The organism is Haloferula sargassicola, from assembly GCF_040362925.1.
In the GTDB taxonomy this organism is placed as follows: domain Bacteria; phylum Verrucomicrobiota; class Verrucomicrobiia; order Verrucomicrobiales; family Akkermansiaceae; genus Haloferula; species Haloferula sargassicola.
Genome location: NZ_BAABRI010000025.1, coordinates 1 through 55,374, shown reverse-complemented (window position 1 = coordinate 55,374; position 55,374 = coordinate 1). Strand labels below are relative to the sequence as shown.

General features: G+C 64.0%; 52 protein-coding genes and 1 pseudogene (1 of these 53 only partly in view). 18 read left to right on the top strand and 35 right to left on the bottom strand.

Annotated elements, in window-relative coordinates; translation table 11 throughout:
• Nucleotides 1-713: the 3' portion of a hypothetical protein gene (locus ABXH26_RS18260; protein ID WP_353568541.1), read on the top strand. Its footprint begins 997 nt before the window's first position; only the last 713 of its 1,710 coding nucleotides appear in the window; its start codon lies beyond the left edge, outside the window; it ends in the stop codon at nucleotides 711-713.
• A gap of 193 nt (nucleotides 714-906) precedes the next feature.
• Complete coding sequence (locus ABXH26_RS18255) at nucleotides 907-1,983, top strand: helix-turn-helix transcriptional regulator (RefSeq protein ID WP_353568540.1); 1,077 nt, start codon at nucleotides 907-909, stop codon at nucleotides 1,981-1,983.
• Nucleotides 1,984-1,990: 7 nt separating this feature from the next.
• Here the strand turns inward: ABXH26_RS18255 and ABXH26_RS20610 are convergent, their stop codons facing one another.
• From ABXH26_RS20610 to ABXH26_RS18235, 3 genes are all read right to left on the bottom strand, one after another.
• On the bottom strand, nucleotides 1,991-6,796 hold the full coding sequence (locus tag ABXH26_RS20610) for a vitamin B12 dependent-methionine synthase activation domain-containing protein (protein ID WP_434783436.1): 4,806 nt from the start codon (nucleotides 6,794-6,796) through the stop codon (nucleotides 1,991-1,993).
• A gap of 361 nt (nucleotides 6,797-7,157) precedes the next feature.
• The gene (gene pta / locus ABXH26_RS18240) at nucleotides 7,158-9,275 is read right to left on the bottom strand and encodes a phosphate acetyltransferase (RefSeq protein ID WP_353568539.1); all 2,118 of its coding nucleotides are present in this window, start codon (nucleotides 9,273-9,275) and stop codon (nucleotides 7,158-7,160) included.
• Nucleotides 9,276-9,278: 3 nt separating this feature from the next.
• Entirely contained in the window at nucleotides 9,279-10,469 is a 1,191-nt protein-coding gene (locus ABXH26_RS18235) for an acetate/propionate family kinase (protein ID WP_353568538.1), read from the bottom strand.
• A 296-nt stretch (nucleotides 10,470-10,765) separates the two neighbouring features.
• Between ABXH26_RS18235 and ABXH26_RS18230 the strand changes: the two genes are divergently transcribed.
• The gene (locus tag ABXH26_RS18230; protein ID WP_353568537.1) at nucleotides 10,766-13,609 is read left to right on the top strand and encodes a GNAT family N-acetyltransferase; all 2,844 of its coding nucleotides are present in this window, start codon (nucleotides 10,766-10,768) and stop codon (nucleotides 13,607-13,609) included.
• On the opposite strand, the gene ABXH26_RS18225 is transcribed toward ABXH26_RS18230, so the two are convergent.
• The 4 genes from ABXH26_RS18225 to ABXH26_RS18210 all read right to left on the bottom strand — a co-directional run bounded on the left by ABXH26_RS18225 (nucleotide 13,606) and on the right by ABXH26_RS18210 (nucleotide 14,962).
• On the bottom strand, nucleotides 13,606-13,899 hold the full coding sequence (locus ABXH26_RS18225; RefSeq protein WP_353568536.1) for a type II toxin-antitoxin system RelE/ParE family toxin: 294 nt from the start codon (nucleotides 13,897-13,899) through the stop codon (nucleotides 13,606-13,608). The two genes, ABXH26_RS18230 and ABXH26_RS18225, sit on opposite strands and share 4 nt — an antisense overlap.
• Entirely contained in the window at nucleotides 13,896-14,120 is a 225-nt protein-coding gene (locus ABXH26_RS18220) for an addiction module protein (protein WP_353568535.1), read from the bottom strand. The genes ABXH26_RS18225 and ABXH26_RS18220 overlap by 4 nt, the downstream gene beginning before the upstream one ends.
• A 183-nt stretch (nucleotides 14,121-14,303) precedes the next feature.
• Nucleotides 14,304-14,723 (bottom strand): PIN domain-containing protein, encoded by a 420-nt coding sequence (locus tag ABXH26_RS18215; protein ID WP_353568534.1) that lies wholly within the window; start codon nucleotides 14,721-14,723, stop codon nucleotides 14,304-14,306.
• The gene (locus ABXH26_RS18210) at nucleotides 14,720-14,962 is read right to left on the bottom strand and encodes a DUF6364 family protein (RefSeq protein WP_353568533.1); all 243 of its coding nucleotides are present in this window, start codon (nucleotides 14,960-14,962) and stop codon (nucleotides 14,720-14,722) included. Before ABXH26_RS18210 ends, ABXH26_RS18215 begins: the two co-directional genes overlap by 4 nt.
• A 172-nt stretch (nucleotides 14,963-15,134) precedes the next feature.
• On the opposite strand from ABXH26_RS18210, the gene ABXH26_RS18205 reads away from it, so the two are divergent.
• The 5 genes from ABXH26_RS18205 to ABXH26_RS18185 all read left to right on the top strand — a co-directional run bounded on the left by ABXH26_RS18205 (nucleotide 15,135) and on the right by ABXH26_RS18185 (nucleotide 19,258).
• Entirely contained in the window at nucleotides 15,135-16,217 is a 1,083-nt protein-coding gene (locus ABXH26_RS18205) for a nucleoid-associated protein (RefSeq protein WP_353568532.1), read from the top strand.
• Between the two features lie 61 nt (nucleotides 16,218-16,278).
• Nucleotides 16,279-17,190: a heme o synthase gene (gene cyoE, locus ABXH26_RS18200; protein ID WP_353568531.1), complete on the top strand. Its 912-nt coding sequence runs from the start codon at nucleotides 16,279-16,281 to the stop codon at nucleotides 17,188-17,190.
• An 18-nt stretch (nucleotides 17,191-17,208) separates the two neighbouring features.
• Entirely contained in the window at nucleotides 17,209-18,003 is a 795-nt protein-coding gene (locus ABXH26_RS18195; protein ID WP_353568530.1) for an SCO family protein, read from the top strand.
• A complete protein-coding gene (locus ABXH26_RS18190; RefSeq protein WP_353568529.1) occupies nucleotides 18,000-18,701 on the top strand; it encodes an SCO family protein in 702 nt (233 codons plus the stop codon). The genes ABXH26_RS18195 and ABXH26_RS18190 overlap by 4 nt, the downstream gene beginning before the upstream one ends.
• Complete coding sequence (locus ABXH26_RS18185) at nucleotides 18,698-19,258, top strand: DUF420 domain-containing protein (protein ID WP_353568528.1); 561 nt, start codon at nucleotides 18,698-18,700, stop codon at nucleotides 19,256-19,258. The genes ABXH26_RS18190 and ABXH26_RS18185 overlap by 4 nt, the downstream gene beginning before the upstream one ends.
• A 5-nt stretch (nucleotides 19,259-19,263) precedes the next feature.
• Here the strand turns inward: ABXH26_RS18185 and ABXH26_RS18180 are convergent, their stop codons facing one another.
• The 18 genes from ABXH26_RS18180 to ABXH26_RS18095 all read right to left on the bottom strand — a co-directional run bounded on the left by ABXH26_RS18180 (nucleotide 19,264) and on the right by ABXH26_RS18095 (nucleotide 35,255).
• Complete coding sequence (locus ABXH26_RS18180; protein ID WP_353568527.1) at nucleotides 19,264-19,788, bottom strand: hypothetical protein; 525 nt, start codon at nucleotides 19,786-19,788, stop codon at nucleotides 19,264-19,266.
• On the bottom strand, nucleotides 19,785-20,501 hold the full coding sequence (locus ABXH26_RS18175; RefSeq protein WP_353568526.1) for a hypothetical protein: 717 nt from the start codon (nucleotides 20,499-20,501) through the stop codon (nucleotides 19,785-19,787). The genes ABXH26_RS18180 and ABXH26_RS18175 overlap by 4 nt, the downstream gene beginning before the upstream one ends.
• Nucleotides 20,498-21,220 carry a hypothetical protein gene (locus ABXH26_RS18170; RefSeq protein ID WP_353568525.1) on the bottom strand — a complete coding sequence of 241 codons (723 nt, stop codon included), beginning with the start codon at nucleotides 21,218-21,220 and terminating at the stop codon, nucleotides 20,498-20,500. Before ABXH26_RS18170 ends, ABXH26_RS18175 begins: the two co-directional genes overlap by 4 nt.
• On the bottom strand, nucleotides 21,220-21,714 hold the full coding sequence (locus ABXH26_RS18165) for a hypothetical protein (protein WP_353568524.1): 495 nt from the start codon (nucleotides 21,712-21,714) through the stop codon (nucleotides 21,220-21,222). Before ABXH26_RS18165 ends, ABXH26_RS18170 begins: the two co-directional genes overlap by 1 nt.
• A complete protein-coding gene (locus ABXH26_RS18160) occupies nucleotides 21,696-22,103 on the bottom strand; it encodes a type II secretion system protein (RefSeq protein WP_353568523.1) in 408 nt (135 codons plus the stop codon). The genes ABXH26_RS18165 and ABXH26_RS18160 overlap by 19 nt, the downstream gene beginning before the upstream one ends.
• Nucleotides 22,104-22,166: 63 nt before the next feature.
• The gene (locus ABXH26_RS18155; protein ID WP_353568522.1) at nucleotides 22,167-22,583 is read right to left on the bottom strand and encodes a hypothetical protein; all 417 of its coding nucleotides are present in this window, start codon (nucleotides 22,581-22,583) and stop codon (nucleotides 22,167-22,169) included.
• A gap of 32 nt (nucleotides 22,584-22,615) precedes the next feature.
• Entirely contained in the window at nucleotides 22,616-23,758 is a 1,143-nt protein-coding gene (locus tag ABXH26_RS18150) for a type II secretion system F family protein (RefSeq protein WP_353568521.1), read from the bottom strand.
• Nucleotides 23,751-25,445 carry a GspE/PulE family protein gene (locus ABXH26_RS18145; RefSeq protein ID WP_353568520.1) on the bottom strand — a complete coding sequence of 565 codons (1,695 nt, stop codon included), beginning with the start codon at nucleotides 25,443-25,445 and terminating at the stop codon, nucleotides 23,751-23,753. Before ABXH26_RS18145 ends, ABXH26_RS18150 begins: the two co-directional genes overlap by 8 nt.
• On the bottom strand, nucleotides 25,442-26,014 hold the full coding sequence (locus ABXH26_RS18140) for a hypothetical protein (protein ID WP_353568519.1): 573 nt from the start codon (nucleotides 26,012-26,014) through the stop codon (nucleotides 25,442-25,444). Before ABXH26_RS18140 ends, ABXH26_RS18145 begins: the two co-directional genes overlap by 4 nt.
• A 19-nt stretch (nucleotides 26,015-26,033) precedes the next feature.
• The gene (locus tag ABXH26_RS18135) at nucleotides 26,034-27,686 is read right to left on the bottom strand and encodes a type II secretion system protein GspD (RefSeq protein WP_353568518.1); all 1,653 of its coding nucleotides are present in this window, start codon (nucleotides 27,684-27,686) and stop codon (nucleotides 26,034-26,036) included.
• Between the two features lie 249 nt (nucleotides 27,687-27,935).
• On the bottom strand, nucleotides 27,936-28,589 hold the full coding sequence (locus ABXH26_RS18130; protein WP_353568517.1) for a hypothetical protein: 654 nt from the start codon (nucleotides 28,587-28,589) through the stop codon (nucleotides 27,936-27,938).
• Nucleotides 28,586-29,119 (bottom strand): hypothetical protein, encoded by a 534-nt coding sequence (locus ABXH26_RS18125; protein ID WP_353568516.1) that lies wholly within the window; start codon nucleotides 29,117-29,119, stop codon nucleotides 28,586-28,588. Before ABXH26_RS18125 ends, ABXH26_RS18130 begins: the two co-directional genes overlap by 4 nt.
• Before the next feature lie 5 nt (nucleotides 29,120-29,124).
• A complete protein-coding gene (locus ABXH26_RS18120; RefSeq protein WP_353568515.1) occupies nucleotides 29,125-30,912 on the bottom strand; it encodes a hypothetical protein in 1,788 nt (595 codons plus the stop codon).
• A 114-nt stretch (nucleotides 30,913-31,026) separates the two neighbouring features.
• Nucleotides 31,027-31,425: a hypothetical protein gene (locus ABXH26_RS18115; protein ID WP_353568514.1), complete on the bottom strand. Its 399-nt coding sequence runs from the start codon at nucleotides 31,423-31,425 to the stop codon at nucleotides 31,027-31,029.
• Nucleotides 31,426-31,525: 100 nt separating this feature from the next.
• Nucleotides 31,526-32,803, bottom strand: a complete 1,278-nt coding sequence (locus ABXH26_RS18110; RefSeq protein WP_353568513.1) for a type IV pilus twitching motility protein PilT — start codon at nucleotides 32,801-32,803, stop codon at nucleotides 31,526-31,528.
• Entirely contained in the window at nucleotides 32,800-33,795 is a 996-nt protein-coding gene (locus ABXH26_RS18105) for a hypothetical protein (RefSeq protein ID WP_353568512.1), read from the bottom strand. Before ABXH26_RS18105 ends, ABXH26_RS18110 begins: the two co-directional genes overlap by 4 nt.
• A gap of 27 nt (nucleotides 33,796-33,822) precedes the next feature.
• Entirely contained in the window at nucleotides 33,823-34,590 is a 768-nt protein-coding gene (locus ABXH26_RS18100; RefSeq protein WP_353568511.1) for a hypothetical protein, read from the bottom strand.
• A gap of 14 nt (nucleotides 34,591-34,604) precedes the next feature.
• Nucleotides 34,605-35,255, bottom strand: coding sequence for an ATP-binding cassette domain-containing protein (locus tag ABXH26_RS18095; RefSeq protein ID WP_353568510.1), 651 nt, complete (start codon nucleotides 35,253-35,255; stop codon nucleotides 34,605-34,607).
• Between the two features lie 313 nt (nucleotides 35,256-35,568).
• Here ABXH26_RS18095 and purM point away from each other — a divergent pair, with 313 nt between their 5' ends.
• Genes purM through dusB form a run of 3 tightly spaced genes read left to right on the top strand, consistent with a single transcriptional unit; the run spans nucleotide 35,569 to nucleotide 39,522 of the window.
• Nucleotides 35,569-36,564 (top strand): phosphoribosylformylglycinamidine cyclo-ligase, encoded by a 996-nt coding sequence (purM, locus tag ABXH26_RS18090; protein ID WP_353568509.1) that lies wholly within the window; start codon nucleotides 35,569-35,571, stop codon nucleotides 36,562-36,564.
• A gap of 7 nt (nucleotides 36,565-36,571) precedes the next feature.
• Complete coding sequence (locus ABXH26_RS18085; protein WP_353568508.1) at nucleotides 36,572-38,497, top strand: amidophosphoribosyltransferase; 1,926 nt, start codon at nucleotides 36,572-36,574, stop codon at nucleotides 38,495-38,497.
• Nucleotides 38,498-38,541: 44 nt separating this feature from the next.
• Nucleotides 38,542-39,522, top strand: coding sequence for a tRNA dihydrouridine synthase DusB (gene dusB / locus ABXH26_RS18080; RefSeq protein ID WP_353568507.1), 981 nt, complete (start codon nucleotides 38,542-38,544; stop codon nucleotides 39,520-39,522).
• Nucleotides 39,523-39,528: 6 nt separating this feature from the next.
• Here the strand turns inward: dusB and ABXH26_RS18075 are convergent, their stop codons facing one another.
• Entirely contained in the window at nucleotides 39,529-40,542 is a 1,014-nt protein-coding gene (locus tag ABXH26_RS18075) for an N-acetylmuramoyl-L-alanine amidase family protein (RefSeq protein ID WP_353568506.1), read from the bottom strand.
• Nucleotides 40,543-40,694: 152 nt separating this feature from the next.
• Here ABXH26_RS18075 and ABXH26_RS18070 point away from each other — a divergent pair, with 152 nt between their 5' ends.
• Nucleotides 40,695-41,717 (top strand): hypothetical protein, encoded by a 1,023-nt coding sequence (locus ABXH26_RS18070; RefSeq protein ID WP_353568505.1) that lies wholly within the window; start codon nucleotides 40,695-40,697, stop codon nucleotides 41,715-41,717.
• Here ABXH26_RS18070 and ABXH26_RS18065 read toward each other — a convergent pair.
• From ABXH26_RS18065 to ABXH26_RS18035, 7 genes are all read right to left on the bottom strand, one after another.
• On the bottom strand, nucleotides 41,711-42,820 hold the full coding sequence (locus ABXH26_RS18065) for a type IV pilus twitching motility protein PilT (RefSeq protein WP_353568504.1): 1,110 nt from the start codon (nucleotides 42,818-42,820) through the stop codon (nucleotides 41,711-41,713). The two genes, ABXH26_RS18070 and ABXH26_RS18065, sit on opposite strands and share 7 nt — an antisense overlap.
• 24 nt (nucleotides 42,821-42,844) lie before the next feature.
• Entirely contained in the window at nucleotides 42,845-43,927 is a 1,083-nt protein-coding gene (locus ABXH26_RS18060; RefSeq protein WP_353568503.1) for a type IV pilus twitching motility protein PilT, read from the bottom strand.
• Between the two features lie 11 nt (nucleotides 43,928-43,938).
• Nucleotides 43,939-44,304, bottom strand: coding sequence for a hypothetical protein (locus ABXH26_RS18055; RefSeq protein ID WP_353568502.1), 366 nt, complete (start codon nucleotides 44,302-44,304; stop codon nucleotides 43,939-43,941).
• Entirely contained in the window at nucleotides 44,304-44,693 is a 390-nt protein-coding gene (locus tag ABXH26_RS18050) for a phage holin family protein (protein WP_353568501.1), read from the bottom strand. The genes ABXH26_RS18055 and ABXH26_RS18050 overlap by 1 nt, the downstream gene beginning before the upstream one ends.
• 27 nt (nucleotides 44,694-44,720) lie before the next feature.
• Nucleotides 44,721-45,197, bottom strand: coding sequence for an ElaB/YgaM/YqjD family protein (locus ABXH26_RS18045; RefSeq protein WP_353568500.1), 477 nt, complete (start codon nucleotides 45,195-45,197; stop codon nucleotides 44,721-44,723).
• 95 nt (nucleotides 45,198-45,292) lie between these two features.
• Complete coding sequence (locus ABXH26_RS18040) at nucleotides 45,293-47,827, bottom strand: AsmA-like C-terminal region-containing protein (protein ID WP_353568499.1); 2,535 nt, start codon at nucleotides 47,825-47,827, stop codon at nucleotides 45,293-45,295.
• Between the two features lie 70 nt (nucleotides 47,828-47,897).
• Nucleotides 47,898-49,265 (bottom strand): MBL fold metallo-hydrolase, encoded by a 1,368-nt coding sequence (locus ABXH26_RS18035; protein WP_353568498.1) that lies wholly within the window; start codon nucleotides 49,263-49,265, stop codon nucleotides 47,898-47,900.
• 123 nt (nucleotides 49,266-49,388) lie between these two features.
• On the opposite strand from ABXH26_RS18035, the gene ABXH26_RS18030 reads away from it, so the two are divergent.
• Both ABXH26_RS18030 and ABXH26_RS18025 read left to right on the top strand, forming a co-directional pair.
• Nucleotides 49,389-49,937 (top strand): plasmid pRiA4b ORF-3 family protein, encoded by a 549-nt coding sequence (locus tag ABXH26_RS18030; RefSeq protein WP_353568497.1) that lies wholly within the window; start codon nucleotides 49,389-49,391, stop codon nucleotides 49,935-49,937.
• 125 nt (nucleotides 49,938-50,062) lie between these two features.
• Nucleotides 50,063-50,239: a hypothetical protein gene (locus tag ABXH26_RS18025; RefSeq protein WP_353568496.1), complete on the top strand. Its 177-nt coding sequence runs from the start codon at nucleotides 50,063-50,065 to the stop codon at nucleotides 50,237-50,239.
• A gap of 2 nt (nucleotides 50,240-50,241) precedes the next feature.
• On the opposite strand, the gene ABXH26_RS18020 is transcribed toward ABXH26_RS18025, so the two are convergent.
• The gene (locus ABXH26_RS18020) at nucleotides 50,242-51,306 is read right to left on the bottom strand and encodes a 3-deoxy-7-phosphoheptulonate synthase (RefSeq protein WP_353568495.1); all 1,065 of its coding nucleotides are present in this window, start codon (nucleotides 51,304-51,306) and stop codon (nucleotides 50,242-50,244) included.
• 124 nt (nucleotides 51,307-51,430) lie between these two features.
• On the opposite strand from ABXH26_RS18020, the gene ABXH26_RS18015 reads away from it, so the two are divergent.
• Complete coding sequence (locus ABXH26_RS18015) at nucleotides 51,431-52,156, top strand: TlyA family RNA methyltransferase (protein ID WP_353568494.1); 726 nt, start codon at nucleotides 51,431-51,433, stop codon at nucleotides 52,154-52,156.
• Nucleotides 52,157-52,341: 185 nt separating this feature from the next.
• On the opposite strand, the pseudogene ABXH26_RS18010 reads toward ABXH26_RS18015, so the two are convergent.
• Nucleotides 52,342-52,443, bottom strand: a pseudogene (locus ABXH26_RS18010) (hypothetical protein); the annotation flags it as partial.
• 1,240 nt (nucleotides 52,444-53,683) lie between these two features.
• On the opposite strand from ABXH26_RS18010, the gene ABXH26_RS18005 reads away from it, so the two are divergent.
• From ABXH26_RS18005 to ABXH26_RS17995, 3 genes are all read left to right on the top strand, one after another.
• Complete coding sequence (locus ABXH26_RS18005) at nucleotides 53,684-53,857, top strand: hypothetical protein (protein WP_353568493.1); 174 nt, start codon at nucleotides 53,684-53,686, stop codon at nucleotides 53,855-53,857.
• A gap of 135 nt (nucleotides 53,858-53,992) precedes the next feature.
• Nucleotides 53,993-54,292 carry a hypothetical protein gene (locus ABXH26_RS18000; RefSeq protein ID WP_353568492.1) on the top strand — a complete coding sequence of 100 codons (300 nt, stop codon included), beginning with the start codon at nucleotides 53,993-53,995 and terminating at the stop codon, nucleotides 54,290-54,292.
• Between the two features lie 151 nt (nucleotides 54,293-54,443).
• Nucleotides 54,444-55,073 carry a DUF4272 domain-containing protein gene (locus ABXH26_RS17995; RefSeq protein ID WP_353568491.1) on the top strand — a complete coding sequence of 210 codons (630 nt, stop codon included), beginning with the start codon at nucleotides 54,444-54,446 and terminating at the stop codon, nucleotides 55,071-55,073.
• The last annotated feature ends 301 nt before the right edge of the window (nucleotides 55,074-55,374 follow it).

The window sequence follows — 55,374 nt, the reverse complement described above, 5'->3', positions numbered from 1 at the left end:
AATACCGGCGCAGCACCCCGTCGCTGGAACCGAGCGTCGGCTTCGCCGCGGCGGCGGTCGCGGAAGATCCCGAGGAGGCCGTCGAGGAGAAGCACGAACCGGAAGCCGAGCCTCCGAGGTCGGAACAGAGCGGCTTTTCTCCGGTCGAAGAGCCGGTGAGCCCCTTCGACGCGGAGGAGGGGGAAACGGAGGAAGGACAGGCCGAACCCGAGAGCCCTCCGACGGACGAGAAAGCGCCGGCGGAAAGCGAGCCGGAGAAGCCCCCGGTGGCGGAAAAGAAGGTGCTCCCGATCGATGATCTCCCGGACCTGCCGGAAATCGACGACCTCGAGGAAGCCGCGGAGCTGGCGGACGAGTCCGAGGCAAAAGCCGAGGACAAGCCCTCGGACCCGGAGGAGGAAATCGAAGATCTGGACGTTCCCTTCGCTGAAGCTCCGCCCGGACCGCGCGGGAAGGCGGCTGCAAAGCCCGAGACCGGCAAGGAACCGGAAGCGGATTCCCAAGGCGATCTGGAACCCGGATCCAAGCCGGAAAGAAAGGCCGCAAGGGAGCCGAAGGGCGAGTCCGATGAATCGCTGTTTTCGTCACCCAAGGCTGGCCAGGGCGAGCTGACGTTCGACAGCGGTCCCAAGGGTCGGTTCGAGGGCTCGGATCCCAGCCTGGTCGATGGCGAGGATCTCGACGTGCCTGCCTTTCTCCGGCGGAAACGCTGATCGGGGTGCGCGAACACGGAATCCCTGATGCCGCAGGGTACGCGAAAGTTTGCCACGACTTCCACCGTAGTAGCACGGTTTTCAGAACGGTTTCACGCGGGACGACTCCCCGCGTAGAAAATCGGATCTACAAATCTCGTGGAGCTACGTAACGCTTTTGAGTCGCGATTAGGTTAGACAGCCCCCCTTCCTCATGACCGAACAGCTTCACGACCGGTTCATTCCTCTTGCGCTCGAACTCCAGCGATCGACCGGTTTCGGCATGCTCGTCGGCATTCTATGCCAGCGTTTCCCCGATCTGATCGAGGCGCCGTGGGACGGCTGGGCGGTTACGGTTTCGCCGGAGGGCGTGATGCTCGGAATCGGCCGCGGCCGGGAGGGCGAGAACCTGAGCGGCGAGCGGAACGGGTCGTTTCCTGAAACCGTGCAGCTGGATGCGGTGATCGAGGCGATGGAGAAGGAGGATTCATCCTGCCTGGCCATCCGCTGCCATGATCGACCGTCCGCGTGGCACCAGCTTTCCCGCATCCTGCGTGGCGAGGGTGAGCCCAGCGACGCCCTGGTCGGCCGGATTTACAACAACAGTCGCACCGATACCCTGTGGTGCGTCGCCCGCTCCAAGGGGCGGTTCAGCGACGAGCAACTGCAGGTCTTCGAGCTGATGTTGCTCAGCGCCCGCGCGGCCGCCGAGCGGCTGGCAGCGGGCAACCTCGAGCGGCAGTTCCGGAAAATCTACCTCGGATCACCTCCTTCGGCCCACACGGCGGTGTTTCTTCTGCATCCGAATGGCGATGCCCTGCCGATCAATTTCCAGGCGATCCGACTGGCCGAAGCTTGGTGGAGCGACGACCAGGCTTTCGGAAAAGTCGATGAAACCGCGCTCGCCGATCTCAAGCGGACCCTCGGGCTGGCCTGGGCGGACCCCGTGACGTCCGAATTCCGCCGGGTGGATGTTCCTCTCGGGGAAGGTGGGCCGAAACCCTTCATGGCGATGCCACGGGGCAACGGGGAGATCCTCATGCTTCACTTTGCCGATTCCGCCGCGATCTGTGGCGAAGAGGCGCTCAGTGCCGTGCTTACCCGGCGGCAAAAGGAGATCATGGGATGGATCGCCGAGGGCAAGACCAGTGCCGAGGTCGCGATCATTCTCAACATCAGCCCGCGGACCGTCGAGAAGCACCTGGAGGCCGTGTTCCAGCGCCTCGGCGTGGAAAACCGGATCGCGGCCGTGCGGCGTTACCTCGACTTGAAGTCGGGTCTGGTCGATTGATCCGGACTCAATAGCCGAGCCACGGGCCGAGCCACTTCTCGGCCTCCTCGAGCGTCCAGCCCTTGCGCCGAGCGTAGTCTTCCACCTGGTCCTTCTGCAGTTCGCTGAGGGCGAAATACTTGCTCTCCGGATGGGAGAACATCAAGCCGCAGACCGCGGCGCCGGGGTGCATGGCGCAGCTTTCGGTGAGGGTGACTCCGGTTTTCTCCGATGCTTCCAGTAGTTCGAAAAGGATCGGCTTTTCGGTGTGGTCCGGCTGCGCCGGGTAGCCGGGAGCCGGGCGGATGCCGCGATACTTTTCCTTGATCAGTTCGTTGTGGTTGAACTCGTTCGGCCGCTCGTAGCCCCACTCGACCCGCGCACGGTGGTGGAGCAGCTCGGCAAAGGCCTCGGCCAGGCGGTCGGCCACGGCCTTGATCATGATCGATTTGTAGGGGTCGGTCTCCTTCTCGGAAACCTCCTTCGCCCACTCGTCCGCGCCGTGGATGCCGACGACGAAGCCGCCGAGGTAGTCGGGGGTTGAAGAAGAAACAAAGTCACTCAACGCCAGGTGGGGTTTGTCGCTTTCCTTGGCGAGCTGCTGGCGGAGGGTGTGGAGACGGGTGCGCTCGCTACGGCGTTCGTCGTCGGTCCAGACGATGAGGTCGTCGCCATCGGCATTGGCCGGGAAGAAGCCGTAAATGCCGCGGGCGGTCAGGCGCTTCTCGGCGATGATCTGTTCGAGCAGTTCCTGCGCCTCGGCGAAGAGCTCTTGCGCCTGTTTTGCGCCTTCCTCGTTCTTCGTTTTCAGGGTTCTGGTTTCGCGGTCCCACACGCCGCGGATTTCCCAGGCGTGAAAGAAGGGGGTCCAGTCGATGTATTCGGCGAGCTCGCGCAGCGACTGGTTTTCGATGAGGCGGGTGCTGAGGAAGTTGGGCTTGGCGGGCGTGTAGTTTTCCCAGCCGCCCTCGGGGATGAAGCGGTTGGAAACCGCTTCTCCATAGGAAACGGTGGCCTTGTCCTTCTTGTTGAAGGTCTCGCGGAGCTTCTCGTGCTTGGCCTCGTTGTCGGCGACGAACTTGTCGCGGGCGTCTTCGGACAGCAGCGAGGTGGTGACGGGCACGGCGCGCGAGGCGTCGAGGACGTGGACGACCGGGCCGCTGTAGTGCGGTGCGATCTTCACCGCGGTGTGCGCGGCGGAGGTGGTGGCACCGCCGATGAGCACGGGGATGCCGCGCTTTCCGAAGCCGCGGCGCTCCATTTCCTTGGCCACGTGCACCATCTCGTCGAGCGAGGGAGTGATGAGGCCGGACAGGCCGATGACGTCGGCGCCGATCTCCACGGCCTTGTCGAGAATCTTGTCGCAGGCGACCATCACGCCGAGGTCGGTGACCTCGTAGCCGTTGCAGGCGAGGACGACGCCGACGATGTTCTTGCCGATGTCGTGGACGTCGCCCTTGACGGTGGCGATGAGGAACTTGCCGGCGGTTTCCGGCTCGTCGTCGTCGGGGCTTAGCGCGGCTGCGTGGCCGCTTCCTGCTTGGCCTTCTTCTCGCTCGCTTCGTTCAGGAGCTGCAGGGATTTCTCCTCCAGTTTCGCGAAGCGGGCCTCGGCGTAGCGGCGCAACGAATCTCCCGAGGATTTCGTCGGTGTATCTTTCGTCGCCGGCTTGCTCATCGAAGGCAGCTTCGGCGATGCGGGTGCCTGATTCAAGGAGAAGTTCCCTGGAGTCATGGAGTCGCTGGCGGAGCCAGTCGGCATCGACGCGCACGGCGGGGGCGCGGTCGGGCCCGACGGTGCGGGAGTTGTCGGCGACCCAGAAGGAGAAGTTGAAGCGGTGGGCATGGCGGTCGAGGAGTTGCAGTGCGGAGCGGGCGGATTGGTAGTGGCCGTTGGCGGCGCGGGTGAGGGGGACGATGCGTCCGCCTTCTTCGACGGCGCGGGCGATCATGTTGCGGACCGCTTGTTCCCAGGTGCAGTAAACGAAGCGGATCTGGACGAGCAGGCCGGCATCGAGGGCGGCATCGATGTGCGGGACGCTGCGGTCGAAGTTCTGCAGCGTGCCGTCCATCACCAGCTCGGCGTCCCCGGCATCGAGGTCGCGGGTGGCGGTGGTCTTGCCGCTGCCCTGGCCGCCGGCGTTGAAGGCGATCAGCGCGGGGAAATCCCGGCCCTTGAGTTCGTCGAGCTTGCGGAAGTAGAGCCAGTCGATGAAAGCCCCCGCGGGCTCGAGCGTGGCGACGCTCCAGCGCTGCCGGCTGGCGCGGTCGGCGGCATAGAGCGGGCTGAGTTCCTGGGCGACATTGCGATCGAGGATGAGTCCTTCGCGCGAGTCGGCGAGGGCGTCGTAGGCGCAACGCGCCGCTTCGAGGTTCCCGGCGAGCTGAGCGGCGAACTCCTGTTCGACGCGGCGTTCCTCGTCGCTGAGGTCGGGGTAGGGGGTGTAGGAAAAACCGTCCGCCAGGGTGACCGGAGCCGGATCCTCACCGGCGGCGAGTTCGTGGAGGAAACGTCGCGTCTCCTGCTTGGCGAGCTTTTCCGCCTCCATAAAAGGTTCCAGATAAGCGACCGCCTTCTTCATCACGCGGGCCGACTTGACGACCTGCGGCAGGAACATTTTGCCGGCGCCGAAGAGGTCGCCGACGACGCCCATGCCGTCCATCAGCGGGCCTTCGATGACCTTGAGCGGGCGGCCGTACTTCGCGCGGGCTTCCTCGGTGTCCTCGTTGATGAAGGTGTCGATGCCCTTGAGCAGCGCGTGTTCGAGGCGCTTCTCGACCGGGGCCTCGCGCCAGGCGAGGTCCTGCGCCTGGGCTTCCTTTTTCACGCCCTTGAATTGCTCGGCGAAATCGAGCAGGCGCTCGGTGGCGTCGGGGTCGCGGTTGAGGAGGACGTCCTCGACGTGCTTGAGCATGTCGGGCGCGATCTCGTCGTACACTTCGAGCATGCCGGCATTGACGATGCCCATGTCCATGCCCGCCTTGCCGGCGTGATAGAGGAAGGCGGCGTGCATCGCCTCGCGCACCGGGTTGTTGCCGCGGAAGGAGAAGGAGACGTTCGATACGCCGCCGGAGACCTTGGCGCCGGGCAGGTTCTTCTTGATCCACTCGGTGGCCTTGAAGAAATCGACGGCGTAGTTGTTGTGCTCCTCGATGCCAGTGGCGACGGTGAGGATATTGGGGTCGAAAATGATGTCCTGCGGGTTGAAGCCGACCTCATCGACCAGAATGCGGTAGGCGCGCTCGCAGATGCGGATCTTTTCCTCGTAGGTCGCGGCCTGGCCCTTCTCGTCGAAGGCCATGACGACCGTGGCCGCGCCGAATTTCATGATCGTGCGGGCCTGCTCCTTGAAGCGCTCCTCGCCTTCCTTGAGCGAGATCGAGTTCACGATGCCCTTGCCCTGGAGGCACTTCAGGCCGGCTTCGATGATCTCCCATTTCGACGAATCGACGGTGATCGGCACCTTGGTGATGTCCGGCTCGGACTGCACGAGATTGAGGAAACGGGTCATCATTTCCACGCCGTCGATCAGGCCGTCGTCGAAGCAGATGTCGATGACCGGCGCGCCGTTCTCGACCTGCTGGCGGGCGACGCTGAGCGCGTCCTCGAGCCGGCCTTCCTGGATCATCTTCCGGAACACGGGTGAGCCGGCGACGTTGGTGCGCTCACCGATCATGAGGAAATTCTTGTCCGGCGTGTGGTTGTAGGGCTCGGTGCCGGCGAGGCGAAGTACGGGAGGGATCGTAGGAAGCTTGCGCGGGGCGACGCCCTTCACGCCCTTGGCGATGCCGGCGATGTGTTCGGGCGTGTTGCCGCAGCAGCCGCCGGCGAGGTTGATGAAGCCGGCGCGGGCGAACTCGCCGACCAAGCGCTCCATGTCCTCGGGCAGGTAGGGGAAGCCGGTCTTCGACAGCGGGTCGGGCATGCCGGCGTTCGGGTAGCAGGAAACGTAGGTGCCGCAGACGTTCGACAGCTCCTCGATGAAGGCGCGCATTTCCTCGGGGCCGAGCGAGCAGTTGAGGCCGACGGCGAGCGGCTTGACGTGCTCGACCGAGTTCCACAGCGCCTCGACCTTCTGGGCGGAGATCATCGTTTCCCCGCCCCGACCGACGGCAGCGGAAATGATGATCGGCAGGCGGAAGCCGTCCTCCTCGAACACGTCCTGCGCGGCCACCGCGGCGGCCTTGGCGTTGAGCGCGTCGAAGATCGTCTCGATCATGAGGATGTCGACGCCGCCGGCGACCAGCGAGCGGATCTGGCGTTTGTAGTCCTCATAGACCTGGTCGAAGGTGACCGAGCGGAAGCCGGGGTCGTTGGGATCGACCGCGGCGTTGTTGAGGCCGACGGTAAGCGGGCCGATCGCGCCGGCGACGTAGCGCGGGATGCCGGTCTCGGCGGCGACCTTGTCGCAGGCCTCGCGGGCGAGTTGGGCGGACTTGAAATTGATCTCGTGGGCGAGGTCCTTCAGGAACGGGTCGTCGAGGACCTTCTGGTAGAAAGCGGGGTCCTTGCGGCCCTTGCCGGTCTCGCGCGGGTCCTCGACGAAGAACTCGCTCTGGGCGATCGAGGTGCCGGAAAAGGAGTTCGTTTCGATGATGTCGGAGCCGGCCTCGAGGAAGCGGCGGTGGATGTCGGAAATGACGTCCGGGCGGGTGAGGCAGAGGATGTCGCCGTTGTTGAGCAGGTCCTTTTCGGTGTCCTTGAAGCGCTCGCCACGGGCGTCGGATTCGGTGAGTCCGTAGCCGCGGATGGTGGTTCCCATGGCGCCATCCAGCATCAGGATGCGCTGTTCGAGGGCGGCAACGAGGTCGGCGGTGGCGTCGGGGCGCGGCATGCCGGGAACCTACGGAATCGGCCCGGGGTCGCAAGATTCAAATCATCGTATCGTGATGCGATGATGGGTTGGAGCGCCGATTATGAAATCGGCATCGCCAGTTCTGGGATGTGGCTGTTCGAGGTAGAGCCTGCGTAGCGGCTACAAGGCCTCCTATCGAGGGTTCATCCAGCACTGGGGCGAGGCGATGCCGATTGTCCTGAAGAGGCGAGGGGTTTGGAGCGCCGATTATGAAATCGGCATCGCCAGTTCTGGGATGTGGCTGTTCGAGGTAGAGCCTGCGTAGCGGCTGCAAGGCCTCCTATCGAGGGTTCATCCAGCCCCCGGGGCGAGGCGGTGCCGATTTCATAATCGGCGCTCCTTACTGCGCCTGCACGGCGGTGAGGGCGATGGTGTAAAGGATGTCTTCCACCGAGGCACCGCGGCTGAGGTCGTTGACCGGTTTGCGCAGGCCTTGGAGCATGGGGCCCATCGAAATGACGTTGGCGGAGCGCTGGACGGCCTTGTAGGTGGTGTTGCCGGTGTTGAGGTCGGGGAAAATGAAGACGTTGGCGCGGCCGGCGACCTTGGAGTCGGGGGCTTTCGTTTTCGCGACTTCGGCGATGGTGGCGGCGTCGTATTGCAGCGGGCCGTCGATGATGAGCTCGGGCGCGCGTTGTTTGGCCAGCTCGGTGGCTTGGCGGACTTTCTCGACCTCGCTGCCGGCACCGGAGCCAAGGGTGGAGTAGGAAATCATGGCGACGATGGGATCGATGCCGAAGGCCTTCGCCGAGTTGGCGCTCTGGATCGCGATGTCGGCCAGCGTTTCGGCGTCGGGATCGGGGTTCACGGCACAGTCGCCATAGACGAGCACCTGGTCGGGCAGGCACATGAAGAAGACCGAGGAAACGGCCTTGGCGGCGGGGGCGGTCCGGATGAGTTGCAGGGCCGGGCGAATGGTGTCGGCGGTGCTGTGGACGGCGCCGGACACGAGGCCGTCGACCTCGTCCATGGCGAGCATCATGGTGGCGAACACGACGTTGTCGCGCAGCGCCTCGCGGGCGGCGAGTTCGGTGAGGCCCTTCTTTTTCCGCAGCTCGAGGAGGGGCTCGAGGAAACGGTCGCGCTCGGGGGTGGGGTCGAGAATTTCCACCAGCGGCGGCAGCCTGAGGTTGTTGACGCGCGCGACTTCGAGGATCTGGTCGGGATCGCCGACGAGCACGCATTTCGCGATCCCGCGCTCGGCGCAGCGGACGGCGGCCTGGACGGTGCGGGGCTCGTCGCCTTCGGGCAAAACGATGCGCTTGAGGTGGGCGCGGGCGGTCTTGGCGATGCGGTGGCGGAAGGCGGGCGGGGAAAGGCGCTTGGCGACGTGGGTGGCGCAGCGCTCGCGCAGCCAGTTGGCATCGGTCGAGCGGGCGACGGTGTCCATGACCTGGCCAATGCGTTCGACGTCCTGGACGGGCAGCTCGGGGTTGAGTTCGTGAAGGCGCTTCGCGATCTCGAAGGAGGTGTCGGGCACGCAGATGAGGGGCGTGCCGCCGTCGAGCTCGAAGGCGTCCTGGCAGAAACGCAGGACTCGGGCGTCCGGCTCCATGTCGGAGGTGAGGATGAGGCCGGCGAGCTGGATCGAGCGGGTGGCGGCGTGGGCGGCGGCGAAGATGATGTCGGAGCGGTCCGAGGGGGTGACGATGAGGTTTCCGGAACGGAGCGCGCCGAGCATGTTCGGGACCGAGCGGGCGCAGAGGGAGATCTTCTTGATGCGGCGGCCGGTCATGTCGCCGGCCATGAGGACGGAGCCGCCTAACAGATCGACCACGTCGCACATGCGCGGCGCGGCGAGGTCGGGGTTGTCGGGGATGATGCCGATGACTTCGTAGTCGCCCCGTTTCGCCGCCAGGCGGGCGGAAAGCGCGGGCAGCAGGCTGGGGGTGTCGGACGTGGTGCCGAGGTCGGCGGCGAGGGCCGCGGCATCGACGTGGTTGAGCATCACGGCCGGCTTGATGCGGCGGAAATGGTCGGGGAGTTGGCGCAGGATGTGGTCGAGCTGGTCGGCGATGGCGGCGACGGTGTCGCCCTCCTCGGGCCGGGTGACGAGGACGACCTCGGCATTGAGCGCGCGGGCGAGGGCGGCGTTGAGCTTGGTGGCGTTGGGCAGGTCGTGCGAATTGACGAGGCCCTCGACGAGGACGACGTCGTGTTTCCGCGGCAGCGGTTCGTAGCGGCTGACGACTTCCTCCATCAGGTCGTCGATGTCGTCCTTGCTCATCGCATGGCGGACCGTCTGGTGCGGGATCGGCTCGGGCGGCGTGAGCGTGGTGGTGGCCTCGAGGTAGGCGGACGAGCGGTCGTAGTCCTCGCCCGGGTGCGGTTGGCCGAGGGCCTTGAAAAAGCCGACATCGACGCCGAGTCGGTCGAGCGCGCGGACGAGGCCGATGCTGACCGAGGTGAGGCCGACGTTTCGTCCGACCGGGACGGTGAGGAAGGTGTGCTGGGGCATGGCTCAGGCTTGTGCGAGGACTTCGCGGGTGGCGGTGGCGATGGCGAACTCTTCGTTGGTGGGAATGACAAGTACGGCGGGCTTCGTACCATGCGGGCTGATCCGGCCGGCGGTGGTGCGGCCGTGCTCGAGGTTGGCCGCTTGGTCGAGTTTCAAGCCGAGCACGCCGAGTTGGGCGACGGTTTCGCGGCGGATCATGGCGGAGTTTTCGCCGATGCCGCCGGTGAAAACGAGGGCGTCGGGCGGTCCGCCGAGCGCGGCGCAGAGGCCGCAGAGTTCGCGGGCGAGGCGGAAGGTGAAGACGTCGATGGCAAGGCGCGCGGCAGGGTCGCCGGCGGCCTCGGCCTCGGCGAGCTGGCGCATGTCGGAAATGCCGGCCAGTCCGGTGAGGCCCGACTTCTGGTTGAGGAGGTCGGTGATTTCCTGAAGCGACATCCCGGTCTGGCGGTGGAGGAAGGCGTGGAGGTTGGGATCAACGTTGCCGCTGCGGGTGCCCATGACGAGGCCTTCGAGCGGGGTCAGGCCCATGGTGGTGTCGACCGATTTGCCATCGAGCACGGCGGTGGCGCTGCAACCGTTGCCGAGGTGGGCGGTGAGCAGGCGGTGCTTTTCCGGGAGGCCGAGGGCGTGGGCGGCTTTGGCGGCGACGTAGGCGTGGCTGGTACCATGGAAGCCGTAGCGGCGGACGTCGTGCTCGCGGTAGAGTTCGTCGGGAATGGCGTAGCGATAGACCTTCGGCGCGATGCTTTGGTGGAAGGCGGTGTCGAACACGGCGACCTGCGGGATGCCGGGGAAGACGGCGGAGGCGGCCTCGATGCCGAGGGCGTTCGGGATGTTGTGCGAGGGTGCGAGCGGGGCGAGCAGGCGGATCGAGGCGAGGACGTCGGCATCGATGAGGACGGGTTTCGAAAACCGCTGGCCGCCGTGGACGGTGCGGTGGCCGATGGCGGTGACGGGCTCGAGCCCGGGTTGGGCGCGGAGGGCGTCGATCGCGGAACGCAGGGCGGCGGTGTGGTCGCCGGGGGCATCGACGGCGAGGTCGACGTAGCCATCGCCGGCGAGGTGCATTTTTCCGCGGGCGTCGGGGCTGTTGAGGCGCTCGACGATGCCGTGGGCGGCGGGTTGGGGATCGTCGGCGGCGAAAAGGGCGAACTTCACCGAGGACGAGCCGCAGTTGATGACGAGGACGGCCATGACGGGGGCAGTCTCCCGCACATGGGGAGCGGGTCAACGGCAATGCCGGAAGCGCGGGGAATTCGGCAATTTCGGCGGAGGGAATCGGGGTTTTTCAACCGCAGATGAACGCGGATGGACGCAGATGGTTTTTGAGGCGGGCTGCTGGGGGTTGGGAATCAGGATGGATGGGATTTTTGGGATGGATGGGATCGGTTGTTTTTTTGATCTGCGTTCATCGGCGTTTATCTGCGGTTTTGATCTGAAGCCGCACGGGGAGATTGAGGATGGCGGTGGGGGGTGCAGGATGGAGGGGTATGAAAGAGCTGGAGAACAGCAGGGAGGTGTGGACGCGGATCGTGCGGGCGGGGTCGCGGGTGTTCGTGTGCGGGGGGGCGTCGGTGCCGCGGGAGTTGATGCGGCGGTTTCTGAAGGCGGCGGAGGGGATGCGGGATGTGGAGCTGGTGCACATCCACACGCTGGGGAAGGTGCCGTGGGTGGATCCGAGGTTCGCGGAAAACCTGCGGACGAACTCGTTTTTCCTGACGCCGGAGCTGGGCGATGCGGTGCTGGAGGGGCGGGCGGATTACACGCCGGCTTCGATGTCGGAGGTGCCGAAGTTCTTCAGCTCGACCGTGTTGCCGATCGATGTGGCGCTGATTTCGGTGAGCCCGCCGGATGCGAAGGGTCGGGTGTCGCTGGGGGTGAGCGTGGACGTGGCGAAGGCGGCGGTGGAGGCGGCGCGGGTGGTGGTGGCGCAGGTGAATCCGCGGATTCCATTCACGAAAGGGGATGGCACGCTGCCGGTGGAGAAGATCGATTGGTTCATCGAGAAGGAGGAGCCGCTGGCGACGCTGGCGAAGCTGAAGCGCGACCCGGTGCGGGAAAAGATCGGGGCGTATCTGGCGGAGCTGGTGGATGACGGCTCGACCTTGCAGGTGGGGCTGGGAACCACGGCGCGGGCGGCGATTTCCGCGCTGCGGGGACACCGGCATCTGGGGATCCACAGCGGGCTGCTGTGCGATGAGTTGATGGAGCTGATCCGTGGTGGGGCGGTGGATCATTCGCGGAAACATTTCATGACGGGCAAGGCGGTGGTGAGCCACGCGCTGGGGTCGAAGGCGCTCTATGATTTCGTGGCGGAATGCGGGGAGCTGGAGTTCCGGACGAGCGACTGGGTGAACGATCCGGGGATCATCGCGATGAATCACAAGATGGTGGCGGTGAACGGCGCGCGGCAGATCGACATCACGGGGCAGGTGATGCGCGATGCGGCGGGGCACCGGTTTCATGGCGGGATCGGGGCGCAGCTGGATTTCCTGCGTGGATCAGCGGGGAGCGCGGGCGGGCGGCCGGTGCACGTGCTGCGCTCGACGAGCGAGGACGGCGAGGTGTCACGGATCGTGGCGAGCCCGCCGGAAGGGACCGTGGTTTCGACCGGGCGGACGGACGTGTACTATGTGATCACCGAGCACGGCGTGGCAAGCCTGCGCGGGAAGAGCATCCGCGAGCGGGCGCTGGAGATGATCCAGATCGCGGATCCGAAGTTCCGCGAGGAGCTGATGCGCGGGGCGCACGCGCGGGGGTGGATTCCGAAGTTCGTGTCGGTCGCGCCGACCAGCCTGGCGCCGGGCGATGTGAAGTCGGGCGTGGAGTATCGACGGCTGCGACTGGGCGATGGCAGCCGGTCGTTTTTCCTGCGGCCGCTGCATGCCTCGGATGTACGACGTTTGCAGGAGTTCTTCTACAGCCACAGCGAGGAAACGGTGCGCAACCGGTATGGCTACCTGCGCGAGTCGATGCCGGCGGACTCGGCATTCAAGCTGGTGGGCGTGGACCAGTCGAGGGATCTGGCGCTGGGGATTTTCGAGGAAATCGGGCTCGGAAGGGAGCCGGTGATCCGGGCGGTGGGGCGGTTTTATCGCGATGTGGCGGTCGACTCGGCGGAGGTGGCCTTCGTGGTGCACGACGAGACGCGGCGGATGGGGATGGCGGGCGAGCTGGTCGATGAGCTGGCGCGGGTGGCGAAGAAGCGGGGGATCGTGGAGTTCTGGGCGTCGGTGCTGCCGACGAACACGCCGATGATCCGCTTGTTCGAGAAAATCGGAGGGAAGTCGCGGAGGGAGGATGGCGAGCTGCATTTCCGGATGCCGGTGGCGGCGGTGTCGAAGAGACGCGGGGAAACGGGGAAGGCCTCCGTTTCGGCGAAGCCGGCCAAGGTGGCGGTGGGCTGGTTTTGGTCGAAAGAGTGCCTGAAGCACGACGGCGGACCGGGCGAGGTGGAGAATCCGCGGCGGTATCAGGTGCTCGGCGAGGCGTTGGCGAAGGCAGCGGAGCGGCTGGGTGCGGTTGATCTAACAGGACGGTTGGCGACGCGGGCGGAGCTGCTGCGTTGTCATGCGGCGCACTATTTGGATCTGGTGCATATCGATGTCGAATCACTGGCCGACCGGCTGCGGACGGGAGACACGGCGATTTGTCCGGAAAGCGAACACGTCGCGATGCTGGCAACCGGTGCTGGTCTCGAAGCGGTGGCGGCGGTGATGGATGACCGGGTGAAGCGGGCTTTTGTGGCGGTACGGCCGCCGGGTCACCACGCCACGGCGGACCGCGGGATGGGGTTCTGCATCTACAACCACGTCGCGCTGATGGCGCGGCACGCGCAGGAGGAGTTCGGGGTGCAGCGGGTCTTGATCGTCGACTGGGACGTGCACCACGGGAACGGGACTCAGGACCTGTTTTTTGCGGATCCGGACGTGTTTTACTTTTCGACGCACGAGGAGGGGATTTTTCCATTCACGGGTGGCGAGGACGAGACCGGCGCGGGTCGTGGCATCGGGACGACGATGAACGTGCCGCTGAAGCACCGGTCGCATGGAAAAGCGGTGCTTTCGGCGATCGAGGACCGGCTGGTGCCGGCGATGGAGAAATTCCGGCCGGGGCTGGTGTTGATTTCCGCGGGCTTCGATGCGCTGGCGAGCGACCCGCTGGGAGGCTTGAAGCTGGTGCCGGAGGATTTCGCGGAGCTGACGCGGGCGGTGGTGAGGATCGCGGACCGCTGGGCGGGAGGACGGGTGGTTTCCGTGCTCGAAGGCGGCTACGATCCGGAAGGCCTGGCGAAGGCGGCGGTGGCGCATTTTGAGGCGCTGGGGCAATCCTAAAGATTTCGTCGCCACGATCGGGGTTCACGGCTCTGGTGGAATAGGGAAATGATCAGGATCTCGCCCTCGTCGCGGATTGTGTAAATGATGACGTAGGGAAACCTGCGGAGGCTGCACCTTCTGAAATCATCCTTCAAAGGACTCCAGGCCTCGGGAAACTGGAGAATTCGGGAAATGGCGGCGTCCACTTCCTCCAAAAATTCAGCGCCGAGGCCTTCGACCTCCTGATGGTAAAACTGCGCCGCTTCGGTCAGCTCCAACAGCGCCGGCGACAGGAAGCGGTAGGTCATTTTTTGAAGCGGGCCTTCAGATCCGCCAAGGCTGCGGGGCCATCGACGGATGAAATCTCTCCGCCTTGGAATGCCTGAAGACGGTCGCTCGATTCGCGAATCCATGCAGCCTCAAGGTCAGGCGAAGTAAGAGTCAAACTGGCAAGCAGCCGGTCTGCCAAGAGCGCCCGATCCTTTTCCGGAAGGAGGAGGGCCTCTTTTTGAAGGATTGCCGTGTCCATGAACGGAGAGGATAGCTCGTGCGGCTCCGACAGCAATCTCGAGGTGGTCCTTTTTCCCGAGTGAGGTGCGGGTTTTGGCGACGCGCGTGCAGTTGAGATGGAAATTTCGAGGACGTCCGGATCGTCGGAGTGGTGGAGGCGAACTGAAGTCGAGCCAGCCGGTGGAAGCTACGATCCAGAGCGTCATTGAGGCGGTTCGAGCGCGGCCAGAAACTGTTCCGGGCGATAAACCGGGATGTCAGCCTTTGTGAAGTCGTCGAGATTGCGGGTAACGATGCATTGGGCTCCGGCCTGGAGCGCCGCTTCGTGGAGGACGGCATCCTCGAAATCGGGCATGTCCCGGGTGAGTGCTGAGCGAATGACGGCCTGGTTGACTGCGGCCACTCCGAAGATCGACATCAGCGAACCGAGCTTGGAGAGGCTCGCCTTGTCGCCCAAGTGGCGGGCAGCGATGTAGTGGATGGTCGTCAGGGTGGTCGCGCACAAAAGTCCCTGGCATCGGCCGGTCTCGACGGCGGAAAGTACACCGGCCGAGGCTTGGAGGTGGGGCTCGCGCCCGAGCATCACGTCGAGGACGACGTTGGTATCGACCAAGGCGATCACGAATGCTTGCGCTCGAGGTGGTCGATGTAGGCATCTCGGTCGTCGCCAGGGTCAGTGATGCAGCCGACCAAGGAGGCAGTCACCGGAGGTAGTTTTGCCGCAGGGGCATCGAGAGGGGCTTTTCGGAAGGCGCGGAAATAGTCGCTCACCAGCTTCGAGACCGAGGTCTTCCGGTGCTCGGCTTCTTGCTTGGCCGCAGTGACCAGATCGTCGGGAACGTGGAGAGTGAGCTTGGCCATGACGTAGAAGAATAGCAAAAAGATACGTCGTAACAACCCGGAAGTGTCGGGGGACTTCAGGCCGGAGGCCCGCGCGACATTCGCAAACCGGACGTTCGCGCCACGGCGGAGATTTCGCCGGGGTGATCCGTTTTCCCTTCCGCGGCGAGGCGGGGGTGGGTAGGTCGGGCGCGTGCAGCTGAGATTGGAATTCGAGGACGTCCGGATCGCCGGGTTGGTGTTGGCGAAGGTGGGGAATCCGTCGCGGGACGAGCCCTTGCAGACGTCGAAGCAGGTTTTTCATGTCGATGACGAGGATCAGGGGCTGCTTTCCGGGATCTTCACGCGGCCGTTCCGTTCGCTGCAGGGGCAGCGGTTCCAGCACCACAGTGCATTGGAAAAACATGAGATGAACCAGGTGGCGCGGGCTCTTTTTGAAAGTCCCGACTCCCTTCTGGACCAAGGCCAGGCGATCGCGGCCCGGCTTTACTCGAAGTCGAACCACCCGAACATCAAGTCGGGCGACCTGTGCGTGGCGATGCTGGAGGGAATCAAGTGGGACGGCGTGGCGAAGCGCGCGCTGTGCATCCTGAAGTCGGAAAGCGTGACGCCGTTCCTGAGCATCGCGACCAAGGACGGCGACCTTGAGCTCCACACCGAGCAGGGGATTCACCCGGAGAAAATCGACAAGGGTTGTCTGATTTTGGAGCATTTCGAGGAAAAGGGCTTCTACGTGCTGACCTTCGACCGCGCGGGCAACGAGTCGCGCTTCTGGGTGCGGGATTTCCTGGGCGTGGTGCCGATCGCCGACGACAACCTGTTTTCCAAGCGGGTGGCGGAAATGGCGGTCGCGGCCGTGTCGACCCCGCCGAAGCGCGAGGCGGAGGAAGAAGGCGATGATTCTCCTCCATGGGAGGCGAACAAGGCGGCCAGCGAGGCGCTTTCCTATTTCGATGGAAAGAAGAAGTTCTCGCTGCAGGAGTTCGAGGAGCAGGCGCTGCGGACGCCGGAGGCGAAGGCGAAGTTCGCCGCGGAGCGGCGGAAGCTGGAAGAGGAGGAGGGGGTGAAGCTCGATGAGGAGTTCGCCATTTCCAAGCGCGAGGTGAGCAAGGCGCGGAAGTTGATGAAGTCGGTGATGAAGTTCGACACCGGCGTGGAGGTGCGACTGAAACCGAACGTGGCGGCCGAGCCCGACGGGGTCATCGAACACGGCCACGATTCGGATCGCGACATGCGGTATGTGAAAATTTACTATCGGAAGGATTACGTGAAGTAGGATGCGGAACCGCAAAGGCGCGAAGACGCGATGGAAGTGGCGGTGAAATCGACTGACTGAGATGAGCGAGGAGGAAACGTCCAGCGCGGCGGAAGCGAAGCCGGGACTGCGGAAGGACCTGATGGTCCTGATGAAGGTCCGGCTGAACCTGTTCGTGCTGATCACGACCTTCTTCGGTTTCCTGCTGGCGTCGAAGGAGGACGGCATCGACTGGCTGCTGCTGGCCAACACCCTGATTGGCACCGGGCTGGCGGCGTTTGGCTCGGCGGCCTTCAACCAGCTCATGGAGGTGGACCTCGACGCGCGGATGCGGCGCACGGCCGACCGGCCACTGCCGGCGCGGCGGATGGACCCGCTGTTCGCATTCGGGGTGGGCTGGATGCTGGCGGCGATGGGGATCATCCACCTGTCCGCCAAGGTGAATCCGCTGACGGCGATCCTGACGGCGGTGACGGTGGCGACCTACGTTTTCATCTACACGCCGCTGAAGCGCTGGAGCAGCACCAATACGCTGGTCGGGGCCATTCCGGGGGCCATCCCCCCCATGATCGGCTGGGCGGCGGTGCCGGGGCACGGGCTGAACTGGGGGGCGTGGTTCCTGTTCGCGCTGCTGTTCTTGTGGCAGCTGCCGCATTTCGTGGCGATCTCGTGGCTGTGCCGGGAGGAGTATGAAACGGCGGGCTACAAGATGTGGAGCAACGGCGACGTGAGCGGGAAAAAGAGCGCCCTGCTGAGCGCGATTTTCTCGCTGGTCCTGGCGGCGCTGCCCCTGTGGCCGTGGCTGGCGGGCTGGACGCCGGGGTGGCCGGGTCACGTCGCACTGGCGGCGGGTGTGCTGATGGGCCTGATGCTGGCGGCACTTTCCGGGCGCTTCATGCGCGATGGGGAGCGGTCGTCCTTCCGGAAATTGTTCTTCGGCACGCTGTTGTATCTGCCGATCGAGCTGGGATGTCTTGCGTTCGCGTGGGGCTAGTCTAGTTTCCGCGGCCCGATGAAGAGCCCCGTCGCCCACCTCGAGCCCGCCGAGAGGGATCCGAAGAAACTCCGCCGCACCGGTTTGATCCTGGCCGGGCTGATGTTGTTGAGCGGGTTGATGGTGCTCGTTGCTTACAATCGCCACGCCGCAGAGGAGGCGGCTGACGACCGGCCGGCGCTGGTCGCGCGGCTGGACAAGAACTTCAAGGTCTGGCGGCAGGACGAGAGCGAGGCGGGACTGCTCGACCTGGCCGGGGATGTGTGGGTCATCTCACCGGTCAGCTTTTCCCAGCCGGAGACCTGGCAGGCGACGCGCAAGGTGCTGGAGGATCTCTCGAAGCGCTATGCCGACCGTGCGGATTTTCACATCGTGAACCTGACGGTGGATCCGGAAAACGAGCCGCCCGCCACCTTGGCGAAGTACGCCGACGAGCTCGGTGCCGAGCTTCCGAAGTGGTGGCTGGCGGGCGCGCAGGAGGACAGCCTTCACAAGTTTCTCAAGAACCGGCTGAGGGCCGGCTTTTACCCGGAAAAGAAGGATGGGCTGTGGTCTTACGACCCGTCGATTGTGGTGATCGGACGGGACCGGCACATCCGCAAGGCCACGGTGCGGGCGCGGAAGGCGTCCGGCAAGGAGCTGAACTACCGCCATCAGGTGGACTTCGACTTCGAGCAGGCCGCCCGATGGGATGCGGAAGGGCGGTCGGAAGGGCTGGGGAAAAGCAACGTCGCGGCGCTTGAGGAATTGCTTCTCAAAACCATCGATCACCTGCTTGCCGAGCCGGCGATCGAAAACGAAAGTGAATCATGAAAGGAAGGATCCTGCTCATCTATGGCGTGGTCGGGTGCGTCTCGGTCGCGATCGTCGCGTTCTTCATCCGCATTGCGAACGCCGTGCCTGACACCCAGCTGCCGCCGGCGACCGACGTCGGGGCGGAATCCGTGGAAACGTTTTTCCCGATCGAGGGCGACCTGGAACTCACACGGCAGGATGGGGAACAGGTGAAAATCACCGACCTGAAGGGCAAGGTGACCTTGCTGGCGGAGTTCTTCGCCGTCTGCCCCCACTGCGCGGTGCGCAACGGGGCGGAGCTGAAGGCTATTTACGATCAATACCGCAGCGATCCGGACTTCCGGATGGTGTGCGTATCGGTCGATCCGGAAACGGACGGTCCCGCGGAGTTGAAGGCTTACGGCGAGGCCCTGGGGGCCGAGCCGGAATCGTGGTGGTTCACCCGCGGGCAGGATGCGGCCTCGACCCATGATTTCCTCGAGAATCATCTCGGGTTCTTTAAAATCCGCGAACGCACTGATCCGCTGGATATCCAATCGAATGGCCGCTACTCGCACGATCTGGGGCTGCTCTTGATCGATCGCGACCTCAATGTGGTGGGCAAGTGGCCGTTGGCCGATGCCCGCAGCGACGAAGGCCGTGAGCGGGATCCCGGGCTGTATGATCGCCTGAGGTCGGACCTGCAGCAGCGAATCGAAAAGGAACTGGCGAAATGAGCGAGCGGGCGGAATGGCTGGGCCGTCCGGCGGACGAAGCACTGGCGTCGAAACTCAAGGTCGCGGCCTGGATCGTGTCCGCGGTGGTGCTCCTGCTGGTGGCAGCGATGCAGCGGATCCGGCTCGATCTGCCGGAAGGGTGGAACACGGGTTTTCTGCCTCCGTTTCACGCGGCGGTGAATGCACTGGCCGGATTGGTGCTGGTGGTGGCCCTGGGGTTCATCAGGCGGGGCAGGGTGGCCGCGCACCGGGCGGCCATGCTGGTGGCCGTGGGTCTGTCCGTGCTGTTCCTGCTTTCCTACGTGGCCTATCACATGACCAATGACCCGACCCGCTATGGGGGGCAGGGGCTGATGAGGGGCGTGTATTTTTTCCTGCTGATCACCCACATCGTGACGGCGGCGGTGAGTTTCCCGCCGATTCTCTTCACGCTGATTGCGGCGCTGACGAACCGCTTCCAAGCCCACCGCCGCCTGGCGCGCTGGGTTTTTCCGCTGTGGCTCTACGTGGCAGTGACCGGGCCGGTCTGCTACCTGATGCTGAGGCCGTATTACTAACGGGCTCAGGGCAGGTCGAGGGGGGGCAGCACGCCGACGTCGTTGCGAAGACTGTCCTCTTGGAGCGGAATGGCGGTCGGGGCATCGAGATCGAAACTGCCCGGGTCGGAGACATGGAGCGGGCGGAATTGCTCGGAGTGGGAATCAACGCGGAATTCCAGTGCCATCACGTCGCGATTGGTCTCGGCCAGTTTGGTTTGGAGGTCCTGGTTTTGCTGGACCAGTTCGCTGAGGAAATGCTGGAGGTCGTCGTGGGTGCTGGCGGTGCTGACCGGCAGGGGGGCGGAGGTGGCGACGGCCGGAGACCGGGCGTCGAGGTTCGCCTGCAGCAGGGCGTTCTGCTCGCGCAGGTGCTCGACCAGTTCAAATAGCTTGGCGGGGGCCGCCGGGGACGGCTCCTGCGGGCGGATCGCGGGGCTGCCCTCGGCCAGCTGGATCATCTGGCGAACGGAGCTGTAGTGGGACGCGGCGGCTCCGATCATGATCGCCATGGCCGCGGTGCAGGCGATGGGGACGAAATCCATTTTCATGGCTCTTCGGTGGGTGAGGTGGTGGGTGCTGAAGGAAGGGAATCGAGAAGTTCGCCGAGCTTGCGGGCGGTGGCGGCAAGGCGGTCCGAGTCGTCGTCGAGGTGGTGGATCGAATCGGCGAGAATGGAGCCGACGGTGTCCGTCTGGGCGTAGCCCTTGGAAGCTTGGAAGCCCGGCTCGGTGAGGGCGAAGCTGGTGTCACCATTGGCGTCCGGAACGAGCAGGTAGGGGCGGATGGAAAGCGGCACCTTGGCCCCGTTGGCGAGGGTCACGGTCTCCTCGACGGGCGGCACGGTATCGACCTCGCTGAGTCTCCAGCCAGCGGGCGGGGTGCCGAGCAATTTCGGCTGGAACGGGGCCTTGAGATCGATGCGGTCGCTGCTGATGGCGGCATTCGAGGATCCTTCCTGAACGGTGATTCGGGCTCCCTTCGGCGTGGGCTCCGGCGTTCCCGCCGTGGCTTCCGGGAAATCATGGTCCGCCGGTTCGGCTTCTTCTGCCGGTTTGTCGGTGGACTTGACCAGATCGGCCTCCGGAGGGGGATTTCCGGTGACGAGCAGAGCATCCGTCTCCGGGTGGATCGGGGTGGCGGCGGCCTCTTCGGCCTCCTTCAGAAGGAGGTTGCTGAGAATGGGATCCCGCTCGGAATCCTTGGGAGCGAAATCCTGGGCTGAGGCAGGCAGTAGGAGAAGCAAGGGAAGAAACGCTTTCATCGGTCGTGGATCTCGATGGTGTTCGTGGTTTTGAAGGCGGCCTGGTCGGCGGTGCCGGTGCCTTGGTTTTCAGGCAGGGTCGGGCTGTCCGCCCGCAGGCTGCTCTCAGGGATGGACTTGATGATCAGGTTGTCCCACTCGGTGATGAGGGAGACCGCCTCCTCGCGGAGACCTCTCGCCTTTTGCTGATAGGACTGGATGCGCGCCAGAAGGCTGCGAGCGTGTTCGACGTCATTCATGCTCCAGTGAACGGTGCCGCTTTCGTAGGCGACGGGCACTTCGATGGTGAGGCGGCCCAGATCCTCTTCCTCAGGTCCCGAGGCAAAGACCACATGCTGCATCCGGAGCACGGTTTCCTCGAAGGGCGAAGCATCCGTGGTGGGAAGGGTGGAGGGAGCGACCGCTTCGGGCTTCGATGAGGAAACGTCGGCGGGAGCCGGAGTCGTCGTGGCCGGGACGCTGGCGGATGCCGGCGGGGCCGCGCTGTTTTCGGAAGTGGTTTCGGATCCCGCGATGATCGGCTTGGTCAGGTAAAGGTAGCAGAAGACGCCCGCCAAAGTGGTGCTGGCGAGCAGCAGCCACGGGTACGGGGTGCGATCCGAAGGGCCGGAGCGCCGGTAGTTCGGAGCGGCAACGGAGGAGCCGATTTCGAGGGCTGGGCCGGGGGCGGTCGAGAAGGGCTCGGTCAGGGATTCGGGAGTGGTGGGGAGCGGGCGCATCAGGGTTGGCGTTGGCTGAGGGGAGGTTCATCCGGGCTGATCGGCTTCGCCTTGGGGGGGGCGGAGGCCACGGCGTGGATGATGACGGTTTGGTTGGAAATGCCGGGAAAGGTGGTGATGGTGAGGGTTTCCTCGGTGAGCCGGAGTTGTCGCAGAACGCCGCCATTCTGTGAAGTCGCCTGGACGCCGGGCAGGACTTCGAGGGCTCCGTCCCGGCCGCGCTGACGGCCGATGCCATCCGACCGGTAGATCGTGTAGTCGCTGGACGAGGAAACGTCTCCGTCGGCCGAGAGGCGGACGCTGATCCCATCGGTGTAGGCGCTGAGGATCAGCGGCTCGACCGGCATCCGGATGACCTTTCCCTCGGCGACCTTGATCCGCGACTGCACGGTGAAGTCGCCGATGTGTCGGAAGTCCTCTGCCGAGGCTTGCGACGTGAAAAGGACGAGCCAGACCGCCAGGACGTTCGCCAGTACTATTCCCCTACATCCCATAGCGAGTCGTCGGCTTTACCAGACGGATCGTAGACGGAGCCGTTGGAGTTCACGATCACAGGGGGAGAGACGGAAACCTTGATGTCCAGCGCGGTGCCATCCAGGCCCTTCACGGTCGGAAAGGAGGAAGGATGGTTCGGGTAGTAAGGCAGAAGATTGGCCCGGGTAAGGGTGCTCACCGCCGTGGTCGGGTGGTCGGACAAGTACATCCGCTGGGCCACATAGGCCCCGCGGAGAACTTCCGTGGCTTCCTTGCCGGCCCGCCATTCCTCGATTTTCGAGGAGCTGAACATCCCGACCCCGATGAGTGCCAACATGATGCAGATCACCAGTGACATCTCAAGCAGGGTGAAGGCGGGAAGGTGGAAACTAGGGCCGGATCGCCTCATAAGCTGCTGAGGAGCCTAGCTATGCCGGATATTTAAGGGAAGCAAGAAATATGACGTGATCACCTAGCCCTTCAAGGTTTCCCAAGCGCCGGCAAGGTTCTCGCGAACCGTCGGGTTGTTCAGAATTCCGCGGATCGCCGAGGTCAGGGTGAAGCCGCCGATGACGAAGATCACGGCCCACACGCACCACCAAGTGACCGATTTGCCGCCTTTGGGGGCGATGAAGGGGGTGTACCAGGTACGGCGGTCCACGATGCGAGTGGTGTAGATCTGGTTGTGCTCGGTGAAGAGCTGGATCAGCGCCGTCACGGACTTTTCGGAGTTCGAGGAGAACTTGAAATGGTACTGGCGGCCGGGGGCTTCGGGAAGTTCCTCCACCCGGATCCCGGCGGGCAGGACCTCGGGCTTGCGAAGCGCGTAGAGGTGAGTCTGATAGACAAACTTCTTCCGGAGCCAGCGGTCGAAGCGGGTGAGTTGCATGGTGGGATGCCGGGACGGCGGTTGGGATGAGGTTACATTTGGGAGTTCATCATCTTCGGGCCCATCAGGAAGATCGGCAGGAAGGTGCCGATGAAGACGGCGGCGATGAGACCGACGGCCACGAGCAAAACGAGAAAATTCACCATGGCGGTGAAGGTGGTCATGTAATTTTCCGAGTCTTCCTCATACATGGTGGAGAGCATCTCGAGCTGATTGTCGAGCGAGGCGGATTTTTCTCCGATCGACAGCATGTGGACGACCTGGGTGTCCACCGAGGTATACTTGGAGAACGCGGTGGAGAGGGGGACGCCGGACTTCTCATACTTGTCGGCCGCATCCCGGAGTTCGTGGTAAAAAGGAGTGCCTTTGACGCTGTTCGCCGACACCCGGATGGCCTTGGCGAGGTTGATCCCGTTCGCGTGCAGGAGCTTCATCGTCGAGAGGAAGGTCATCTGGCGAAGGCTCATGATGAGCATGCGCAGCAGGCGCCATTTCGACATCAAGAGCCCGAGGATGAAGTTGCGCAGCTTTTCAGAGCGCCAGATCGCGATCACGATGCCGACAATGGCCGATACCACGATCGGCCACACTTTCTGGGTGGTGTGGGCGACGGCAAACGAGATCGCGGTCATGCCCTCGGGCTTCTGGTTGACCGATGACAGCATTTCCTCGACCTGCGGAACGATCTTCACCTGAGAAACAATGAACGCGCCGGAAAGCACCGTGATGACCACTGCGGGCATGGTGGTGGCCTTGCGGATGGCCTTCGAGAAGTAGAGCTCCGAGGTGAAACGGGACGCCAGCGAGGTGAAGGCCTGGCCGAGTTGGCCGGCATCGGATCCCGCCTGGATGAGGCCGATGATCATGTCATTGAAGCGACCGGTGCGGCGGAAAGCCTCATGCACGCTGACCCCGGCCGCGATGTCGTCGCGAATCTGCATGAGGGCATCGGCCATGACCTTGTTCGGGAGGCCCTGACCGTAATACTTGAGGGCGTCGGCCGTATTGATCTGGGCGCGCAACATGGAACTCAGGCCGCGGAAGACTCCGACGAGTTCCTTCTTCTTGAACGGCTTGATTTTGGCCGGGCCACCGATTTGCGCACTGAAGAGTGCCTTTTTCTCGGTCTTCTTGACGGCGGCGGCGCCCTTGGGGGTGGTGGTGGCGCTAGTCATCGGAGTAAGTCATGTCGATTACCTTGGAAACCGCGGCGAGATCGGTCTTTCCGTCGCGGAGAAGGCGCAGGCCGCTGCGCCGCAGATTGGGCAGGAGACCCTCTTCTTGAATCTTAACTTCCAGCTCGTAGGGCGTGATTTCGCCCTTGGACAGCATGTCGGAAATCTTGGGAGTGATGGGGATGATCTCGAGGATGGCGGTGCGGCCGCTGTAGCCTGTCTGCCGGCATTCCGAGCACCCGCCGGCTTTGGCGGTAAAGACCGGCGTGTTCGCCCAGCTGTCATCCAGACAGAACACGCGGCGGTTGGTTTCATCCACCCCGGTCTGGGGTTCCTTGCAGTAAGGGCAGAGCACCTTCACCAGGCGTTGGGCACAAGCAGCCTTGAGGGTCTGCGCGATCTTCCAGCGTTCGATGCCAAGCTGCTCGAAGCGCTCGATGATCTGGGATGCCCGCGGGGTGTGGATGGTGGTGAGCACCTTGTGCCCGGTGACCGCGGCCTCGATCGCCAGTTCGGCGGATTCGATGTCGCGCACCTCACCCATGAGGATGATGTCGGGATCGCTCCGCATGAAGGAGCTGATCATCGGCTTGAATTCCTTGGGGCTCTTGAGGTCGCAGTGGGTGATGCCCGGAACCTCGTCCTCCACCGGGTTCTCAAGAGTCAGAATGTTGACTTCCGGACGGTTGAGTTCACGAAGGATCGCGTTGAGCGTGGTCGATTTTCCCGACCCGGTGGGGCCCGACATGACGATGATCCCCGCCGGGACCTTCATCACCTTGTAGAGTTCGAAGAGCGTTTCCTCGTCAAACGCAAGAGTGCCCTTGCCGAGAGTGACGTTGAGGTGGCCCTTGTCGAGGAGACGCATGGTGGCGTGATAGCCCCGGTAGGTACGGTGCCTCTCGTAGCGGATATCGATCGGTCGGTGGAAATACGAGATGGTGAAACGGCCCGAGATGCCCGGTGCGGTGCTGCGGATCTCGGTGGGGAGCTTCATCAGATTGAGCAGGAACGCGTCGAGGCGGTCCTTGAGCTTCATCGGGATCTCCACCTTCGGCTGGAGGTCGCCATCGACCCGGAACGTGTAGTAAAACACCTCCTTCTCGACCTTGAAGTGAATGTCCGACGCCCGTTGTTTCACCGCATCCGCCATGATGGTGGCCACGAGCTGCGCCATCGGCTCGGTGTAGTCGGTGGTGACGTCGAAGTCATGGATTTCATCCTCCTGGTCCTCGACGTCGATCGCCTCGAGGTCCGAACGGCTGGGTCCGCTGTTGGATGCCACCGATTCGATGGCGCGGCTGATCTCGGAAGCCAAGGTGACGATCTTGACGATCTCAAGATCAGGAAAACGGGGAGCCAGGTATTCTTCCGGAATAGGGCTCCAGGGATTCGCGATCGCGACGATGAGCTTGTCTCCGGTGATGCAGATGGGGCTGAAAAATCCGCGGGTGAGAACGGTCGGGTCACAATAGGTGTGCAGCGCGCCATCGCTGAACTCGGCGACCTTCGGGAAAAAGGGCAGGCCGTTGATACGGGCCACCGCAGCCATGAAGCAGTTGCGGGTCACCCGGTTGCCGACCTGATCCTGCGGGAGCTCGGAATATTGGGCGTCGTGGTGGGCCAGCGCACTCATGATGTGGCTGCTGACCAGTTCGTTGAAAGAAATGCCGTCGAATTCGATCACAGCCCGAAGTGTTTGCGGTTGAGGAAGGTCCAGCTCTCGTAGTCGAGGCGGGCGGCTGTGACGAAAGGCCGGATGGCGTAGCGCTTGTTGACCGTGGAAACGATCTGCTCCGCCATGAGCATGGCCGCCACGGGATTCAGCGAGGCGGTGCCGATGGCATCCGTGTCTTCGGCGTAAATGACGGGCGAGCGGAGGGTGCTGGCCAGCTCCTGGATGGAGGTGTAGGCCTCGTAGAAAGCGGAGGGAGCCATGAGCTTCCCGGCAAAGGGGATCATGGGTGGAGCCGACGGAATCACCGACGCCAGGGCGTGGGACAGGCGCGCGGTTTCAATGCCGAGCCGCTCTTCCTCCACCCCCTGCATCTGGGCCAGCAGCACCAGCAGGTCCTGCGGCTGGCTTTCGGCGGGCACGAGCAGGAATCGCTCCTCCAGCTTGCGAACCTCGATTTCGTTGACCAGACCGGCGCGCTGAAGCGCGGAGATGGTATACTCGAAGCACTGTTCACGGCATTGCTCGATCTCGGCCGAATGGGCCCGATCCTGCTGGGTGAACATGGAGGAGACGTTCATGTCGGAGTGCGGTGGAGAATCACCGGCGCGCACGGCTGAAGCGAGGGTGGCTGGAGGCCGGTTCCACAGCCGCGTTTTGGCTGGTGGAGACGCGCTGGTGGCGCACACGGGCGCGTTCGACTTCTTCGGGGGTCGGGTAATAGGGCTCCTCCTGCGGCTGCAGTCCGCGGATGGCTCGACGGAGATTCGGCTCGTGAGCCGGGCCGGGGTTGAGCGGATCGACCCAGTCGTGGTCCCGCGGGAGATTGAACGAGTGATGGATCCGGTTGGAGTGGAATCCGCTCGAGCTGCGGCTCGTGGGATCGTAGGAGGTTGGCGTGACGATGAAGACCAGACTGGTCTGCTCTTTCACGGTCGCCTTGCTCTTGAAGAAGAAGTTGAGGAGTGGCACGTCGCCAAGGAGGGGGACCTTGTTATTGTCGTTCGTTTGAACCTCGCCGTAAAAGCCACCGACCACGAGGGAGCAGCCGTCCGGCACCCGGGTGGTGCAGTCGATCATCGACTCGGTGACGCGTGGATAAACGTTGTTCGTCTGGGCGCTGCGAACCTGCTCACTAATCTGCGCTGAGCGGGGACGAAGGTTCATGCGGATCGTGCCGTCCGGCAGCAGGCTGGGGGTGGCCACCATGGAAATGCCGATCTCCCGGTGTTTTTCGGGCGCTTCCGTGATGGTGGGGTCGTTCTCGTCGATCTTGTAGCGCACCTCTTCACTGACGCTCGACCCCCCGAGGGAACCACCGCTGTTGGTGGTGGTGGTGATGATCGGGACACGGTCGATGATGGAAATCGTGCCCTGTTCGTTGTCCTCCGTGATCAGCGTCGGATTGGAAATCTGGGTGGCGAGGCCACCGCTGTCGAGGGCGCGGAGCACTCCGCTGAGCTGGACGGGGCTGAGGACCAGATTCGCGGCCGGATCGTAGGCGTATTCGATGCCACTGGCTCCGTTGGGGATATCGGTGAAATCCGATGAAATCCCGAAGATCGAGTTGAGGCTTTTGGCGATTTCGATGGTGGTTCCCGTTTCGCCGAGGGCTCCGGACCAGTCCACTCCGACGCGTTCGGCGGCGGAGCTGTTGATGCGCAGGATTTTCGTTTCCACGATGATCTGTCCCTGCGGTTGGTCGATCTTGCGTAGCAGCTCCTTGGCCTTCTCGATCCGGCGGGCGGTGTCGATGATGACCAGGGTGTTGGTCTTGGGTTCGAACTTGATGATGCCGGTTCCGGGGCTGAGGACAGGACTCACCACGCCGGTGATCATTTCGATGTCGGTCGGGCGGAGATAGGCCAGCTTGTAGGTGGCCTCGGTGCTCGGGAGTTGGGTGAGCTGCGTCTGCGTCAGGGCATAGACGGTGCTGCCCTTGGTGTAGAGTTCGAGGCCATACATGAAGGCAAGCTCCTCCATCTGTTGGAGGGGATCGCCGTCGTTGAGATGCCCGGTGACCCGGTATTCCGGAGTGGAGATCTTGACGTTGTGGAAATACTGCCGGCCGGCTTGTTTGGCGAGGAACTGGAAGATGTCGTTGAGGGGGGCGTCCTTGATCAGAAAGCCCTCGTCGGATTGGAGAATGGCATCCTCCTCCCGCTGGGCGGTATCAATAGGGGTCTCGGTTGGGGGGGCTACCGGTTCGACCGAGGGAAGGGGCTCATCGTCGTCCGCGGGCGGTGTCGGCATGGGCGCGCCGGGTTGTACCACAAGATCGCCGGTCCCGGCAGCCGGGGCATTGACGCCTCCAGGGTCGGAATCGGCGGGCTGGGTTTCCGCCGGCGGAGGCGGGAGCTCGGGCAGGGCGCTTTGATCCGCCGGAGTGACGGGAGAAACCGGTTCGGTGTCGGGTGCCAGTTGGGTCTGGGCCTGGACTGCAAGTGCCGAAACGAGTGTAAGGGTGGCAATGCGTTTCATGGGGTGTGTGGAGCGGTGGGGTTACCGTTGGGACAAGGGATCTTCGGTGCCTGGCGTCAGGTCGATGGTGGGATTCTGATCGAGCGGAACGAAGCCGGGGGGAAGGGACTGCTTGTTGCCGCGTTCCATGCCAGGAGGCAGGATGCCCAGATGCTTGGTGGCGGATTCCTCGGAAGCCAGATCCTGAAAAGTCACGCTGTCACTGCCGATGGCGATGACTTGGACGCGGAGTTCGCCGCGTTCGATCTTCAACGTCAGCTGATCTCCGATGCGATAGGTTCTGGCGCCGATGAGGAACTCCTTGCCGCTGACCACACCGCTGATCGGGAGCTGATTGACATGATCGGAGAAAGGAATGGTGCGCGCCTTCGTGATGGTATGCCGGGCAAGCGGTTGCTGGACCACCGCCTTGCGGTTCGGATCCTGATAGCGGCCGAAAGGATCGAGCTGCCGGTTGCGCATGTCGAGCGAGCTTTCCACGCTGCGGAGATAGGCCTCAACATCGAGACCCACATTCCGCGACGGGGTATTGATCAGTTCCGGGGCGTTGTCTTTGGCTTCAGGGGCCGATGATGTCGCGGAGTCCGCACCCGATGGCGGGGCGGGGACCGGAGCGAGCGTCTGACTCAAGCCCGTCAGGGACAGCGCGGCAGAAATGACAAAGATGGTTTTCATGGAGCCCAAGCGGTGTAGGCGACGTCGAAGTTGAGGTTGCCCGAGCTGTTGGCGGGAGTGATGCGGAGTTCTTGGAGTTGGAGTTGTGGCATCCGTGTCTCCAATTCCAGCAACGCCTTCTGCATGGAGCGGAACGTGGCCCGGCAGCCGAGGTTGACCTGGGTCGATTTCTGCGCGGAAACGGAGCCGAAACCGGCCTTGGACGGTGGCGTGGACTGGCTGGTGATCTGGAATTCCTTCGAGGGCAGCTTGTCGCTGATCTGCCGCAGGTTCGAGGTCACGGCGCTGGCGGTTTCCTTGTTGAGCAGCTCCTCCCAGTGGGAGGAGACGGCGCGCTTCTGGGTGATCTCCTTTTCCATGGTCATCACGGCCACCCGGTTTTGCTTGAACCCCTTGAAGTGACTCACCTTCTCGTCGAACGAGGTCTGCACCTTTTGCTTGGCGAAAAGGCTGAGACCCAGCACCAGCAGGGCCACGATGCCGGGGAGCACGTAGCCGAAGACGATGATGGAGTTGCGGTAGAGATTCATGCAATTCAGGGGGCGTTCTTGACGAGGAGCGCCATCGGGTCATCCGCCTCGAAGCGCTGGGTGATCACCAGCTCGAACTGGAACGGATAAGTGCTTTCGTCGGTATCATCCATCTCCTCCGGCGGACGGTCGCGCCAGGTGGCGTTTTCCAGGGTACGGATGTTGACCACGATGTTGCGCGTGGGGAGGTCGGTGCGGAAGGCCTGGTTGCCGGTCACGCGGGCGATTTCGGAAAACGCGGCCGAGATGCCCTGGTTGGTGCTGAAGTCAGCCAGGTTCTTCTCGAGGGCTTCCTCGCGGGCGAGACCTGAGATGGTCCATTGCTTCGTGAAGCCAGCCTTGGCGGCACCGGGCTGGTTCTGCGGGGAAACCGAGAGGGTGAAACTTCGCACCAGCATGCCGGATTTCTCCGGGAAAAACCGGGCCAGCATTTCCATCGCCACCCAGCCTTTGGAGCGATCGTCCAGAAGGTTGTCCCAGTGCTCCATTCGAGCCCGCTCCGCCCCGAAGGTCTTGATCTGTCCGTTCACCAGCGTGGCCTCCTCGGGTTGGAAGGTCCACTCGGGTTTGCGGATCATTTCGACGATTCCCAGACCGATCCAGCCGAGGCCAGCTAGCGTGACGGCCACCAGGCCGAGGCGGGTGAAGCGGGAAAACCGCATCAGCTTCATCTCGCCCGCCGTAGGATAGGTTTCCGCCTCCTGCGCGGGAACCGGCAGGAAATCCTGGGTGGCCCAGCCATCGGCACGAAGAGTGGAGAAAGTGTGCGAGGCCTGGAGGGGCAGAGACTCGTCCGCCTCGCCGCGCACGGCGGCGAGCATTTCGGGCGAAACGCCGGGATAGGGTTCGCGGAAGGGCGTTTCGCTCCAATCGACCTGGTGCAGGACGGAGTCAGGGAAAACGGTGCGGAGGTCGGTTTCCAGCTGCGGGTCGGCGGAGCCGTTGAGCGGGAGGATGAGGACCTCGGGCGAGGCCATTTCCAGCGCGGTGGCGGTGGTGGCCGCGGCGTGGCGGAGGTTCGAGGGGCGCTTCTGCCCGCGGTGCTGGAGGGTGCGCAGCAGCTGCAGGTCGCCGTGCTCGTTGAAGCAGGCGAGAAGGGTGAAGCGGGTGTAGGGAAGGACAGCGAGGAAGGGCTTCTCGAGCGCGGTGGTCTTGAGTTCCACCAGCGTCAGCAAGGCGAGGAGGGGCGCGCTGGTCGCCAGCGTCAGGATCGGGAAATTCTGCGAATTGCCATACTCACGGAGCTGGGAAAGGAAGGGTTCGAAGCCGCGGGAGAGGGTTACCGCGGTCGCGATGGCCTCGGAGCCGGCCGCGGGGTAGGGGATCAGACGCCACGCGTGCTCGTCGAGCGTCAGGGACGCGTCGTGGAGCACCGACTTCGGGTCCGAAACGACGGCTTCGCGAAGCTCGGGAAGGGCGCCGGGATGGTCGAGATCCGGATTGATCTCCGTGGTCGCGAACTCGTCGGCGATGTGGAGGATGACGCCCGCGGAGGACGCGCCCGCGCCCCTGGCGAGGGAGACGAGCTGCTTGGCGAAAAGAGCAAGTTGGTCCGGGTGCCCCAGGAGTTCCTGGCGGATTTCGGGCCCGGGGCCCCAGGTGTCGGTGGTCCGTGACCAAGCCCGGCAGGTGAGGGTGTCCCCGTCGAACCGCAGGTGCAGCTGGAAGTCATGCTGGAGAGGGGCAGTGTACCAACCGCTATTGGTCGCCCGGCTCGTTCCGTGGAGGAGCGAGGCGGTATGTCGGTACTGCTGCAGAAGATTCAGCTCTGAAGAATGTTGGTGGGAAACCAAAACAGTAAGGGAGGGGCTGGAGCGTCACTGCGGAGGGAAGAAATTAGAGCGGCCCGCCCGCCCAAGGCAGGCGGGCCGAGGAAGTAGGTTAGCTACTGAAAAATCAGCCCCTAATCACCAGTCGCTGTAGCTGGCTGGCACGTGGTCGTCAGTGGTGGCCTTGTCGCAGGTGATGGCCAGTACGCCGGTGGCGGGGAACGCCGTCGCGGAGAATACCGGAGTATACGTGCCACCGGCAGGGCACTTTGGCGTCTTGAGGAAGGCCGACCCGTCGTCGCTGTAAATATCGGCAGCCGTGCAGCCGGGAGCTTCCGGATGCATGTTCTGATAGCCGCGCGTGGCCTGCTGCACGTTACGAATGTTGAGGATGCAGGCTGAACGGTCGGAGCCCTTCTTCCAGGCGCGGGCGCCGACGAAGAGGATGGAGATGAGCGAAAGGAGGACCAGGATGACCACGGTCAGTTCCAGGAGGGTCATGCCCTTCGCTCGCTTGGTTTGCTTTTGCAGTTTCATGTGTTGGTGTGTGTTTTCTGTGTTGGTTTCTTGAGAGAAGACCCAGGACGGGCAAGAGCCCGGGATGGAGTCGTTTTCCCGAGAGGGGGTCCTTTTCAGGTTAAAGTATCTCGTCGGCGTCGTCTCGGTTCATGCGGGCGTTGACGTAAGTGTTTCCGTCGATGAGCCCTTGGTTGAGGAGTCGCTTGAGGTTGGTATCCCACTGTATATTTCCCGCCCTGCGTATTACGTCTTCAAGTGATCCGGCATTGCCATCGTAGTTCGCGATCGCGGAGGCGACGGCGTCGTCGTTGTTTTGCAGGAACTCGTAGGTAAGCACCCGGCGGTTGATGCCGTTGAGGAGACCTTGGGAGTGGATGAAGACGAGGACTTCGGAAAGACGGCTCAGCAGCGCGGGATGATTCTCACGCGGATACATTTCCAGGATCCGGCCAATGGTTTTGACCGCGCCGGTGGTGTGGAGCGTGGAAAGCACGAGGTGGCCGGTCTGGGCGGCCTCCATGCAGGTTTCCATGGCTTCGCGGTCACGGATTTCTCCGAGAAGAATGACATGCGGGGCCTTCCGCAGAACATCCTTGAGGCCCTGGCGGTAGGAATGCACGTCGCGGCCGACCTCCTGCTGGGTGACGATGGAGGGGGAGGCGGTCCGCCGGCCCCGGAACTCGGGGTCCTCCATGTCGTCCGGGTACTGGTATTCGATCGGGTCCTCGACGGTGACGATGTGCTTCCGGTGATAGCGACGGAGCCAGTCGATCAGCGAGGCGAGGGTGGTGGATTTGCCGGATCCGGTCGGCCCGGTCACCAGGCACAGGCCGGCGCGCTTCTGGACGCCCTGACGGAGGACGTGGATGGTGTCGGGATCGATGCCAAGGGACTCGAGCTCGGGGATGAAGTCGTTGAGAATCCGGCAGGTCACCCCGAGTCCCGAGGAGCTGAGGTGGGCCTGGATCCGGAGGCGGCCGGAGCGTTCTCCGTTGTCGCCCATCGGGATGCCATCGCAGGAAAAATCCGCGACCCGGCGCTCCGCGAAGTCGGCCATCGCTTCATGGATCTTGTCCTCGAAGCGGACCTCGGCGGAATCTCCTTCACCGAAGCCGTGGCTGCCGCTTTCGCGGTTGCAGATGAGTTCCTTGAGGACCTCGTCCATGTGCTGGGGTGTCAGGATCCCCAGGTGCTCGAGTTTTTCGACGCCCTTGTTGGCGTGGACATAGACCGGCCGGTGGGCCCGCATCTGGATGTCGGAGACGCGCATTTCCCTGCACACCCGGAAGATGATCCCGAGCAGCTGGTTGCCGTTCATCCCGGGCATGAAGTAGAGCGGCGCGGCCGGGCCCGACTCAGCTTTCAGGGGCGGGGGCTGGGTGGGGAAGACACTCATAATCCGGGTGAGGGAATGGCGTGGCCGGGATAGCGATGTTGGAGAGTGGCGGCGAACGCGTCCCGGAGCTTCAAGGCAAGCTGGGTGCGTTGGAGAACCTCGTCTTGGCGGGCGGGTGAAAGGAGGTTCCACTGGCCGCTTTCGACGCTGGCTTCCAGCAGATCGGCGTGCCGCTTCAGGCAGTGGTCGTAGTCGGACAGGCGGCGGTCGAAGTCGTCCCACGAATAGGTCCCCGGCGGCGCGGCGATCATCATCTCGAGGAGATTGTAAGCGGCGGCGGAGGCGGTGAGCGCAGGCCGCGGGTCCGTGGTTTCCTTCATGCAGTAGCGGATGGTCTTTTCCGCCAGTGCGACCAAGAGTTGACGTTTTTTCTCTTTGGTCTGCTCGTAGGTATTGAGTGTCTCTTCCTTTAAGAAGAAATGATAGGCGGCGTAGTTTCCGTAATGGGAGGGGTCCAGTTCGTAGGCGAACTTCAGCTTGTCCTCGATTTGCCGCCGCAGATAGAAGCGGTGGGCCTCGGTGGGGGCGAAGGGATTGGTGCGTTCGGTGACGGCGTGCTCCAGACGCTCGATGAACGGGCTGCCGTGTTCGGTTTCCGATCCGTGGTCATGACCGCAGCTGCAGGTGCCGTCTTCGGCCAGTTCATGGTCGTGATCGCAGGACTCGTCCTCACAGAGGTGATCGTCGTCCGCAGGGTGGTCGTGATGGCCATGGTCATCCTCCCCCGGGTGATCCGCGGCGTGCGCGTGATCGTGGTCATGATCGTCATGTCCGCCGAGCCCGTGGACCTCAATGCCGCCGTGCCAGTCCTTGTCCACCGGAGCTTGGAAAGCCATGGCAATGACCTGTCCATAGGGGCTGCGTTTGATGCCCAGCGGGTTCGGCTGGAACTCGAACTTCCCCTCATGAGCCAGGCGTGCGCCGGCGTAGGTCCACAGGCCGGCGCCGGTGAGGGCGAGGGCCGCGGTTACGATGGCGGAGCGGGTGATCATGTTCGGATCGTGGATGAAAACGGAGGCTCACGCAGTAGCGCGAACGCGGAAGACGAGACGGGAAATCGCGAGGTAGAGAAGGGCGATGCCGGCGAAATAACCGAGCAGCAGCGGGAACTGGCTCCATTCGATGGCGCCGAGCTTGTAACGCAGTCGCTCGGTCGGGTCGGCGAAGTGATAGTGCGGCGAGGCGCTCCAAAGCCATTGCAGGATGGCGTTGTTCTCGACCGACACGAGCTGCTTGACGTAGCCGACGCCGTACAGGCCGTAGAAGCTGAGGCCCGAGGAAACCAGGAAGCCGGTGATGGCGCCGAAGCGGGAGGCGCAGGCAATGGCGAGCGCGATCAGCGGCGCGACCACGGCGGCGAACAGCACGGCGTACTGGAAATTGGTGGCCATCCACATCGATCTCTCCGTCGGATCACCGGGACTGGCGGCTAGAATGCTGACCACCGCGGCGGCGAACCCGAGGGGCGCCACGTAGGTGAAGATGGCCAGCCAGGTCTCGAGAAGTTGGCGGGTGGCGGAGACGCCGAGGGTCTGGAAATACTCGCCGAGTCCCGTCCGGGCCAGTTTTTCGCCGGTCTGTGCGGCGGCGAAGTAGCCCCAGAAGGCGGCGCAAAGCCATGCCATGACCCACGCGGCCTGGGCGAGGGCGGGCTTGATCAGGGTCGGGTTCTCCGTTCCGCTGGACAGCTGGGGGAGGATGAACGGGGCCACGATCACCAGGAACGCACAGATCACCCAGGACTTCCGGCGGAAGATCGTGGTCAGTGTGAGCTTGAAAAGTCGCATGGCGGAACGGGGATTCAGTTGAGGCGCGATTTCAGGGATCGCCAGGTTTGCATGTTGCCCTCAGTGTGGGTGAGGTGGCCGTTCTCGATGAGAATGGCACTCGGCATGGGCATCGAATCGTAGTCCGGGTGGCAGCTCACGAGGCGCAGCGTGTTCTGATCGCTTTCCGCCCAGATCCGCTCGAACTGCTCACGGGCGTAGGCGTCCAGGCCACTGAAGGGCTCGTCGAGAAGCAGGATGTGCGGCTTTTCAGGATCGATGGAGAATTCGGCGACGATGAGGGACACCTTGCGCCGGTTTCCGGTCGAGAGCTGGCCGTAGTTCTTGTCGAGGTCGAGTTCGATCGTTTGGGCGAGGTCCAGCGCGGCCTGGCGTCGCGCCTTGGGAATCATCGAGTGGAAAATCGAGCGGGCACTCAGCTCGTTGTCGAAGCTGAGATTTTCCGGCAGATACTGCATGGTGCCCTCGCTGAGGACTTGGCCATCCAAGGGGTGGAGGCTGCGGGCCACGGTTCGGAGCAGCGTGGTTTTTCCGCGTCCGTTGCGGGCGAGGAGGAAGTGGGTGCCTTTGCCGAGTTCAATGGCTGACTCGGACCGCGCGAGAGGCGAGCGGTAGCCGATCGTCAGCCCGTGACTGAGCGAGAGCTTGGGTGGGGTGGTGGCCATGGCGGCGGGGAAAAGGGGTGACGGCTAGGCTTTTAGTTAACCAATCCGAATAATCAAGGATTTTTGAGTTAGAATCGGGGGGACATCGGTTTTTCGGGGATTTGGGTCCGACAGGTTTTTGGAAATGGGCTTGGGCACGGCTGGCGGGGATGAATTTTAGTCAAGTTTTTACAAATTCCTTGGTTTTTGAAATAATTTCCTAAGATTTTCGCGTGGGTTGACCCGGGCGGGATTCGGCCGCGGAGAAGTGGCGGTCTTTTCTTCGTGACGGGGGGAGGCGGGCTGTTACAACCCCGCCACCAGCAGCGAGCGCATGGCCGGAAAACTGACCTACCAGCAAGCGGGGGTGGACACGCGGAGGGCAGCGGCCCTTGTCGGGGACATCCGAAGTCACGTGGAGCGGACCCAAAGGAAAAGGAAGCTGATGGGGGCCTTCGGGCTTTTCGCGGCCGCCTATGACCTGAGCGCCTACAAGGAGCCGGTGATCGTGACCGGCTGCGATGGCGTGGGCACCAAGCTCGAACTCCTGCTTGAGCACGACCTCTTGGAGATTGCCGGCAAGGACTTGGTGGCGATGAGCGTGAACGACATCCTGACCACCGGTGGCGATCCGCTCCTGTTTCTCGACTATGTGGGCATCGCGGCGCTCGATGAAGCCCGGATCACCCGCCTGATTGGAGGCATGTCCGATTACCTCGAGGCTTGCGATTGCATCCTCGCCGGAGGCGAAACCGCGGAAATGCCGGGGATCGTGCCCGAGGGAGTGATCGAGCTTTCCGGCTTCTGCATCGGATGTGTGGAAAAATCCGCCATGATCGACCCGACGACCATCCAGATCGGCGATGTCCTGGTGGGCTATGCCTCGGACAGCATCCATGCGAACGGGTGGAGCCTCGTGCGCCGGGTCCTGCGGGAGTTTCCCGATGAGGTGGAGGACGACGAGCTGCTGGCCTGGCTGCAGCCGACCCGGCTTTATCATGACGTGGTGGCCGGCCTGCGCGAGGGCGGCGTGGTGCCGAAGGCGATGGCGCACATCACCGGCGGCGGTTTGCCGGAGAATCTGGAGCGGCTGTTCCGCGGGTGCGGGGCCGACCTGGAAATCCCGGAATGGAACCTGCCCGGCATCGAGAAGCTCTACCGTCACGTCGATCCGAACGACCGTTTCCACACCTTCAACATGGGGATCGGCTGGGTGGCCATCGTTTCTCCGGAGGAGGTGGAGGCCGCCGTCGCCGCCGGTCCGGGTGGTCAGGTGATCGGCCGCATGGTGGAGGAGGAAGGGGTCCGCGTGAGAGTGGCCGGCGAGTGACCGAACCATGAGCGACTTCCTCAAACACGAATGCGGGATCGCGGCGGTGCGGCTTCGCAAGCCGCTGGCCTATTACAAGGACCGCTACGGGACCGCCCTGTGGGGCTTCAACAAGCTGTTCCTCCTGATGGAGAAGCAGCACAACCGCGGCCAGGATGGCATTGGCATCGGCTGCGGAAAGATCGGCATGCCCCTCGGGGAGCCGTACATGTTCCGCCGCCGCAGCAGCGAAAAGGACGCCCTGTCCTACGTTTTCCGCAAGGAAATGAAGTCGTACCACAAGATGGTGCGCAAGGGGCGCTTCGATCCGAACGACCCGGCCGACGTGAAGCGGCATTTCGATTTCGGCGGGGAAATCCTGATCGGCCACCTGCGCTACGGCACGTCCGGAGATTTCGAGGAGGGCTCGTGCCATCCCTACCTGCGCCGCAGCAACTGGCCGACACGGACGCTGATGGTGATGGGCAACTTCAACATGACCAACACCGGACAGCTCAATCGCGCTCTCATCGACCGCGGCCAGCATCCGGTCTTCGGCACCGACACCCAGACCGTGCTTGAGGAAATCGGATTCCACCTCGATGAGGAGCATACCGATCTCTACCGCGAGCTGCGCGACAAGGGGGTGGACGGATCCGAGATCCCCGAGCTGATCTCCGAGCGCCTTGACATCGTCGATCTGGTGCGTCGATCGGCTGCTTCCTGGGATGGCGGCTATGCCATCTGCGGGGTGGTGGGAAATGGCGACATGTTCGCCATGCGGGATCCTCACGGGATCCGTCCGTGCCACCTCCTGGTCACCGAAGACGTCATCGCCTTCGCCTCCGAGCGGGTCCCGCTGATGACGGTCTTCGAGGCGTCCGAGGAGGACGTCCGGTCCATCGATCCGGGCACCGTCGTGACGATCAAGGCCGATGGCTCGATGGCCGAAGCTCCGTTCGCGGAAGTCGGCCAGGTGAAGCCCTGCTCCTTCGAGCGGATCTACTTTTCCCGCGGCAATGACCCGGAGATCTACCGGGAGCGCAAAGCCATGGGAGCGGCGCTCGTTCCCCAGGTGGTCGAGGCCATCGGCGGGGCGGTGGAAAAGGCGGTCTTTTCCTTCATCCCGAACACGGCGGAAACCGCGTGGTACGGCTTGATGGACGGCCTGCGGATGCACCGCCGGCAGCAGGTCCGGGAAAGAATCACCCGGGCGATGGCCGATGGCACGCTGGATGAAGATCTGCTGGACGACCTCATCATGCGCAACTGGCCGCGGGGGGAGAAGATCGCCCACAAGGACATCAAGATGCGGACCTTCATCGCCCAGGAGAAGGGCCGGGATCAATTGGTCTCGCACGTGTACGACATCACCTACGGCATGGTCGAGGAGGGCGACGCACTGGTGGCGCTGGATGATTCGATCGTGCGCGGCACGACGCTCAAAAAGTCGATCCTCAAGATCCTGACCCGTACCAACCCGCGGAAGATCGTGGTTTGTTCAACCGCGCCGCAGATCCGCTATCCCGATTGCTATGGCATCGACATGTCCGAGCTGGGGAAATTCATCGCCTTCCAGGCCGCGGTGGCCCTCCACCGCAAGGCAGGCCGGCAGTCGCTGCTCGACGAGATCTACGATGACTGCCGTAGGGAGATGGCGAAGCCGCTGGCCGAAATGACCAACGCGGTGACCCGGGTTTACGAAGCCTTTTCCGATGACCAGATCTCGGAAGAAATCAGCCGCATGGTCACGCCCGAGGAGTGTGACTGGAAGGGGGAGGTGCAGGTGGTTTTCCAAACCATCGCCAACCTTCATGCGGCCATCGGCAAGCCCTGTGGCGACTGGTATTTCACCGGTGACTACCCCACCGCGGGTGGCTACGCGACCGTCAACGCCGCCTACATCCGTTGGTATGATGGCGTGGGTGGCCGCAGCTACGACCTGCCCTTGTGAGGCGCGAGGTTGCGCGATTCCGATCCGCTCCGTAGGTTCCGCGCGTGCTTCCCTGGTTCGAAAATGGTGCTTTTCCCCTGTATCTGGCCCCGATGGCCGGGGTGACCGACGTGGTCTTCCGGCAGATCTGCAAAGAGCTGGGGGCGGATGTCATGGTCACCGAGTTCGTGTCCGCGGAGGGCATCATGCAGGCCGACGACCGCACGCGGAAATACACCGAGTTCACCGACGGGCAGCGGCCGGTGGGCGTGCAGCTGTTCGGGGCGGATGGTGAACGGATGGGCGAGGCGGCGAGGAAAATCGTCGACTGGAAACGCCCGGATTTCATCGACATCAACTACGGCTGCCCGGTCAACAAGGTGGTGTCGAAAAACGGGGGCTCGTCCCTGCTCAAGGATTGTCCGCTTTTGGAAAGCGTCGCCCGCGGGGTGGCGAAAGCCTGCGAGGGCGTGGTGCCGGTGACCGCCAAGATCCGCATCGGCTGGGACGAGAAGTCGATCAATGCCGTGGAAGTCAGCCGGCGTCTCGAGGACTGTGGGATGCAGGCGATTTCCATCCACGGGCGCACCCGGTCGCAGGGCTACGGCGGGGAAGCTTGCTGGGAGACGATCGATGCCTGTGCCCGGGCGGTGCGGGTGCCGGTGATCGGAAACGGGGACATTGCCAGCGGCGCGGACGTGGCCCGGCGGAAGAGCGGGACGGCGGTGAGCGGCGTGATGATCGGTCGTGCGGCGATGCAGAACCCCTGGGTGTTCCGCGAGGCGAAGCATTTTCTCAAGACCGGCGAGCTGCTTCCTCCGGTGCCGCTGGCAGAGCGCTGGGAGCTGGTGATGCGGCATTGCCGGCTGGCGTCCGAGAGCCGGCGCTACGGCAACGAGCGGCACGCGATCATGGCGATGCGTTCGCGCTTGATGGCCTACTGCAAGGGCTTCCCCGGCGCGAAGGAGCTGCGGCAACGGCTGGCCAGAGTCGAGAGCGTCGCCCAGGTGGAGGAAATCGCCGCCTGGTCGATGGCTGCGGCCTGAGCCGGCTCAGCGCTGGGCCTTGGCACCGCGGCTGACGGCGAACTTGTAGCGAGCGATCGCGCCGGCGATCAGCTTGGCGATGTTCTGGCGGGACTGGCTGTTGTTGATCCATTTCGCCTCCGAGGGATTGGTCAGGAAGCCGCACTCGACGAGGATCGCGGGGTGGCGCACGCCGCTCAACACGCTGAAACGGGCCCGCTTGATGCCGCGGTCGAGCGTGCTGTAGAAGTTGCCCTTCTTGTCCGAGCAGTAGGTGCTGTAGATCATGCCGTGGACGGCGGTGGCCAGGGCGACGTTGGCCGAATCATGGCTGTTGCCGGCGACCGAGTGATAGTCACTCTGCTTCAGGCCGCGCCCGTAATGGGCCACGCCGACCGGAGAGAGGGTGAAGGTCTCGATCCCGCGCGCCCGCGAGCTGGCGGAGTTGTGGTGGATGGAGATGAAGATGGCGTTCTCCTGCACGTTGTTCGCCACCTGCACGCGCTGCTGGAGGGTCAGGAAGTGATCATCCGAGCGGGTCATGACGACCTTGTAGCCGCCTTTTTCGAGGATGGCTTTGAGGTATTTGGCGACCTGGAGGTTGTAGCGGCTTTCGTGGCCGAGCGGGTTCGTCGCCCCGAGGTCCTGGCCCCCATGGCCGGGATCGATGATCACCGTTTTGAAATCCCCCGCATCCTTGATGAAGTTGGGGCTCAGCACCGGATGGATCAGCTTGGCGAGGTCGATGCGGGAAACCCAGGCCTTGCCGGCAGCGGTGGCCACCGGATAGCTGAACACGAACTTCATGCCGTTCATCAGGCACTCGGTGGCACCCAGATTGAAGGTGATGTTGGTGATGGCCTTGCCGGACTTCGGGTCCACCCGCTGGATGACCACCCGCTTGCCGGTGGTCTTCATTTCGTTGAAATGATAGTTCTCCTTGATCGACGGGATGCTGACGTAGCCGCGGCCGTGGATTTCCCGCTGCTCCCACTCGGCCCGGGCCACCGCGGGGAGGGCCAGAAGCAAAACGAAGAGCATTCGAAGGCTGGAAAACGTCCGGGGCATCGGGGAAAGCGGGAGCGTAGCGTCCCGGGACGGATACCGTGACGAGGCGGCGTTGACAAACCCGATTTGGCTGCGGCAGCCGCTTGTTTCTTGCCGTGGCAGGGGGGCGGGGGAAACATGCGGGCATGACTGGAGTGATGACCCACGACCTGCCCGACCGCTTCGGTTCGATGTTGGTCAAGGAGCTGCGGCAGAACCTGCGGCGGGGAAGCTTCATCATCCCCTTTCTGGCGGTCCATGCCTTGGCGGTGGGGGCGGTGGTGATGGAGTTTCAAACGGGTGCCATGCAGATGAACGTGGGTCCGGTGGGGATGATGAACCTGGCCTTGCTGGTGGCATCCGGGCCCTTGTGGATCGTGATTTCCGCGATCTGCGGCGTGATCATGCCGCTGGCCGGGCTGGTGCTGATGGGCCAGGAGCTGGAGGAGGGAAATCACGAGCTGCTCCTGCTGACCAAGCTCAGGCGGTGGACCGTGGTCCGCGGAAAGTTCATCTCTTTGTGGTCGCTCTCGGTGCTCACGCTGTTTTCCCTGCTGCCCTACGTGCTGGTGCGCTACCAGATCGGCGGGGTCGAGCTGGTGCGCGACATGGCCTGCACGCTCTCGGTGCTGGGCCTTTCCGCGGTGCTCAGCGCGGGCGCCATCGGGGCCTCGTCGTTCAGCGGGCTCGCAGCACGGGTCGGGATCATGCTGCTGTTCGTCGGCTCGGCCGCGGCAGCGGGCGGGATCACCCTCGGGGGCAGCGCCGCGACGGGGGGTGACGGTGCCGGGGTGATGTGGCACCTCAATGCCCTGGCCGCCGTCTTTTGTTTCGCGTGCATGGGCCTCGGCCTGGCAAGATCGCGGCTGAGGCTGGTGGTGCATGCCTTCGAGGTGAAGCCGAGCTTCATGGTCGTCGGGCTGCTGTTTTTCACGCCCTTCGTGGTCGGCATGACCACGGCGATGACCCTGGGACGGGCGGGCCTGGTGGGCCTCATCGGCATGGCGCTGGTGGGGATCTATGCCGACGTGACGCCCAAGGCGCCGGTGGGGATGGTGGCGCCACGCCCGAATGTTCCCCGGCCGGGCGTTTCCCCGGAAAACCATGAGTCCTCCGCGGCCGGGCAGCCGGGGAGGACGGGAGAAGGGGAGCAGCAGGACGCTCAGTGACCGACCGGGCTTTCGCCCGAGGCATCACCGAGGTGGGCGAGCTCTTTCGGCAGCAGCGGCTTGAAGCGCGTCTTGTCGATGGCCTTCATGTAGGCTTCCTGGGGAGAGATCATGCCGGCTTGGAGCTTTTGCCAGATGGACTCGTCCATGAACTGCATGCCCTCGCCCTTGCCGCCGGTGATGACGTCGTAGAGCTTCTGGGTGGCACCTTCCCGGATGATCGCCGAGACGGCGGGCGTGGCGAACATGATCTCGTGGACGGCGACGCGCCCCGGCTTGTCGACGCGCTTGCACAGCAGCTGCGCCAGCACGCCGCGCAGCGAGGCGGCGAGCATGGTGCGGACCTGCGATTGCTGGTCGGCGGGAAACACGTCGATGATCCGGTCGACCGTCTTGCGCGCGTTGTTGGTGTGCAGCGTGCCGAAGACGAGCAGACCGGTCTCGGCCGCGGTCAGTGCCAGGGAAATGGTTTCCAGGTCCCGCATCTCGCCGACGAGGACGATGTCGGCATCCTCCCGCAGGGCGGCCCGCAGGCCGTCAGCGAAGGATGGTGTCTGGATCGGCACCTCGCGCTGGGTGATGATGGAGTTCTTGTTGCCGTGCACGAACTCGATCGGCTCCTCGATCGTGATCATGTGCCGGTTGTAGTTCGTGTTGATGTAGTCGAGGATCGCCGCCAGCGTGGTTGACTTGCCGGAGCCGGTCGGGCCGGTCACCAGGATCAGTCCCGAGCGGATCTGGGCGAAGCGTTTCACGACCTCCGGCACGCCGAGCTGCTCCATCGACATGATCTCCGTCGGGATCAGCCGGAACACGGCGGCGAGGCCGTTCTTCTGCTTGAGATAGTTGCAGCGGAAGCGCGATTCCTCATCCATCTCGTAGGCGAAGTCGAGATCGCCGGATTCGAGATACATCTTGTAAGCATGGGGCTCGCAGATTTCCTCGAGCATGCGGTGGATCACGTCGTGCTCGAGCACCGGTTCGTCCGGGATCGGGGTGACGGCGCCGTGGACGCGGGTCTTCGGCGGTTGGCCCTCGGAGAGGTGGAGGTCGGAGCCCCCGGAGTCGACGAGGTATTGGAAAAGTCGGTCGATTTCAGCCATGATGGTGTCGGTTCGGGTGGCGAATCAGGATTCGAAAAAGGAAGCCATGTAGTGTTTGTCCTCGGCGCGGTAGTAGGCCTCCTCCTGGGTGATCAGGCCCTTGACGTAGAGTTGGCGCAGGGATTCATCCATGGTGATCATGCCGACGTTCTTGCCGGTCTGCATCACGCCCGGGAGCATGAAGGTCTTGCCTTCGCGGATCGAGTTGGCGACGGCCGGCGTGTTGACGAGCAATTCGAGGGCGAGTGCCCGGCCTTGGCCATCAGCGCGGGGGACGAGCTGCTGGGAAAGCACGCCGCGGAGGGATTCGGAAACCATGATCCGGATCTGGTCGCGTTGGTCGGTCGGGAACACGTCGAGAATCCGGTCGAGCGTCCGGGGCGCGTTGCCGGTGTGGAGGGTGCCGAGCACCAGGTGCCCGGTTTCCGCCGCGGTGAGGGCGAGCTGGATGGTCTCCAGGTCGCGCATTTCACCGACCATGATCACGTCCGGGTCCTCCCGCAGGGCACCGCGCAGGGCCTTGGCGAAGGACTCGGTGTGGAGGTGGACTTCCCGCTGGTTGACGTGGCAGCCCTTGGATTCGAAGACGTATTCGATCGGGTCCTCCAGAGTCAGGATGTGGTCTTCGCGATCGGCGTTGATGAAATCAACGAGGGCCGCTAGCGTGGTGGACTTGCCCGAGCCGACCGCGCCGGTCACGAGGATCAGGCCGTTGTGATAGCGGGTGAGGGGCTTGAGGTGCTCCAGCGGCAAGCCGAGGGTTTCGATGTCGCGGATTTCGGAATCGATGATCCGGAACACCATGTCGTAGCCGAGGCGCTGCTTGACCACCGAGGCCCGGAAGCGGCCTTCGTTGTTGGCGTAGGCGAAATCGACGTCGCCCTTTTCCTGAAGGCGGTTCCACTCGCGCTCCTCGAGGAAGGAACGGGCCAGCCGTTCGGTATCGTCCGCGGTGAGCGGCGGGTGATCGTCCCAGATCGGCTGGAGCTGGCCAAAGCGGCGCCAGGCGGGCGGATAGGTGGTGGGCAGGTGGATATCGGAGCAGCTATATTCCCGCCCCAGGCGGAGATACTGGTCCACGTGATCGAGCACTTGGTGTTCGGACATGAGTCGGTTTTTTATGAAAATCGATCGGTCGCCGGAGCGGGGCCGGGCAGGGCAAGGCGGCGGTGCTTCATGTAGTGGATGAGGCTGCGGCGGACCTGGCTGGTGAGCAGCCGCATCAAGGTCGGTTTCAGGGCCGCGAACAGCGCCCCGAGCAGAAAACCCACCACTCCGCGTTTTCGTTTCTCCATTTTTGGTTTCCGCCGCCGCAGCCGGCTGAGCAGGAAGCCTGCGCCCACCGTGCCGCCGATCAAGGCCAAGGGCTGGCGCTTCGCGGTTTTACGGACCCTCGATACGACCCGCGAGGGCGCGTGGAGCTTGGACTTCAGCGACTGGACCTCCGTCCCGAGCGACCGACGGGACGCCTCGATCCGGCGCATCAGTTCCCCGACTTCTCGTTTTTCAGCGTTTGAAGCCATTCGCGGTCTTTGGAGAGTTCGGAGCGGGTGAGGGGAAACAAGGCGCTGCCTTGGCGCAGGAGCAGGGCGCCGATGCCGGCAATCAGGAGATGGAGGACCGCCGCGCCGAGGGCGACGAAGAACCATGGCCAGCCAGCCGATCTTGCGATCCAGCCGATGACCCCGGCAAGCGTCAGCGCCCACGCGGCCAGCGCGGCGCCGGCGATCACGACGGCGATCGCCGTGCGGCGTGCGGCCTCCCGGCCGGCCTCGCGGGCCTCAAGCTTGATGAGGCCGAGGCGAGCGTCGACGAATTCGTGCACGACGGCTTTCCAGCCGTCGGATTCCGACTCATGGGGAGGCTCGCTCATGCGAGGGGCGGGCACTGCGGACGGAGGTCAGCGGCGGGTGATGAGACCGACGAGGAAACCCACGCCCAGGGCACCGAGCACGCACTTGGTCGGATGCTGGCGGATGTAGTCCTCGGCCGAAACGTGGAGTTCCTTGGCGCGGTCCCGGGTCTGTTCCCACTGCTCGTCGGCGACGGAGCGGAACTGGGTGGCGCGATCGCCCGCCACCGAGCGGAACTGGTTGGCGCGTTCGGAGGCGGCCGACTTGAGCGCCTGCGCCTTCTTCATGGCTTGGTCGCGGAACTGCTGGGCGGATTCCTTCGCCCGCTCGGCTGCGTCCCGCGCATGGCTGGACTGCTCGTGGGCGAAGGTCCTGGCTTTGTCGCTAACCGTATCCCGAAGATGACCCGCCGCGTCCCGAAGGTCGTTGGCGGCCTTGGAAACGGACGGATTGGCCGGCGCGGCGGCCGGCACGGTGGAGAAACCCGCATTGGGGTCGAGCGATTCCGGAAAGTTTTCGGACATGGGGAGATCGTGTTGAGGTTAGGAAATTCGGACGTCGTTCCACCCGCAAGCTGGCACTGATGCCTGCAGGACGCAAGACGTGACTCCACCAGCGTTTATCGGCGCCGGTGGGTGGGGAGTTTCGCCCTTGGCGGGACCGCCGACGGCTGGTCGACCGGCCGCGCCCGCGGAGGGGTCAGCAACTTTTCATTCTGCTCGTCGGGCGGCGAGGTGAACATCACGTTGTCCCACTTCGGATCGTCGAAGGGACCCGTTCCGCGGAACTGGAACAGGCCGTAGAAGGGCTTCAGCGGCAGCGTGATCATGCCGAACAGCCCGCGCGCATTCATGCGCACCGTCATGTCCAGCGTCAGCTTGTTCAGGTCCGCCATCCCGTCTCCGGTGAAAACGAGCGACCGGGTGGTGGTCAGGAAATCATTGCTGCGCAGCACGCCGTCCTGGATGTCGAACGAAAAGAATGCGGACTTGGCTTCCTGGAAGCCCGCCTTGCGGTTGCCCAGCACCGCAGCGATCACCGGCGACAGCGGCCCGAGGATCGGCACGTCGAACAGCTGCGCCTGCTCCAGCGCCACGTGCCCGCCGCCGTCCAGGCCCGCCACCTCCCCGCCTTTCAGAGTGAAGTCGGCCCGGCCCGTGATCACGCCGGGAAACTCGTTCTTGAAGTGATACGCCTTGCCGATTTCCTCAAGGTCGAGCTCGGTCCAGTCGATCGCGCCCGACAGCGTTTCCGGCGGCCCGGCGCGGCTCGACAGCGATGCCCGGGCACGACCGCCCAGCGCCCCGAAAGACAGGTCCTCGATCAAGACCTTGTCCGGCAGCACCCGGACCAGGCCCTTCGGCTCGTCGAGGGCCAGCCGCTCGTCCAGAAAGTCGTAGTCCAGCTTGCCCGCGGTGGAGAAGCGCACGGTCAGGTCGGTCTTGGCCTCTTCTCCCAGCACCCCGACCACTCCGTCCGCCTCGAGCCGCGGAGTTCCGTGAAAACCGTAAGCCTCAAGGTGATCCGCCACCTCCGGGGCAAAGGTCCGCACCACCGGTGCCGGCCACACGTCGCCCCGCACGCCATGGATTTCCACGGTCTTCGCCACGTCGTCGTAGCGAATCTGGTCCACCGTCGCGGAGCCGGTGTCCGGGCCGCCGTGACGTCGTTTCAGCGGATAGTCGTCGTAGTTGAAAACCACCTTGCCCTGATTGAAATCGAGGCGCTTGCCGTTGAGGTCCAGATCCACCCGGGCCTCCCGCGTCGGCACTCCGCGGAAGGAAATCCCATGGGCCTCGGCCGTTCCTTCGAACGACCAGTCATGGGATTGATGGGGGTGGGCGTGGCCCTTGAAGACCACCTTCTGGCGCAAGTCCGGCCCGCCGGAAAAATCGTTGAGGATCGTGCGCAGTGGCTCGAAGGAAATGCTCCGCTGCCACAGCCCCAGGGGCAGCGTGCTGGTGGCAGCGTAGCGGATCAGATCGGGTTGGACGTAGATGCGCCCGGTCAGTTCGCCCTCGCCCTCCAGCACGTGCAGGTCCTCGAGCAGGAGGTCCGTGCCGTTCCAGGCGAACGATGACGAAAGCTCGTCGACACGGATGCCTTCGAAGTCGGGATCGAAAAAGGTCGCATGCCCGATCACGCTGTAGTCCCACTTCCCGTCGCGGCGGCGGAAGTCGCCCTTGGCCTCGATCACCGGCGGCTCGGAAAAACTCGGCAGCGCTTCCGGCAGGGGCAGCCTCAGCTGCCGCACCAGCGCCGGAATGTCCAGGGTGGAGCGGAGATTGAAACGCCCGGACTGATCCAGCAGGTCGTACTCCGCATCTCCCGTGAGGTCGCCGTTCCCGGCCACGATGCTGCCTTGGTGGAGAACCAGCGCCGGGCCGCGCAGCTCGCCGCGCAGGTCCACCTCCCGCAGCAGCAGATCGCGCGCTTGCAGCTGGCTGGCGCGCAGGTTCAGGGAGGCCCGCAGGCTGGCGGGATCCTCGAGGTCGCCCCGCACCTCCAGCCGGATCCGTGGGGGATTCGAGGGATCGAAATCGAAGGCCTCGAGCGTGTGGATGACGCCGAGCAGGATCTTCCGTCGCTCCTGGCGGGCAAGGTCCTCTTCCTCCGGGGTGGTCATGCCGGGGGAGCGGAACAGGTCCAGCCGGCAGTTCGCGTCCAGCCGCACCCCGTGGATCATGCCGCTGGCCCGGCTGATCGAGATCGAGTGCGGCCCGGAGAACTCCACCCGGCCGCTCAGATCGGTGACGTCCAGTCTTTCCGAATCCGGATCCAGCGGATCGGCCGCCAGCGAAAAACGCGCGCCGGAAAGGTTGAGCCGCTCGATTTGGAAATCGCCGTGCGTCAGCCGCGAGCGGTCGAGATCGAACAGCAGCCGCTCCAGCCGCCCGACGACCCGCTGGTGCGAGGCATCCGAGTAAATCACCACCTCGCCCGCCTCAAAGCCGCGGAACGGGATGAAACGCAGGCTCGCCAGCTCCGCCTGGATGCCCTGCGAGGCCAGCGCGTCGGCGATGCCCTGCCGCCACGTGTCCGGCAGCCCGGTTTCGTTCGCCCAGCCGATCAGCCCCACCAGCCCGGCGAGGGCCAGAAATCCGACGATCGCCCCAAAGGTGCGCAGGCGGTGGATGATGCGGATGTGTCTCACGAGTTTCACGCATCATGCCCGGCGATGCCTCCTCCGGCAACCGGAAGAAACACCGGGGGAGGGGACTCGCTCAGCCCAGCTCGTAGTCGACGCCGGGCTCGGGGATGATGGCCTCGGTGGCGGGCAGTTTTTCCGCCAGCTGGCGGGCGAACCACTCGCTCGCCGGGCGGTCGCCGTGAACGAGGAAGGCGCGCCTGGGCTTCACCTTCAGGATGTAGTCGAGCAGGTCGTCGCGGGTCGCGTGGCCGGAGAAATCGAACACCTCCACCTTGGCCCGCAGCGTCGCCGGCGGATGCTTCGGATCCAGGATCACCGTTTCCCCGGCCGCGGCGGCGCGGATCGAGCCGGCGGGCGACTCCGGATCGGCGTAGCCGACGAAGAGCAGCGAGTTCTTCTTGTTCTCCAGGAAACCGGAGCGGGCGAAGCCGTTCGAGACCGTGTTTTCCGTCATCATGCCGCTGGAGAGGCAGAAGATGGTCCCGGGCTCGGGCACGATCGCGGCCTTCCGCCGCCGCGTGCCGGCCCGCAGGTCCATGTCCTTGAGGATGCGGAATTCGTCGTCGGTGCGGCGGGTGAGGCCCTTGCCGTAGCGGTCGTAGATCACCGTCATCTTCGTCGAGAGCCCGCCGATCACGATCGGCGTCCGCATCGGAATCCAGCCCCGCCGCTTGAAGAGGTGAAGCATGGTCAGCACCTCCTGCGTCTTGCCCATGGCAAACACGGGGATCAGCACGCCGCCGCCGCTTTTCAGGGTGGCCGCGATGGTGTCGGCGAAGCGCCGCTCCTCGTCGCCGCGCGAGTAGCCGTCCGGCCGCGGGCTGTCGCCGCGGGTGGTCTCGATGACCAGGGTGTCCACCGGGTCCTCGGGCAGCAGCGCGCCCTTGATCAGCGTGGAGTTCTCGAAATTCACGTCGCCGCTGTAGAGCAGCGTGTGGCCGTCCGCCTTCAGCGTCACCGCCACCGAGCCGAGCACGTGGCCGGCATCGTGGAAGGTGGCGCGAAACACCCGGTCCGGGTCCAGGTCGAAGGGGCGCTCGGTGGCGCGGGTCTCGATCGTGCGCTCGATGTCATCGAGCTGCCGGTGGGAAAAAAGCGGATACTCGGCGATGCCCAGCTCGGTGCGCTTGGCCTGCATGACGTTCACCGAATTGTGCAGCATGGCAAAGCCGAGGTCGGCCGCGGCGGGCGTGAAGAAGGTTCGCGCCTGCGGCTGCTGCTCCAGCAGCACCGGCAGCGAGCCGATGTGGTCGAGGTGCGCGTGAGTCACCACCACCGCATCCACGCTGCCATCCTCGAGCTGCTCGAAATGCGGGATCGCCTCGAAGGCCTCATGTTTCGGGTGCATCCCGGCATCGAGGACGACGCGGGCATCTCCCGAGTCGAGGACATAAGAATTGGCGCCGATTTCGGCGTGGCGGCAAAGGCTCCGGAAACGCATGGGGCCGGCACCATGATCCCTGCTCGAGAAATGTCGAAACCCGATTGCGTAACCGCACGAAGATGCCGCGCGCCGCTCCGTTCCGGGGTTGCGCCGCTCGTCGCGCGGCGGCTAGCCTTTTCCATGGCCACCGACTCCTTCGAGCTGCACGTGTTTCTCTATCAGATCACGCCGAAAATCTGGCGCCGGATCGCCGTGCCGGCCGACTTCACCTTCGCCCAAGTCAACGATGCGATCCAGGCCGCCATGGGCTGGGAAAACAAGCACCCGCACGAGTTCCGCCACGGCAAGGGCAAGCGGCTGGTCGACGTGATCGGGCCCGTCGGCCTGGCCGACCAGGTCCCACCCGGTGGCGAATTCCAGGACGAGGCGCAGCTTACGATCAAAGACTACGTCGGCCGCCGCCGGCTGCCGCTGCGCCTGCTCTACCGCTACGATTTCGCCGAGGAATGGATCCACGAGATCGTGATCGAAAAGCGCGCCGAACACGCCAAGTCGCCGGCCGTGCTCGGCGGCGAGCGGGCCTGTCCGCCCGAGGATTTCGGCGGCGCTTTCCAGTACATGCAGGCGTCCGCCGGCGAGATCGCCTGGGACCAGCCGGGCTACGATCCGGAGGCTTTCGAGCCGAAAAAAGTCGACTTCACCCCGCCCAAGAAGCGCAAGCGGCGGTGACGGCGTCCGCAGTCTTGCGGTCCCCGGCGGACGGACTTCCGGTTGCAATTGGTCCGCAGCGTGCGGAGAGGTGGAGGGATGCGGCTTCCAAAACCGTGTCCTTCATTTCAAAAAGCACGATACCCATGAAAGTGATCCGTAAAACGCCCGGTGGTGAAACCCGCGAACTCCTGCTGAAAGAGTATTTCCTGAACGCCTACCTGATCGCCGCCCTCAAGACCGTGGGCGACCAGATCCGCCAGTCCCGCACGGCCGAGGTCAAGCTGCCCCAGCCGGCTCCGGTCCCGCTCGACCGCTCCTGATCTCAGGCGCCCCGCCGGGCCCGCACGGCCTTGGCGAAGTCGTCCAGCACGGCCACCGTGTCGTCCCAGCCGATGCAGGCATCGGTCACCGACTGGCCGTAGGTCATCGCCTCCAGGTCGGCGACGAGCTTCTGGTTTCCTTCCACCAGATTGGATTCGACCATCACCGCCGCCACCGCCCGCGAGCCGCCGGCGATCTGGTGACACAGGTTCTGCGCCACCAGCGGCTGGTTGCGGTAGTCCTTGCGCGAGTTTCCGTGCGAGCAGTCGATCATCACATGCGGCGGCAGGTCCTGCTCGCTGAGCATCACCAGCACCTCGTCGACGTCCTTCTTTTCGTAGTTCGGCCCGCTCTTCCCGCCGCGCAGGATGATGTGGCAGGAGTCGTTCCCGGTGGTGGAAACGATCGCCGAGACGCCCTGTTTCGTGACCGAGAGAAAATGGTGCGGTCGCGAGGCGGACTGGATCGCGTCGAGCGCCAGTTGGATCGAGCCTCCCGTGCCGTTCTTGAACCCCACTGGCATCGACAGGCCGCTCGCCAGCTCGCGGTGGACCTGGCTCTCGGTCGTCCGTGCGCCGATCGCCCCCCAGGCGATCAGGTCGGCGATGTATTGAGGCGAGATGGTGTCGAGAAACTCGGTCCCGGCGGGAATTCCCATCTTCGCCAAGTCGATCAGCAGCCCGCGGGCGACGCGCAGGCCGTGGTTGATGTCGAAGGAATCGTCGAGATGCGGATCGTTGATCAGGCCCTTCCAGCCAACCGTCGTCCGCGGTTTCTCGAAATACACCCGCATGATGATCTGCAGGTCGTCGCGATGCTTTTCGATCAGCGGCTTGAGACGCTCGCCGTATTCGATCGCCGCCTTCGGATCGTGGATCGAGCACGGCCCGATGACCACCAGCAGCCGGTCGTCCTCGCCCTTGAGGATCGCGTCCGCCTCGTTTCGCGAAGCGGCCACCACCTCGGAGATCTCCTCGGTCACCGGCAGGAAATAGTTCAGCACCGCCGGGGAAATCAGGGGATTCAGGCCGGAAATGCGCAGGTCGTCGGTGCGGTGCTGGGTCACGCGGGGGAGAAAAGAGTAGCCGGTAGCGAGGTGCAAGTAGCAAGGGCGTGCGCATCGGACTCCGCCAGCCGCCCGGATTTTCCCCCTTGCTACCCGCTACCGGCTGCCAGCAACTTCTTTCCCCATGCCGAAAGAACGCGTCGATGTCCTCCTCGTCGCCCGCGGCCTGTGCGAAACCCGCGAACAGGCCAAGCGCCTCGTCCTCGCCGGCGAGGTCCGCAGCGGCGACCGCGTCCTCGACAAGCCCAGCACCAAGGTCGCCGACGACCTCCCGCTCGAACTCAAGGAAAAGCCCCGCTACGTCGGCCGCGGCGGCCTGAAAATGGAGGGCGCGCTCGATGCCTTCCACCTCGACCCACAGGGCCTTGTCTGCCTCGACATCGGCGCCTCCACCGGCGGCTTCACCGACTGCCTCCTCCAGCGCGGCGCCCGGCGCGTCCACGCCATCGATGTCGGCACCAACCAGCTCGCCTGGAAGATCCGCAGCGACCCCCGCGTCGTGGTGAAGGAAAAGTTCAACGCCCGCGGGCTGGTCGAGGCCGACCTCGGCGAGCGCGTCGACCTCATCGTCATCGACGTCTCCTTCATCTCCCTCACCAAGATCCTTCCCGCCGCCTTCGGCGTCCTCAAGCCCGGCGGCTCCGTCGTCCCGCTCATCAAGCCGCAGTTCGAGCTGCAGCGGGAGGACATCGGAAAAGGCGGCATCGTCCGCGACCCGGAGCTGCACGAGCGGGCGGTGGAAAAGATCCGCCGCTTCGTCGCCGACCAGGACCGCGAGTGGAACGGCCTCATCGACTCCCCCATCACCGGCACCGACGGCAACCGCGAATTCCTCGCCTGGCTGGCCTGAGCCGTTTCCGAGGAACTTTCTGGCTCCTTCAAAAGACGGTCTGTCGAGGGATGGCCTGTCGAGGGACGGCCTGTCGGAGGACGGTCTGTCGAAGGACGGTCTGTCGAAGGACGGCCTGTCGGAAGGATGGTCTGTCGGAGGATGGTCTGTCGAAGGATGGTCTGTCGAAGGATGGTCTGTCGAAGGATGGTCTGTCGAAGGATGGTCTGTCGAAGGATGGTCTGTCGAAGGACGGTCTGTCGAAGGATGGTCTGTCGACAGGCGGCCTGCGGAAGGACGGCTCGCACGTTCACCCTCCATTAAGGCATTCTCCCGTTCAAAAGCCCCAACAGGGGCGCAGGCGATCAGTCACCGGCTCACCGGCGGAAATCATCCCGTCCCCAGGACCCAAACATCGCCCTCCAGTTGGGCGATCTCCTCTCCAAAAGCCCCAACGGGGCGCAGGCCAGTAGCCACGGGGTCTGCCGCGTGGAAACCCCTTCCCAAGCCCCAACGGGGGGCAGGCCATCAGTCACCGGCTCACCCGCGGAAATCATCCCGTCCCCAGGACCCAAACATCGCCCTCCAGTTGGGCGATCTCCTCTTCAAAAGCCCCAACGGGGCGCAGGCCAATAGCCACGGGGTCTGCCGCGTGGAAACCCCTTCCCAAGCCCCAACGGGGCGCAGGCCAGTAGCCACGGGGTTCACCCCCTGGGTAACCCGCCCCCCCGCACCACCAAGCCCCGATAGGGGCGTAGGGAAGGCCCGCATTCGATCACGGGTAGGTGCGTGCTCGACCCAGGGTAGGTGCGTGCTCGACCCAGGGTAGGTGCGTGCTCGACCCAGGGTAGGTGCGCGTTCGACCCCAGGTAGGTGCGCATTCGACCCCAGGTAGGTGCGCGTTCGACCCAGGGTAGGTGCGTGTTCGATCCCGGGTAGGTGCGTGTTCGATCCAAGGTAGGTGCGTGTTCGATCCCGGGCAGGTGCGCGTTCGATCCAAGGTAGGTGCGCGTTCGACCCAGGGTAGGTGCGCGTTCGACCCCAGGTAGGTGCGCATTCGATCCAGGGTAGGTGCGCGTTCGATCCAGGGTAGGTGCTGTTCGATCCCGGGTAGGTGCGCGTTCGATCCAGGGTAGGTGCGCGTTCGACCCAGGGTAGGTGCGTGTTCGATCCCGGGTAGGTGCTGTTCGATCCCGGGTAGGTGCTGTTCGACCCAGGTAGGTGCGCATTCGACCCCAGGTAGGTGCGTGTTCGATCCCGGGTAGGTGCTGTTCGATCCCGGGTAGGTGCTGTTCGATCCCGGGTAGGTGCGCGTCCGACCCAGGGTAGGTGCGCGTCCGATCCAGGGTAGGTGCGCGTTCGACCCAGAGTAGGTGCGCATTCGACCCCAGGTAGGCGCGCGTTCCCCACCGAGTGGCAGATATCCTCTGCCAAAGCCCCAACGGGGCGCAGGCCAGTAGCCACGGGGTTCACCCCGTGGAACCCCGCCCCCACAACCCACCAAAGCCCCGGAAGGGGCGCAGGGACGGCCCGCAAGTTTGATCCAAGGTGGAGGCCCTGATCCAGTCCTTGGTCACCCGCCTGGATTCCTTCATGAAAAACAAGTCCACCTCCCAGCCCGACCCGATTTATCTCCAGCGGCTCCATGTCGATCAACTCACTGGAGACGACATGCAGGGCCGCCGGGAATGGGAGCGAAGCGGACATGGACTGCCTGCCTAGAACCCAATCCGCAGTCAATCAGATCCGCCCATAGTAGTCCGAGACGGGAAAGCCGATCCCATGGCAAAGGAGCGGGCGGATGGACAACGCGGACAGAGCACCCACGCGAGAGGACGGACGACCCTCCCATCAAGCGTGTCAAGCACCCTGTCCGCCCTGGAAACCAAGGCGGCGAAAGACCCGAAGCATCGCTTCCGGTCGCTTGCCCGCCTGCTCGACCGGCAGATGCTCGGCAACTCGGTGCGTCTGTGGCAACTGCTGCATCACGTCCGGCGCTTGGCCTTCAAATGGTGGAACCGCCGCAGCCAGCGACGCAGTTTCACCTGGGCGGAGTTTGCCGAAGCGTGGGAGCGGTGGAGGATGCCGCGACCGAGGATTGTGGAAACCCCCTTGCCCTGGAGCTGGCGGGAGGCTCGACAAGCCGGGAGCGCATGAGTAAACGATGAAGTCAGAAACAGAAACCAACGGCGTGGCGGAATCGAAGCGCGTCCATCCGAGGAGCCCGGTGCGGTAGTTCCGCACGCCGGGATCTGCGAGGGGGGCGCCGGATGACCGGCGTCCCTACCTCAATCGTGACAAAATCACCATGGTCGATCCCCAAGCAATAAAAGCAGCCAACATCGAGATTCTTCGCTCGTGGGATGTCCCGACGATTGATCATCTGCCAACGCTCGAGGAGGAGGCCGACTTGTCACCACCTGCTGCAATCGATGTCGCGAGGCGCTGCGTAGTCCTTAACCACGTGATTGGAATCGGTTTCGGAGGGCACGCGCCAACACTCGCGGAGGCTCTTGATCGATGGGACTTGATGTCCTACGCATCGGATCGTGAGCGCGATTTGTTTAGTCGCGGCGAGCATACTGACCAAGAGAAGATCAATGCCACATGGCAGGTGGAGTGCATGCAGAGCTTTGCTTGGTGCCTTGGGCTTGCAGATTTGAAGGTGTTCGACGGGTGTGACGACGACCTTGCAACCAAGTTTCCCGGTCCTTTCGTGGATCCGCGACCCTTCATTGAGAGTGCGCGGCTACGCCCCTTTGTGGAAATCTACGAGCAGGCGGATCTTCATTACAGGATTCATTGGGCAGCGCGCAGCGCGAGGCTTGAAGGGACCGAGTTCATCGTCCCTGAGGGTTTCGTCGGCGAACGGCGTAAGGCGCTCGATTGGGTCATTGGCGTTGAGTCTGACTGGGATGAAGTGCCTTCGGACACATAGACGCGCCACAATAAAGAAGAAACGAACGAGACCGTCGGATAACCCCCGAAGCCCCCTGAAAACAGGGCTTCTGAATCCGGTTGATGAAGGAGGGGGGTTCGCAGGATTCGGGGCTGGATCGGCGGAAATGAAGCGGATCGGCTAAGTATGACGCCCATCGTAGGGTCTGGCGGAGCCTGACGAGCACGGATAGGACCTCTTTTCACCCGGCGACGGCCCCGCCGGTGCCGAAGGAGGGCCGGTAGAGGACGATCTTGCCGATGTTGTGCATGATCGCCCACAGCTTCCAGATCACGGCGAC

What these genes read in the sequence shown, in the direction of transcription:
- ABXH26_RS18150 (WP_353568521.1), bottom strand. Translation starts at nt 23,758, where the DNA reads ATGACTAGCGCCACCACCACCCCCAAGGGCGCCGCCGCCGTCAAGAAG.
- ABXH26_RS18050 (WP_353568501.1), bottom strand. Translation starts at nt 44,693, where the DNA reads ATGAGCGAGCCTCCCCATGAGTCGGAATCCGACGGCTGGAAAGCCGTC.
- ABXH26_RS18165 (WP_353568524.1), bottom strand. Translation starts at nt 21,714, where the DNA reads ATGGGATGTAGGGGAATAGTACTGGCGAACGTCCTGGCGGTCTGGCTC.
- ABXH26_RS18095 (WP_353568510.1), bottom strand. Translation starts at nt 35,255, where the DNA reads ATGGCCACCACCCCACCCAAGCTCTCGCTCAGTCACGGGCTGACGATC.
- ABXH26_RS18035 (WP_353568498.1), bottom strand. Translation starts at nt 49,265, where the DNA reads ATGCGTTTCCGGAGCCTTTGCCGCCACGCCGAAATCGGCGCCAATTCT.
- ABXH26_RS18210 (WP_353568533.1), bottom strand. Translation starts at nt 14,962, where the DNA reads ATGGCCAAGCTCACTCTCCACGTTCCCGACGATCTGGTCACTGCGGCC.
- ABXH26_RS18065 (WP_353568504.1), bottom strand. Translation starts at nt 42,820, where the DNA reads ATGGCTGAAATCGACCGACTTTTCCAATACCTCGTCGACTCCGGGGGC.
- ABXH26_RS17995 (WP_353568491.1), top strand. Translation starts at nt 54,444, where the DNA reads ATGGTCGATCCCCAAGCAATAAAAGCAGCCAACATCGAGATTCTTCGC.
- ABXH26_RS18060 (WP_353568503.1), bottom strand. Translation starts at nt 43,927, where the DNA reads ATGTCCGAACACCAAGTGCTCGATCACGTGGACCAGTATCTCCGCCTG.
- ABXH26_RS18185 (WP_353568528.1), top strand. Translation starts at nt 18,698, where the DNA reads ATGAGCGAGCGGGCGGAATGGCTGGGCCGTCCGGCGGACGAAGCACTG.
- ABXH26_RS18195 (WP_353568530.1), top strand. Translation starts at nt 17,209, where the DNA reads ATGAAGAGCCCCGTCGCCCACCTCGAGCCCGCCGAGAGGGATCCGAAG.
- ABXH26_RS18235 (WP_353568538.1), bottom strand. Translation starts at nt 10,469, where the DNA reads ATGGCCGTCCTCGTCATCAACTGCGGCTCGTCCTCGGTGAAGTTCGCC.
- ABXH26_RS18025 (WP_353568496.1), top strand. Translation starts at nt 50,063, where the DNA reads ATGAAAGTGATCCGTAAAACGCCCGGTGGTGAAACCCGCGAACTCCTG.
- ABXH26_RS18055 (WP_353568502.1), bottom strand. Translation starts at nt 44,304, where the DNA reads ATGCGCCGGATCGAGGCGTCCCGTCGGTCGCTCGGGACGGAGGTCCAG.
- ABXH26_RS18130 (WP_353568517.1), bottom strand. Translation starts at nt 28,589, where the DNA reads ATGAAAACCATCTTTGTCATTTCTGCCGCGCTGTCCCTGACGGGCTTG.
- ABXH26_RS20610 (WP_434783436.1), bottom strand. Translation starts at nt 6,796, where the DNA reads ATGCCGCGCCCCGACGCCACCGCCGACCTCGTTGCCGCCCTCGAACAG.
- ABXH26_RS18100 (WP_353568511.1), bottom strand. Translation starts at nt 34,590, where the DNA reads ATGCGACTTTTCAAGCTCACACTGACCACGATCTTCCGCCGGAAGTCC.
- cyoE (WP_353568531.1), top strand. Translation starts at nt 16,279, where the DNA reads ATGAGCGAGGAGGAAACGTCCAGCGCGGCGGAAGCGAAGCCGGGACTG.
- ABXH26_RS18135 (WP_353568518.1), bottom strand. Translation starts at nt 27,686, where the DNA reads ATGCCGACACCGCCCGCGGACGACGATGAGCCCCTTCCCTCGGTCGAA.
- ABXH26_RS18230 (WP_353568537.1), top strand. Translation starts at nt 10,766, where the DNA reads ATGAAAGAGCTGGAGAACAGCAGGGAGGTGTGGACGCGGATCGTGCGG.
- ABXH26_RS18255 (WP_353568540.1), top strand. Translation starts at nt 907, where the DNA reads ATGACCGAACAGCTTCACGACCGGTTCATTCCTCTTGCGCTCGAACTC.
- ABXH26_RS18030 (WP_353568497.1), top strand. Translation starts at nt 49,389, where the DNA reads ATGGCCACCGACTCCTTCGAGCTGCACGTGTTTCTCTATCAGATCACG.
- ABXH26_RS18175 (WP_353568526.1), bottom strand. Translation starts at nt 20,501, where the DNA reads ATGAAAGCGTTTCTTCCCTTGCTTCTCCTACTGCCTGCCTCAGCCCAG.
- purM (WP_353568509.1), top strand. Translation starts at nt 35,569, where the DNA reads ATGGCCGGAAAACTGACCTACCAGCAAGCGGGGGTGGACACGCGGAGG.
- ABXH26_RS18105 (WP_353568512.1), bottom strand. Translation starts at nt 33,795, where the DNA reads ATGATCACCCGCTCCGCCATCGTAACCGCGGCCCTCGCCCTCACCGGC.
- ABXH26_RS18075 (WP_353568506.1), bottom strand. Translation starts at nt 40,542, where the DNA reads ATGCTCTTCGTTTTGCTTCTGGCCCTCCCCGCGGTGGCCCGGGCCGAG.
- ABXH26_RS18115 (WP_353568514.1), bottom strand. Translation starts at nt 31,425, where the DNA reads ATGAAACTGCAAAAGCAAACCAAGCGAGCGAAGGGCATGACCCTCCTG.
- ABXH26_RS18170 (WP_353568525.1), bottom strand. Translation starts at nt 21,220, where the DNA reads ATGCGCCCGCTCCCCACCACTCCCGAATCCCTGACCGAGCCCTTCTCG.
- ABXH26_RS18225 (WP_353568536.1), bottom strand. Translation starts at nt 13,899, where the DNA reads ATGACCTACCGCTTCCTGTCGCCGGCGCTGTTGGAGCTGACCGAAGCG.
- ABXH26_RS18110 (WP_353568513.1), bottom strand. Translation starts at nt 32,803, where the DNA reads ATGAGTGTCTTCCCCACCCAGCCCCCGCCCCTGAAAGCTGAGTCGGGC.
- ABXH26_RS18070 (WP_353568505.1), top strand. Translation starts at nt 40,695, where the DNA reads ATGACTGGAGTGATGACCCACGACCTGCCCGACCGCTTCGGTTCGATG.
- ABXH26_RS18160 (WP_353568523.1), bottom strand. Translation starts at nt 22,103, where the DNA reads ATGAGGCGATCCGGCCCTAGTTTCCACCTTCCCGCCTTCACCCTGCTT.
- ABXH26_RS18155 (WP_353568522.1), bottom strand. Translation starts at nt 22,583, where the DNA reads ATGCAACTCACCCGCTTCGACCGCTGGCTCCGGAAGAAGTTTGTCTAT.
- ABXH26_RS18125 (WP_353568516.1), bottom strand. Translation starts at nt 29,119, where the DNA reads ATGAATCTCTACCGCAACTCCATCATCGTCTTCGGCTACGTGCTCCCC.
- ABXH26_RS18045 (WP_353568500.1), bottom strand. Translation starts at nt 45,197, where the DNA reads ATGTCCGAAAACTTTCCGGAATCGCTCGACCCCAATGCGGGTTTCTCC.
- ABXH26_RS18180 (WP_353568527.1), bottom strand. Translation starts at nt 19,788, where the DNA reads ATGAAAATGGATTTCGTCCCCATCGCCTGCACCGCGGCCATGGCGATC.
- ABXH26_RS18220 (WP_353568535.1), bottom strand. Translation starts at nt 14,120, where the DNA reads ATGGACACGGCAATCCTTCAAAAAGAGGCCCTCCTCCTTCCGGAAAAG.
- ABXH26_RS18015 (WP_353568494.1), top strand. Translation starts at nt 51,431, where the DNA reads ATGCCGAAAGAACGCGTCGATGTCCTCCTCGTCGCCCGCGGCCTGTGC.
- ABXH26_RS18085 (WP_353568508.1), top strand. Translation starts at nt 36,572, where the DNA reads ATGAGCGACTTCCTCAAACACGAATGCGGGATCGCGGCGGTGCGGCTT.
- ABXH26_RS18140 (WP_353568519.1), bottom strand. Translation starts at nt 26,014, where the DNA reads ATGAACGTCTCCTCCATGTTCACCCAGCAGGATCGGGCCCATTCGGCC.
- pta (WP_353568539.1), bottom strand. Translation starts at nt 9,275, where the DNA reads ATGCCCCAGCACACCTTCCTCACCGTCCCGGTCGGACGAAACGTCGGC.
- ABXH26_RS18190 (WP_353568529.1), top strand. Translation starts at nt 18,000, where the DNA reads ATGAAAGGAAGGATCCTGCTCATCTATGGCGTGGTCGGGTGCGTCTCG.